This window comes from Streptomyces sp. SYSU D01066-1 (assembly GCF_054956795.1).
Map to the genome: position 1 here is coordinate 1 of NZ_JBUDHV010000046.1, position 57,671 is coordinate 57,671.

Annotated in this window: 41 protein-coding genes and 2 pseudogenes (1 of these 43 running past the window's edge); 21 read left to right on the forward strand and 22 right to left on the reverse strand. The window is 74.0% G+C overall.

What is annotated here, in order from left to right:
* Positions 1-184 precede the first annotated feature (184 nt).
* Both ACY1JF_RS28865 and ACY1JF_RS28870 read right to left on the reverse strand, forming a co-directional pair.
* On the reverse strand, positions 185-5,692 hold the full coding sequence (locus ACY1JF_RS28865; RefSeq protein ID WP_462708207.1) for a glutamate synthase-related protein: 5,508 nt from the start codon (positions 5,690-5,692) through the stop codon (positions 185-187).
* Positions 5,693-5,905: 213 nt separating this feature from the next.
* A complete protein-coding gene (locus tag ACY1JF_RS28870) occupies positions 5,906-8,584 on the reverse strand; it encodes an ATP-binding protein (protein WP_462708208.1) in 2,679 nt (892 codons plus the stop codon).
* Positions 8,585-8,878: 294 nt separating this feature from the next.
* Here ACY1JF_RS28870 and ACY1JF_RS28875 point away from each other — a divergent pair, with 294 nt between their 5' ends.
* On the forward strand, positions 8,879-10,102 hold the full coding sequence (locus ACY1JF_RS28875; protein ID WP_462708209.1) for a DUF2510 domain-containing protein: 1,224 nt from the start codon (positions 8,879-8,881) through the stop codon (positions 10,100-10,102).
* 159 nt (positions 10,103-10,261) lie between these two features.
* Here the strand turns inward: ACY1JF_RS28875 and ACY1JF_RS28880 are convergent, their stop codons facing one another.
* The gene (locus ACY1JF_RS28880) at positions 10,262-10,876 is read right to left on the reverse strand and encodes a TetR/AcrR family transcriptional regulator (protein WP_462708210.1); all 615 of its coding nucleotides are present in this window, start codon (positions 10,874-10,876) and stop codon (positions 10,262-10,264) included.
* A gap of 319 nt (positions 10,877-11,195) precedes the next feature.
* Between ACY1JF_RS28880 and ACY1JF_RS28885 the strand changes: the two genes are divergently transcribed.
* Together ACY1JF_RS28885 and ACY1JF_RS28890 are read left to right on the forward strand one after the other, a co-directional pair.
* Positions 11,196-12,029: a phosphatase PAP2 family protein gene (locus ACY1JF_RS28885; RefSeq protein WP_462708211.1), complete on the forward strand. Its 834-nt coding sequence runs from the start codon at positions 11,196-11,198 to the stop codon at positions 12,027-12,029.
* Positions 12,026-13,060, forward strand: coding sequence for a DMT family protein (locus ACY1JF_RS28890; RefSeq protein WP_462708212.1), 1,035 nt, complete (start codon positions 12,026-12,028; stop codon positions 13,058-13,060). Before ACY1JF_RS28885 ends, ACY1JF_RS28890 begins: the two co-directional genes overlap by 4 nt.
* Before the next feature lie 136 nt (positions 13,061-13,196).
* Here the strand turns inward: ACY1JF_RS28890 and ACY1JF_RS28895 are convergent, their stop codons facing one another.
* The 13 genes and pseudogenes from ACY1JF_RS28895 to ACY1JF_RS28955 form a co-directional block, all read right to left on the reverse strand.
* Positions 13,197-15,251, reverse strand: a complete 2,055-nt coding sequence (locus ACY1JF_RS28895) for a phosphocholine-specific phospholipase C (protein ID WP_462708213.1) — start codon at positions 15,249-15,251, stop codon at positions 13,197-13,199.
* 402 nt (positions 15,252-15,653) lie between these two features.
* Positions 15,654-16,529, reverse strand: a complete 876-nt coding sequence (locus tag ACY1JF_RS28900; protein ID WP_462708214.1) for a glutathione S-transferase C-terminal domain-containing protein — start codon at positions 16,527-16,529, stop codon at positions 15,654-15,656.
* Between the two features lie 663 nt (positions 16,530-17,192).
* Positions 17,193-17,662: pseudogene (locus tag ACY1JF_RS28905) on the reverse strand (SfnB family sulfur acquisition oxidoreductase); the annotation flags it as partial.
* A gap of 93 nt (positions 17,663-17,755) precedes the next feature.
* Positions 17,756-18,313, reverse strand: a complete 558-nt coding sequence (ssuE, locus tag ACY1JF_RS28910; protein ID WP_462708215.1) for an NADPH-dependent FMN reductase — start codon at positions 18,311-18,313, stop codon at positions 17,756-17,758.
* Between the two features lie 74 nt (positions 18,314-18,387).
* Positions 18,388-19,797 carry an NtaA/DmoA family FMN-dependent monooxygenase gene (locus tag ACY1JF_RS28915; protein ID WP_462708216.1) on the reverse strand — a complete coding sequence of 470 codons (1,410 nt, stop codon included), beginning with the start codon at positions 19,795-19,797 and terminating at the stop codon, positions 18,388-18,390.
* Between the two features lie 20 nt (positions 19,798-19,817).
* Positions 19,818-21,020 carry an LLM class flavin-dependent oxidoreductase gene (locus tag ACY1JF_RS28920; protein WP_462708217.1) on the reverse strand — a complete coding sequence of 401 codons (1,203 nt, stop codon included), beginning with the start codon at positions 21,018-21,020 and terminating at the stop codon, positions 19,818-19,820.
* Positions 21,021-21,421: 401 nt separating this feature from the next.
* Complete coding sequence (locus tag ACY1JF_RS28925; RefSeq protein WP_462708218.1) at positions 21,422-22,507, reverse strand: LLM class flavin-dependent oxidoreductase; 1,086 nt, start codon at positions 22,505-22,507, stop codon at positions 21,422-21,424.
* Positions 22,508-22,569: 62 nt separating this feature from the next.
* On the reverse strand, positions 22,570-23,553 hold the full coding sequence (locus ACY1JF_RS28930) for an ABC transporter substrate-binding protein (RefSeq protein ID WP_462708219.1): 984 nt from the start codon (positions 23,551-23,553) through the stop codon (positions 22,570-22,572).
* Between the two features lie 37 nt (positions 23,554-23,590).
* A complete protein-coding gene (locus ACY1JF_RS28935) occupies positions 23,591-24,397 on the reverse strand; it encodes an amino acid ABC transporter ATP-binding protein (RefSeq protein WP_462708220.1) in 807 nt (268 codons plus the stop codon).
* The gene (locus ACY1JF_RS28940) at positions 24,394-25,416 is read right to left on the reverse strand and encodes an amino acid ABC transporter permease (RefSeq protein ID WP_462708221.1); all 1,023 of its coding nucleotides are present in this window, start codon (positions 25,414-25,416) and stop codon (positions 24,394-24,396) included. The genes ACY1JF_RS28935 and ACY1JF_RS28940 overlap by 4 nt, the downstream gene beginning before the upstream one ends.
* Positions 25,417-25,437: 21 nt before the next feature.
* Positions 25,438-26,394 carry an ABC transporter substrate-binding protein gene (locus tag ACY1JF_RS28945; protein WP_462708222.1) on the reverse strand — a complete coding sequence of 319 codons (957 nt, stop codon included), beginning with the start codon at positions 26,392-26,394 and terminating at the stop codon, positions 25,438-25,440.
* A complete protein-coding gene (locus ACY1JF_RS28950) occupies positions 26,391-26,936 on the reverse strand; it encodes a GNAT family N-acetyltransferase (protein ID WP_462708223.1) in 546 nt (181 codons plus the stop codon). The genes ACY1JF_RS28945 and ACY1JF_RS28950 overlap by 4 nt, the downstream gene beginning before the upstream one ends.
* Positions 26,933-28,129, reverse strand: coding sequence for an LLM class flavin-dependent oxidoreductase (locus ACY1JF_RS28955; protein ID WP_462708224.1), 1,197 nt, complete (start codon positions 28,127-28,129; stop codon positions 26,933-26,935). Before ACY1JF_RS28955 ends, ACY1JF_RS28950 begins: the two co-directional genes overlap by 4 nt.
* Before the next feature lie 605 nt (positions 28,130-28,734).
* On the opposite strand from ACY1JF_RS28955, the gene ACY1JF_RS28960 reads away from it, so the two are divergent.
* The 8 genes and pseudogenes from ACY1JF_RS28960 (at position 28,735) to ACY1JF_RS28995 (ending at position 37,822) form a co-directional block, all read left to right on the forward strand.
* Positions 28,735-29,742: an amino acid ABC transporter permease gene (locus ACY1JF_RS28960; RefSeq protein WP_462708225.1), complete on the forward strand. Its 1,008-nt coding sequence runs from the start codon at positions 28,735-28,737 to the stop codon at positions 29,740-29,742.
* Positions 29,739-31,715, forward strand: coding sequence for an FAD/NAD(P)-binding protein (locus tag ACY1JF_RS28965; RefSeq protein WP_462708226.1), 1,977 nt, complete (start codon positions 29,739-29,741; stop codon positions 31,713-31,715). Before ACY1JF_RS28960 ends, ACY1JF_RS28965 begins: the two co-directional genes overlap by 4 nt.
* 974 nt (positions 31,716-32,689) lie before the next feature.
* Positions 32,690-33,919, forward strand: a complete 1,230-nt coding sequence (locus ACY1JF_RS28970) for an acyl-CoA dehydrogenase family protein (protein ID WP_462708227.1) — start codon at positions 32,690-32,692, stop codon at positions 33,917-33,919.
* Positions 33,920-34,178: 259 nt separating this feature from the next.
* Positions 34,179-34,339: pseudogene (locus ACY1JF_RS28975) on the forward strand (oxidoreductase); the annotation flags it as partial.
* A 136-nt stretch (positions 34,340-34,475) separates the two neighbouring features.
* Positions 34,476-35,444: an ABC transporter substrate-binding protein gene (locus tag ACY1JF_RS28980; RefSeq protein WP_462708228.1), complete on the forward strand. Its 969-nt coding sequence runs from the start codon at positions 34,476-34,478 to the stop codon at positions 35,442-35,444.
* A complete protein-coding gene (locus ACY1JF_RS28985) occupies positions 35,441-36,214 on the forward strand; it encodes an ABC transporter permease (protein ID WP_462708229.1) in 774 nt (257 codons plus the stop codon). The genes ACY1JF_RS28980 and ACY1JF_RS28985 overlap by 4 nt, the downstream gene beginning before the upstream one ends.
* A complete protein-coding gene (locus ACY1JF_RS28990; protein WP_462708230.1) occupies positions 36,211-36,987 on the forward strand; it encodes an ABC transporter permease in 777 nt (258 codons plus the stop codon). Before ACY1JF_RS28985 ends, ACY1JF_RS28990 begins: the two co-directional genes overlap by 4 nt.
* Before the next feature lie 25 nt (positions 36,988-37,012).
* Positions 37,013-37,822, forward strand: coding sequence for an ABC transporter ATP-binding protein (locus tag ACY1JF_RS28995; RefSeq protein ID WP_462708231.1), 810 nt, complete (start codon positions 37,013-37,015; stop codon positions 37,820-37,822).
* 241 nt (positions 37,823-38,063) lie between these two features.
* Here ACY1JF_RS28995 and ACY1JF_RS29000 read toward each other — a convergent pair whose 3' ends face one another.
* On the reverse strand, positions 38,064-38,729 hold the full coding sequence (locus ACY1JF_RS29000; RefSeq protein ID WP_462708232.1) for an MmyB family transcriptional regulator: 666 nt from the start codon (positions 38,727-38,729) through the stop codon (positions 38,064-38,066).
* 231 nt (positions 38,730-38,960) lie between these two features.
* On the opposite strand from ACY1JF_RS29000, the gene ACY1JF_RS29005 reads away from it, so the two are divergent.
* On the forward strand, positions 38,961-39,617 hold the full coding sequence (locus ACY1JF_RS29005) for a helix-turn-helix domain-containing protein (RefSeq protein WP_462708233.1): 657 nt from the start codon (positions 38,961-38,963) through the stop codon (positions 39,615-39,617).
* 227 nt (positions 39,618-39,844) lie between these two features.
* Positions 39,845-40,162 (forward strand): hypothetical protein, encoded by a 318-nt coding sequence (locus tag ACY1JF_RS29010; RefSeq protein ID WP_462708234.1) that lies wholly within the window; start codon positions 39,845-39,847, stop codon positions 40,160-40,162.
* Positions 40,163-40,168: 6 nt separating this feature from the next.
* Here the strand turns inward: ACY1JF_RS29010 and ACY1JF_RS29015 are convergent, their stop codons facing one another.
* Both ACY1JF_RS29015 and ACY1JF_RS29020 read right to left on the reverse strand, forming a co-directional pair.
* Positions 40,169-40,852 carry a 4'-phosphopantetheinyl transferase family protein gene (locus ACY1JF_RS29015; RefSeq protein WP_462708235.1) on the reverse strand — a complete coding sequence of 228 codons (684 nt, stop codon included), beginning with the start codon at positions 40,850-40,852 and terminating at the stop codon, positions 40,169-40,171.
* Entirely contained in the window at positions 40,849-41,739 is an 891-nt protein-coding gene (locus tag ACY1JF_RS29020) for a metallophosphoesterase family protein (protein ID WP_462708236.1), read from the reverse strand. The genes ACY1JF_RS29015 and ACY1JF_RS29020 overlap by 4 nt, the downstream gene beginning before the upstream one ends.
* A gap of 305 nt (positions 41,740-42,044) precedes the next feature.
* Between ACY1JF_RS29020 and ACY1JF_RS29025 the strand changes: the two genes are divergently transcribed.
* The 3 genes from ACY1JF_RS29025 to ACY1JF_RS29035 all read left to right on the forward strand — a co-directional run bounded on the left by ACY1JF_RS29025 (position 42,045) and on the right by ACY1JF_RS29035 (position 46,854).
* The gene (locus ACY1JF_RS29025; protein ID WP_462708237.1) at positions 42,045-43,199 is read left to right on the forward strand and encodes an ATP-grasp domain-containing protein; all 1,155 of its coding nucleotides are present in this window, start codon (positions 42,045-42,047) and stop codon (positions 43,197-43,199) included.
* A gap of 89 nt (positions 43,200-43,288) precedes the next feature.
* Positions 43,289-44,272 (forward strand): STM4015 family protein, encoded by a 984-nt coding sequence (locus tag ACY1JF_RS29030; RefSeq protein WP_462708238.1) that lies wholly within the window; start codon positions 43,289-43,291, stop codon positions 44,270-44,272.
* Between the two features lie 50 nt (positions 44,273-44,322).
* A complete protein-coding gene (locus tag ACY1JF_RS29035) occupies positions 44,323-46,854 on the forward strand; it encodes a wHTH domain-containing protein (protein WP_462708239.1) in 2,532 nt (843 codons plus the stop codon).
* A gap of 34 nt (positions 46,855-46,888) precedes the next feature.
* Here ACY1JF_RS29035 and ACY1JF_RS29040 read toward each other — a convergent pair whose 3' ends face one another.
* Positions 46,889-47,767, reverse strand: coding sequence for a sulfotransferase family protein (locus tag ACY1JF_RS29040; protein WP_462708241.1), 879 nt, complete (start codon positions 47,765-47,767; stop codon positions 46,889-46,891).
* 173 nt (positions 47,768-47,940) lie between these two features.
* Positions 47,941-49,278 carry a 6-phospho-beta-glucosidase gene (locus ACY1JF_RS29045; protein WP_462708242.1) on the reverse strand — a complete coding sequence of 446 codons (1,338 nt, stop codon included), beginning with the start codon at positions 49,276-49,278 and terminating at the stop codon, positions 47,941-47,943.
* 471 nt (positions 49,279-49,749) lie between these two features.
* Here ACY1JF_RS29045 and ACY1JF_RS29050 point away from each other — a divergent pair, with 471 nt between their 5' ends.
* Together ACY1JF_RS29050 and ACY1JF_RS29055 are read left to right on the forward strand one after the other, a co-directional pair.
* The gene (locus ACY1JF_RS29050; protein WP_462708243.1) at positions 49,750-50,721 is read left to right on the forward strand and encodes a L,D-transpeptidase; all 972 of its coding nucleotides are present in this window, start codon (positions 49,750-49,752) and stop codon (positions 50,719-50,721) included.
* Positions 50,722-50,938: 217 nt separating this feature from the next.
* Positions 50,939-52,333: a glycoside hydrolase family 16 protein gene (locus ACY1JF_RS29055; RefSeq protein ID WP_462708244.1), complete on the forward strand. Its 1,395-nt coding sequence runs from the start codon at positions 50,939-50,941 to the stop codon at positions 52,331-52,333.
* A 66-nt stretch (positions 52,334-52,399) separates the two neighbouring features.
* Here ACY1JF_RS29055 and ACY1JF_RS29060 read toward each other — a convergent pair whose 3' ends face one another.
* Entirely contained in the window at positions 52,400-53,329 is a 930-nt protein-coding gene (locus ACY1JF_RS29060) for a helix-turn-helix domain-containing protein (RefSeq protein ID WP_462708245.1), read from the reverse strand.
* Between the two features lie 157 nt (positions 53,330-53,486).
* Between ACY1JF_RS29060 and tkt the strand changes: the two genes are divergently transcribed.
* The 3 genes in view from tkt to zwf are tightly spaced (at most 22 nt apart) and all read left to right on the forward strand, a layout consistent with a single transcriptional unit that may run on beyond the window.
* Complete coding sequence (gene tkt / locus ACY1JF_RS29065; protein WP_462708246.1) at positions 53,487-55,571, forward strand: transketolase; 2,085 nt, start codon at positions 53,487-53,489, stop codon at positions 55,569-55,571.
* 22 nt (positions 55,572-55,593) lie between these two features.
* Complete coding sequence (tal, locus tag ACY1JF_RS29070; RefSeq protein WP_462708247.1) at positions 55,594-56,739, forward strand: transaldolase; 1,146 nt, start codon at positions 55,594-55,596, stop codon at positions 56,737-56,739.
* Positions 56,736-57,671 carry the 5' portion of a glucose-6-phosphate dehydrogenase gene (zwf, locus tag ACY1JF_RS29075; RefSeq protein ID WP_462708248.1) on the forward strand. It continues 816 nt past the right edge of the window, so 936 of the gene's 1,752 nt are visible here — the first part of the coding sequence; it begins with the start codon at positions 56,736-56,738; its stop codon lies beyond the right edge, outside the window. The genes tal and zwf overlap by 4 nt, the downstream gene beginning before the upstream one ends.

Consider the following 57,671-nt stretch of genomic DNA (forward strand, 5'->3'; position numbering starts at 1 on the left):
GGCGGGGGGGGGCGGGGCGGGCCCCCCCCCGCCCCGCGGGGGGGCCGGGGGGGGGCCGGGCGGGCGGGGGGGGCGGGGCCCCCCCCCGCCGCGACGCCGGCGAGGAACCCGGCGAGCCAGGACTCCTGCTGGGCGGAGAACGGCGCGTCGGCCGGGATGAGGGTGCCGGTGGGGGGCAGGAGGGTCATGCGGTCACCGCCTCGGTGGGGGGCTGCGGGGCGCGGCGGGCGGCGAGGTCGTCCAGTGCCGCGTTCGCGAGCAGTTCGTCGAACCGGGCGGCGCGGAGGCGGCCGGCGTTCTTCAGGGTCTGGTGGACGATCCAGCCGTAGGTGCCGGGGGCGTCCATGCTGAGGTTGTTGCGCAGGCTGAGCGCGCGCTTGTAGTCGTCGAGGCGCTTGGTCGCGACGAGGGTGGCGAGTTCGTCGTCGTCGAACCGCTCCAGCGTGCCGCGCAGGTACTTCACGACGCGCTGCTTGACGAAGAAGTCCTCGGTGAGCACCAGGTTGCGGACGGCCTGGGCGACCCGCGGATCGTCCGGGCCGGTGGCTCCGGGCACCCGCTGCAGCGCGATGTCCTGGGCGGCGCCGAGCACGGTGTACGACGACAGCAGCGAGAACATGTCGTCGCCGCCCTGTTCGCCGAAGGCCGGGGCCCGGCCGCCGAGCACGGTGCGGCGGTCGCGGTAGTCGACCTTGAACGCGCGGAGCTTGTCCGTCGCCACGGAGCCGGCCAGCTCGTCCAGCAGCTCGCCCCTGGTGGCGGCGGCGAGGATCTCGCCGGCGTCCTGGTAGAGGAGCAGCGCGCGGGGCATCCCGCAGTACACGTGCTCGCGTTCGCCGTCCCAGTCGGCCAGCAGCCGGGCGGCGAGCGGGGAGCCGGTGGCCTCCACGTGCCAGGCCAGGAGCAGCCGTACGGCCGCCTCGTGGAAGGCGCCGTGCGCGGTTTCGGTCACCGGGAAGACGAGGAGCGAGTCGGCGCTGACCCGGCCGGGCAGTTCGCCCGAGGGGTCGTACTGGTAGAGGAAGCCGCCGCTCATGCCGTTGCCCAGGCCCTTGCCGAAGCCGCCGAGGTTGAGGACGGTGCCGCCGGTCATGTACTCGCAGCCGAAGTCGCCGATGCCCTCGACGACGGCGGTGGCGCCGGAGTTGCGCACGGCGAACCGGTCGCCGGCCTCGCCCTGCACGAAGGTCCGGCCGCCGGTCGCGCCGAACAAGGCGAAGTTGCCGACCAGGACGTTGCCGCCGTGCTCCGCGCCGCCGCCGCCCGGGGCGCGGACGACGATCCGGCCGCCGCTCTGGCTCTTGCCGACGCCGTCGTTGGCGGTGCCGGTGTGTTCGAGGGTGATGCCGTCGTTGCAGAAGACGCCGTACGACTGTCCGGCGGAGCCGGTGGTGCGGACGTGGACGGCGCCGTCGGCGAGGCGGCGGCGGCCCCGGTCGTCGGTGGTGATGGCGGGCGCGTCCACGGCGGGCCGGTGGTTGAGGAGCCGCTCCACGTCGATGGAGAGCTGGCCGCCGACCGACTTGTCGCTGTTGCGCAGCCGGACGCCGTCGACGAGCAGGGACGGCTCACGCCGCTCCAACAGGGCGGTCCGGACGCGGTCGAGGAGGGCGTCGTCGGTGGTGAAGTCCTTCTCCAGGTACTCCGGGTCCGGCACGGTCTTCTCGGGGACGCGGGCCAGCAGCCGGCGCACGTCGAGGCGGCCGACGCTCGCCGGGTGGTCGAGGAGCTGGAGCAGGTCGGTGCGGCCCCGGGCCTCGCGCAGGGACCGCAGTCCGAGGCGGGCGAGGATCTGCCGCACGTCGTGGGCGATGTTGAGCAGGTACTGCGCCAGCGCGCGCGGGTCGCCCTCGAACGCCTCGGCGTTGGTGGTGAGCCCGGCCGGGCACTTCACGTTGCAGTTCTTCGCCATGACGCAGCCGAGCATCATCAGCGCGGTGGTGCCGAACTCGAAGCTGTCCGCGCCCAGCAGCGCCGAGGTGACGACGTCGCCGCCGGTCTGGTGCGCGCCGGAGCAGCGCAGGACGACCTTCTGCCGCAGGCCGTTGGCGAGCAGCGCCTGGTGCACCTCGGCGACGCCGATCTCCGCCGACCGCCCCGCGTACTTGAGGCTGGTGACGGCCGCGGCGCCGGTGCCGCCGGTGTTGCCGGCGACGTTGATGACGTCCGCGCCGGCCTTGGCGACGCCGACCGCGATGGTGCCGATGCCCTCCGAGGAGACCAGCTTCACGATCACCCGGACGCGGGCGGCCTTGCAGTCGTGGATGAGCTGCGCGAGGTCCTCGATCGAGTACGTGTCGTGGTGCGGGGGCGGCGAGATCAGCTCGATGCCGGGGGTTCCGCCGCGCGCCGCGGCGATGTCGACGGTGACCTTCGGGGCGGGCAGCTGGCCGCCCTCGCCGGGCTTGGCGCCCTGGCCGATCTTGATCTCCAGTTCCTCCAGCATCGGGTCGGCGAGGTAGCCCGCCCAGATGCCGAACCGGCCGGACGCGAACTGCTTGATGCGGGAGCCGCGGACGGTGCCGTACCGGGAGTGGTGCTCGCCGCCCTCGCCGCTGTTGGACAGCGCGCCGACCATGTTGGCGCCGTGCGCGACGGCCTCGTGCGCGGTCGCGACCAGCGCGCCGTGGCTCATGGCGCCGGAGGCCAGGGACCGGGTGATCTGGTGCGCGGGCTGCACCTCGTCCAGCGGCACGCTCTCGGGTGCCTCGTCCAGGAGGGCGAGGAGGCGGGCGACGGGGCCGGTGGCGGCGACCGTGACGCCGTCGGCGCCCACGTCGAGGGTCTCGGCCGCTCCCAGGCGCGCGAGCCCCTGGGCGAGGGCGGTGTGGCGGTCGGTGCCCGGGGCGGTGAGGCGCAGCCGGAAGGTGTCGGGGCCGGCGGCGGTCACGGTCACCCCGCGGACGGTGACGCCGGCGTTGCCGTCGGTCGAGAAGCGGCCCAGCTCGCGGGCGAAGTCCTCCGCCGTGCGCAGCCCGGTGACGTCGGCGGGCAGGGCGAGGACGTCGCGGAGCGCGGACGGGCGCCGGGAGCGTTCCTCGTGGGTGGTGCGCAGGAAGGCGCGGTACCCGGGGGTGATCCGGAACGCGTCGATCTCGGCGTCGCCGAGCGCGTCGTACCCGGTGTCGCGGTAGGCGGCGTCGGTGATGCCGAACGCGTCGCCGAGCTGGCCGAGGGTGAGCAGCCGCAGGGCCTCCGGGTCCTCCTCGCGCCCGAAGGCGGGCGGCTCCTCGGTCATGGAGCCGAAGCCGCGCACGGCGTTGACGCCGAAGGAGTGCCCGGCCCCGTCCGACCGCTCCTTGAACAGGCCCAGCAGCGGGATCTGCTGCTCGCTCCGCACGGCCTGGGCCCGCTCGTGCCAGTCCGTGGCGGCCTGCGCGATCCGGGCGAACCCGACGCCGCCGACCGGTGACTCCAGGTGCGGGAAGACGCGCGCCAGGATGTCGTCGCGGGTGTCGAGGTAGTTCGGCTCGAAGAACTCGCCGCCGATGTAGCTCTCGGCGGTGCACAGCCCGACCCGGCCCATGGTCTTGGCGAGGGACTTCTCGGCCGCCTTGCGGAACTTGGCCAGGGCCCGGTCGGTGTCGGTGATCTCGCCGGCGGGCGCCGGGGCGCTCGGGTACTTCTCCTCGGCGCGCAGCCGGGCGCTGAGGCTGTAGACCGCCGAGGCGCCGAAGCCGAGCGCGGTGGCGACGTGGTGCGAGGAGGCCAGCTGGCCGCTCTCCACGACGAGCGAGACGCGCAGCCGCAGTCCGGTCTCGATCAGGCGCTGGTTGACCGCCGCGACGGCGAGGACGACGGGCAGCGGCGCCCGCGTGGAGGAGACCGCCCGGTCGGTGAGGAGCGCGATGCCGCCCCGCTCGGCGGCGAACCGCTCGACGTCGTCGCAGAGCCGCTCCAGGGCCGACCGCAGCGCGTCCGCGTTGGCGGTGGCGTCCCCGGTCACCGGTTCGTAGAGCATGGCGAAACGTTCGAGCGGGACGATCCGCTGGTCGCGCAGCCGGACCATGTCGAGGTGGCCGAGCACGGGCGAGGAGACCACGAGCTGCCGCCCGGCGGTGCCGACCGACTCGCCGGTGCCGTCGGGCTTCGGGCCGAGCGCGACCCGCATGCTCATGCCGTCGGCCTCGCGGATGCTGTCCAGCGGCGGGTTGGTCACCTGGGCGAAGCGCTGCGAGAAGTACTTCGCCATGCCGCCCTCGGTGTCGCTGAGCGCGTTGATGGCGTTGCCGTAGCCCATCGCGGAGATCCGCTCCGACCCGTCGGCGAGCATCGGGTCGAGCATGAACCGGAAGCTCTCCTGGTTCAGCGACCAGGCCACGTACCGGCCGGCCAGGGACAGGTCGCCGTCGTAGCCGAGCGTGGTGGTGCCGCGGTAGTAGTCGGGCGCGGGCAGGTCGTCGAGGTGGACGCGGGCCGCGTCCAGCAGTTCGCCGTACGGCCGGCGCGCGGCGAGGGCGTCGAGCACCTGGCGGGTGCGCAGGACGCGGCCGGTGCGGTGGTCCACGACGAGCATGCCGCCGGCCTCGATGCGGCCCCGGTGCACGACCTCGTCGTCGGGGAAGGCGACCTGGCCGGCCTCCGAGGCCACCATGAGGTACTCGGCGGTCTCCACGGTGCGCAGCGGGCGCAGGCCGAGCCGGTCCAGGCGGGCGCCGATCACGTCCCCGTCGCTGAAGATGACGGCCGCCGGACCGTCGTTCTTCTCCTCGTACAGCGAGAAGTACTCCAGCATGTCGCGGACGGGGGCGGGCAGGGTGCGGTCGTTCTCCCAGGCGGGCGGCATGAGCGTGACGACGGCCTCGACGAGGTCCAGGCCGTCGTCGAAGACCCGGCTCTGCAGGGTCTGGTCGAGGCGGCTGGAGTCGGACTGCCCCGGCGGGCGCACGATGGAGCGGGTGCGGGCGCGGGCCAGGGCCTCGTCGGTCAGGCGGTTCTTGCGGTCGGTGTTGAGCTCGCCGTTGTGCGCCATGAGGCGGAACGGCTGGGCCATGGTGGGGTGCGGTTCGGTGTTGGTGGAGAACCGGGTGTGGAAGTACAGGGAGCGCACGGAGTGCCGCGGGTCGCACAGGTCGCGGAAGTAGCCGATGACCTCGCCGGAGTTGAGCCGTCCCTTGAGCACCTGGGTCCGGGCGCTCAGCGACAGCGGGTAGAGCCCCGCACGGGTGTCGTCGGCGTAGGCGACGGCCTCGATCGCGAGCAGGGCGCGGTGGGCGGCGGCGTCGACCTCGGGGCGCTCCCACTGCTCGGGGGCGCGGAACACCCACTGCACCAGGGGCAGCTGGTACTGCCGGGCGGCGGGCCGCGCGACGCCGTGGTCCACGGGGACGTCACGGACCAGCAGCAGTTCGAAGCCCTGCTCGGCGATGCTCCGGGCGACCAGGTCGGTCGCGGCGGCGCGGCGGCCGGCGTCGGTGGGCACGAAGCAGTTGGCGACGCCGAAGCGGCCGGCGCGCAGGGCCGTGCCGGTGAGCGCGCCGAAGAACTCGACCGACAGGTCGACGCTGACGCCCGCGCCGTCGCCGACGCCCTCGGCGGAGGTGCCGCCGCGGTGCGGGATGGCGCGGAGCGCCTCGTCGCCCTTGCAGATGACGTCGTGGCTCGGTGTGCCGTCGAGGCGGGTGATGAAGCCGACGCCGCAGTCGCTGTGGTCGTGGGCGGGGTCGTACAGACCGGTGGCGGTGTGGTTCAAGAGCGGTCCTGTGGGCGAGTGCCGGCTGGAGGTGCCTCCCGGGCCCTCGGGGCACCGGGAGAACGGCCAGGCTGCGTCGGTGGAGCGCTCGCCGCGGGCGGACCGGCGCGACGGCCGGGCCCTGGGTGGTACGTCTGCACGGTAAGGCTTGCCTAACCCTACCGCAAGTGTGTGGCCTGCGGTTTTCCGGACGGCTCGGCGTGCCTGGGAGCCTCAGGGCGTCCGGTCGGGCCCGGTGACGTCGCGCAGGGCCCGCTCCGCGCGGCGGGCCAGGCCGTCCGCGCCGCAGTGGCGGGCCAGGGCCAGGCCCCGGTCCAGCTCGGCCGGTGAGCGGGCGGCGATGCCGTACTCGACCTGGGCGGCGGCATGCTCGTAGCGGCAGGGCGAGGAGGCCAGGCGGGCGGCGGCCTGCGCGGCGAGGCCGACCGCGCGCCGTCCGGTCTCCAGGGCGGCGGCGCAGCGCAGGGCCTCCCCGACGGCGGTGTCCGTACCGAACCGTTCGGCCTGCCGGCGGGCCTCGTCGGCCAGCCGGGCGGCGCGGGCGGGGTCCTCGCCGGCCAGCGCGCGGGCGAGGTCGACGGCCCAGGGGACCATCACCGGGTTGTGGTGGCCGCGGGCCGTGGCGGCCTTCTCGGCGGCCTCCAGTTCGTTGACGCCGTCCTTGGTACGGCCGGCCGCGAGCAACAGGCGGCCGCGGACCGAGCGCGGGTCGGGCAGCACGATCGTGGACGGGTACGGCGGCGCGAAGTCGTACTGCTCGGCGATCTCCCACGCCTCGTCGACGTGGCCGCGGGCGAGCAGGGTGTCGACCAGGTTGCACGTCGCCGACCAGTACAGCGGCAGGCCGCGCCCGACCCGCTCGGCCAGCCGCAGCGACTCGCGCAGGGACGCCTCGGCCTCGCGCAGCCGGCCGCGCCTGCGGTGGCCGAGGCCGACGTAGGCGTGGGCGAGGGCGAGGTGGCCGCCGCTCCAGCCGGCGGTCTCGTAGGCGCGCAGGGCCTCGGTGAAGAGGGCGTCGGCGCGGTCCAGGCGGTCGGTGCAGGCGTAGGCGCTGGCCAGCATCATCAGCAGTTCCAGGCCCCACTCGGTGTCGGTCCAGCCGAGTCCGGGGGCGAGGCGGCCGTCGACCAGGGCGCGGTCGCACAGCGCGGCGATCTCCTCGGCGCTCTCCCCGCGGGTCATGGCGTCGAAGGCGCGCAGGATGAGCAGGGCGCGCTCGGCGTTGTCCCGGCCGGCGCAGGTGGCGGCGAGGGCGGCCAGGCGCTCGGAGCGGCCCGGTACGACGGACTCGCCGGCGTGGATGCCCTCCCACATGTACTGGACGGCCTGGAGCCGCAGGCGGGCGGGGCCGTCGGGGTGCCGGGCGGCCTCGGTCTCGACGGTGCGGACCGCCTCCTCCAGCTGGTCGTTGTGGAGCAGGGCCTGGGAGAGGCGGACGACGGCGTCCACGCGTTCGTCGCCGTGCAGGCCGGGCATGCCGAGGGCCTCGCGGAGGTGGCCGACGGTGGTGGCGGGCGAGGTGAGCAGGGTGGCGCAGCCGAGTTCGTAGAGCACGCGGGCGTGAGTCCCGGGCGGCGGGGGCTCCTCCAGGGCGCGTTCCAGGCAGCGGCGGGCGGCGTCGGGGGCGCCGACGGCGAGGTGTTCGCGGGCGGCCTCGCGCAACTGCTCGACCAGTTCCCCGTCGTCGTCCGGGTGGACCTGGAGGAGGTGGCGGGAGGCCGCCGCCGCGCCCAGGCCCAGGTCGGTGACGAGCTGGGCGGCGATGCCGTGCATGGCCCGGCGCAGCCCGTCCGGGATGGAGGCGTAGACGGCGGTGGCGATCAGCGGGTGGCGGAACTCCAGGGCGTCGTCGCCGGGGCCGGACGGGACGAGGATGCGGGCGTCCCGCAGGAGCCCGGCGCAGCGTACGGCCTCGTCGCGGCTCATGGTGGTGAGCGCGGCGCACAGGGAGACGGTGATGCCGGTGCCGAGGACGGCGGCGGCCCAGGCGAACCGGTGGGCGTCGACGCCGAGTTCCTCCAGGCGGGCGATGATGCCGACGCCGCGGCCGGCCTCGTTCAGGGCGCGCAGTTCGGCGGCGTTGGCCGCGACGGGTGCGAGGGCGCTGTCGCGGACCTTGGCGAGGAGTTCCACGGTGTCGTAGGGGTTGCCGCCGGTGACGGTCCACACCTCGCGGCAGAACGGGTCGTCGGCGTCCGCGCCCAGGGTGGCGCGGGCGAGCCCGGCGGCGGCCTCCTGGGTGAGCGGGTCCAGGGTGGTGACGGGGGTGTGCGCGAGGGCGGCGACCGTGTCCAGGTACCGGGCGCTGTCGCCGGTGGCGTCACCGGCGCGGAAGGCGGTCACCACCAGGACGGGCAGCTCGCCGAGGTGTTCGGCGAACGCGGCGAGCCAGCGCAGGGACTCCTGGTCGGCCCAGTGCAGGTCGTCGATGAGCAGGACCAGCGGTGCCTCGCCGCCGGCCAGCCGCCGTACGGTCTCGACCAGCCCGTCGCACACGCCCCGCGGATCTGCCTGCCGCTCGCCCGGGTCCGCGGTGCCCAGGGCGGGGCCGACGACGCCGTGCCAGTCGCCGAGGAGGTCGCGGGCCTCCTCGGGGTGCAGCGACAGGAGCGCGGGCTGGAGCAACTGCCGTACGACGTTGTACGGGACGGACCGCAGGGTCTCGCCGCCGCGCGCGCTCTGGACGGCGCAGCCGCGGGCCTCGGCGAGGCGGCGGGCGGTGGCCAGCAGGGTGGTCTTGCCGAGGCCGGGCTCGCCGCGGAAGACGAGGAGGGCGCCGGAGGGGGAACGGTCCGCGCACAGGGCGTCGACCGCCCGTGCGACGGCGGCGACTTCCTCGTCGCGCTCCCACAGAGCGGCCGGGGCGGCGGCCGTGGGCCCTGCCTCCGTCATTCCGCTGCCTCCCCGAGTCGCCCGAACGACGTACCGGCTCCGAGCCTAGCCGCCCGGACCGCACGGCGCCGTGTGGTCGTTACGGGTCTTGCCCTCCCGAGTGATTTCGTGTATTGGACGGGCACCGCGCCGGGTCCCGGGCCGTCAACCGCCGCCGCGGGCCGGGGTTTTCGGGCGGTGCGGGGCGGCGGGACCGGGCGCGGGGCGGACGGCGGGGAAAGGCCGGGGGAAGGCCGAGGGAAAAGCCTCTCTTCCTCTCATACGACTTTCACCGACGCCTCATACGGTGGGGACATGACGCAGGAGACTCCTCCCGGGTGGTATCCGGACCCCGGGCAGACAAGTGACGGTCCCGCCACCGAGCGATGGTGGGACGGCAAGGCGTGGACGGACCGGATCCGTCCCGCGGGGGGTCCCCCGGAACAGCCGCCGGCGGACGGCGCGCATCAGGCGGCGGAACCGGCGGGAACGGCAAACCCGGCGGAGCCCTTGGCCGCGGGGGGCGCGGCGGAGCGAGCCGCGGCCAAGGACGCGGCTCGCTCCGCGCAGTCCGCCCCCGGCACCGGGCAGGGACAGCCGACGGCGGCCGACGCCGGGTCCGGGCAGCCGGCCGCGGACGGTACCGCGCCGTGGCGCTCGCCCGCGGCCGGACCCGCCCCCGGGTATCCGGCGCCGCCGCCCTACGCCGCGTACCCCGTGCACCCGGGGTACCCGGCGCAGCCGCCGCCCCCGCGCCGGAGCGGCCTGCGGACGGGCACGGCCGTGGCCGTCGCGGTGGCCGTACTGGCGGGCGTCGGCGTCGGCGTGTACGCGCTGGCCGGTGACGGCGGCGGGAACGGTGACGACCGCGCCGCCTCCCAGCAGCGGAGCCCGGGCGGGCAGGACGGCGAGGGGCTGCCGGACAACCCGTTCGGCGGTTCGGGCGGCGGCTCCGGCGGGAACGGCGAGTCGCCCGCACCGCAGGGCTCCGAGGCCCCCCGGATCGAGAGCGGCTCGGTGCCGGACGCGGTCAGCGGGATCAGCCTGCCCGTCCCGGACGGCTGGTACGGCCAGGAGCTGACGGTCGGCGCCCAGGTCTCCTCGAACGAGTCCTACGAGTGCCCCGGCGACAGCTCCTCCTCCTGCACCAAGGGCGGCGCCTACTCAGCACCGGCGATGGTGCTGGGCACCGAGGGTTCCACCGCCGAGGAGGTCGCGAAGGCGGACATCTCGGCCAACGCGGAGGAGTCCTACGGCGGCGACAGCTACGGTTCGATCACCTCCCACGACGTGCTGTCCTCGAAGGCGGTCACCGTGGCCGGCCAGAAGGGCTACCAGGTCCGCTGGAAGGCCGTCACGAGCAAGGGCTCCGACGGCTACGTCCAGTCGCTGGCCTTCCCCTCGCCGGCCAACCCGCGGCAGATCGTCGTCGTGCGGTTCGGCGTCGACGTCAGCGAGGAGCAGTCCGTCATCGACGAGATCGTCGAGGGCATCGAGGTGTCGTCGTCGGGCGGCTCGGGCAGCGGCCAGGACGTCTGACCGGACCGCCGGCCCGTCCCGTGCCCGCTGTCGGCCGGGTGGGGCGCCCTTCCGCTCAAAAGGCGCCCCACCCGGCCGGGGGGTGCGCGCCGCCCCCGTCCCCACGGTGCGGCGCGAGCAGGCCACCGTCCAGTCATCCCACGGACGGTGACCTGGGTCTCAGGTCAGGCCCAGCACGGGGAGCACCACGGCCTCCACGAAGCGGACGAGGTAGTCCTCGTCGGCGTACTCCCCCTCCATCACCGGCCGGACGCGCAGCACGCCGAACATCTGGACCGGCACGAACTCCAGCGCGGGGTGGCCGGCGGCCACCTCGCCCCGTTCGACCCCGCGGCGCAGGATCTCGCGCAGCGCGGCGATCTCCGGTTCGACCAGCGCCTCGCGCAGGGCCAGTTTGAGTTCCGGGTCCTCCACGACGGCGTGGCCGAGCGCCTGGAGCAGCCGGGTGTCCGCGCCGGACCACGCGCCCGCCGCCCGGGCGGCCAGCCGCAGGTCCTCGGCGAGCGAGCCGGTGTCGATGCCCTCGAAGCGCACCCTCCGGCGCGACCGCAGGGCCGCCGCGACGAACTGCGGCTTGGTCTTCCACTGCCGGTAGAGCGTGGACTTGCTGCACCGGGTGCTGGCGGCGATGCCCTCCATGGTCACGGCGTCGTAGCCGCACTCCCGGATCCGGTCGAGGACGGCGTCGAGGAACTCCTGCTCGCGCTCGGGCGTGAGTTTGGAGCGGCGCGAGGTGCCGACCGCCTCCGGCCGGTCCGCGGCCTGCGACGTCATGGTGCTGCTCCCCTTGTCTGTCCTGTCTGCGGCGTCCTGCCCACGGCGTCCGGTTCCGGGCTTCCGCCCCGGCGTTCCGGTACGTCAGTGTACCGGTACCCGAGCGTACCGATACTCGACCGTATCGGTACACTGGCGTATCGGAACGAGCCCGTATCGATGAAGTGGACTCATCGGTGAAGCGAACTCATCGGTGGAACGAACCCTCACCGGTGAGGCGGGCCCGTACCGATGAGGCGTACCCACCCGGTGCCGGACATCCGTGGCGGGACGGGCCGCCGAGACACCGCACCACCACCGTCAGCGAAGGGGCCGGGGGATGAACGCCCGCAGCGAGCCCGCGGAAGCGGGGCCGAACGCACCGGCCGGCCCGCCCCTGGTCCGGGAGCTCCCGCTCGTGGCCGGGCTCTTCCTCCTCTACAAACTCGGCCGCCGGCTGGCGAGCGGTCACACCGGCGAGGCGTTCCGCAACGCGCACCACGTGTGGGACCTGGAGCGGTGGCTGCGGCTGCCCGGCGAAGGCGGTGTCCAGTCGCTGCTGCTGCACGGCGACGCCCTCGTGCGGGTGGCGAACACGTACTACGCGGCCGTGCACTTCCCGGCCACCGCCGCGTTCCTCCTCTGGCTCCATCTGCGCCGGCCCCGGCACTACGTGTGGGCCCGGCGGACACTGGCCGCGCTGACCGGCGCGGCGCTGGTGCTGCACCTGGTGTTCCCGCTGGCGCCGCCGCGGATGCTGGGCGCCGCCGCCCTGGTGGACACCGCGCGGGTCTACGGGCCGTCGGTCTACGGCCCGCCGCGCGCGGACACGCTGTCGAACCAGTTCGCGGCGATGCCGTCCCTGCACTTCGGCTGGGCCCTGATGGTGGCGATCGGGCTGATCGTCGCCACCCGGTCCCGCTGGCGGTGGCTGTGGCTGCTGCACCCGCTGCTGACGCTGCTGGTGGTCGTCGGCACCGCCAACCACTACTGGCTGGACGCCGTGGCGGCGTCGGCCCTGCTCGGGCTGGCCCTCGCGGTGGTCCGCCTGCCGCACCGCCGGCCGGTGGGGACGACGGGCGGACGGCACCGGGGTCGGGTCCGGGGCCGGGGCCGGGGCCGGGGCCGTCCGCAGCCGGTCGAACGGCACCGGCTGGTGGGGGCGGGCCGATGAACGCCGCCCTCGTCGCCGTCGCCCTGTCCCTGGTCTCCGTCGTCGCCTACGCGGCCGCGGCCGTCGCCCAGGAACGGCTGGCCACCCGCCGTACGGGCACGGGTGGACCGCGGCTGCTGGGCAGCGGGGCGTGGTGGTGGTCGGTGGCGCTGAACGCCTCCGCCGCGCTGCTGCACGTCGGGGCGCTGCGGTACGGCCCGCTCACCGTCGTCCAGCCGCTGGGCGCGCTCACCCTGGTCGCGGCGGTGCCCCTGGGGGCGCGGCTGGCGGGACGGCGGGTCGGCGCGGCCGAGTGGCGGGGCACCGGGCTGACCCTGCTCGGGCTCGGCGCGCTGCTGGTCACGGCGTCCGGTCCGGCCCCCGACGGCGTGCTGAGCGTGCCGGAGGCGTTGGCGGTGGCCGGCGTGACGGCGGTGCTGATCGGGGTGCTGGCCAGGCCCGGTGCCCGGTCCGGCCTGCGGCACGCGAGCGCGTCCGGCGTCGCCTCCGGGGTCGCCTCGGCGCTCACCCAGACCGTCACGGTCGCCGCCACGGACGGCACCGGACCGCTGCTCGGCGCACGGGTGATCGGTGTGGCGGTGCTGGTCGCGGCCTTCGCGACGGGCGGCCTGCTGCTGTCGCAGACGGCGTACCAAAGCGGCCTGGGCGCCCCGCTGGCGGTGGTGACCCTGTCCAACCCGGTGGCCGCCGCGGCGATCGGCGTGGCGCTCCTCGGCGAGCGCCTGCGGGGCGGCCCGGCCGGCGTCCTGCTGGCCCTGGCCGGAGCGGCCGTGGCCGCCTGGGGCGTCCTCCTCCTGACCCGAGCGGCCCCGGCCCCTGTCCGGACGGAGCCGGAGGAGTTCCCGGCGCTCACCCCGCTCCCGCCCGGCACGGCGTCCGGACCGTCCCCCGTGCCCGCCCCGGTCCCGGCCGCTGCGACGCCCGCGGCCTCCCCCGGGCCGTCCCCGGCGGGCGTCCGGACGGACCCCGTCACCGCGACGCTGCCCCGGCAGGCACCGTCCCGGTCGGCACCGTCCCGGCCGGTGGCGTAGCGGCAGGCGCCGTCCCGGTCGGGGGCGGCGCGGCAGCGGCCGGACGCCGGGCAGCCCACGCCGCTGTGGCCGGCCCCGGCCGCCCCGGAGCGACGGGCGGGGGCGCGGCCGCGCTGCGGGCGAAGTCCCCCGCGGGCTACTCGCCGCCGATCACCGGGTCGCTCACGCCCGCCCGGCCGTTCTCGACGTGGCCGGCGAAGCGGCGCAGGAACGTCGGGTCGGCCTCGGAGGTGACCGTCAGGTCGTACCAGCGGCGGCCGGCGGTGAGGTCGACGGTGTGCCGGACGGTGGAGCCGGGGCGCACGGTCAGGGTCCGGCCGCGGCCGCCGTAGGCGTTGGCCAGCTTCAGCCGGACCGTTCCGGAGCCCCGGTTGGTCAGGGTGAGTTCGATGTCGTCGCGGACGTGACGCGCCGTGACCTCGGGGCCGGCGGCCCCGGCCGACTGCCGGAAGACCCGCAGGAAGCCGTTGGGGCCGTGCACGGTCAGGTCGTGGGCGCCGCCCGAGTACGCCCCGTCCCAGGTGTCGAAGACGCGCTTGCCGGCCTCGGTGGTGTACGTCCAGGGGCCGTCGGCGCGGTTGCCGGAGGTGACCAGGAACGCGGCGCCCGCCTCCGCGCCCGAGGCGAAGGTGAGGCTGAGGGTGCCGGCGGCCGGATCGGCCGAGGCGTCCACCAGCGGGGCGTACCGCAGCGGGCGGGCCGGGCGCAGACCGCGCTCCTGGCGGGGCATGCCGGGTTCCGCCGGGGGCGTCGGACGGTAGTCGGGGTGCCGGTCGCGGTCCTGGGGCCGGTAGGCGTCGGTGCCGGGCAGGCGGGCGGGGCGGCTGTCCTTGCGGGAGAAGTCGAAGGCCGAGGTCAGGTCGCCGCAGATCGCGCGCCGCCACGGGGAGATCTGCGGTTCGCGCACCCCGAAGCGGCGCTCCGTGAAGCGCAGGATCGAGGTGTGGTCGAAGGTCTCGGAGCAGACGTAACCGCCCTTGCTCCAGGGCGAGACGACCAGCATCGGGACGCGCGGGCCGAGTCCGTAGAAGCCCTCGGCGTAGCGCGAGTCGCCCGGGAAGACGTCCAGCGAGACGTCGGCCGTCGAGCGGCCCTGCGCGTCGGACCTCGGCGGCAGCGGCGGCACCAGGTGGTCGAAGAAGCCGTCGTTCTCGTCGTAGGTGATGAACAGAGCCGTCTTCGCCCACACCTCGGGGTTGGCGGTGAGCGCGTCCAGCACCTGGGAGATGTACCAGGCGCCGTAGTTCGACGGCCAGTTGGAGTGCTCGGAGAAGGCCTCGGGCGCGGCGATCCAGGAGACCTGCGGCAGCTTGTCCGCCTTGACGTCGGCGCGCAGCAGGTCGAAGTAGCCGTCGCCGTTCGCCGCGTCGGTGCCGGTGCGGGCCTTGTCGTACCAGGGGTCGCCCGGCTTCGCGTTCCGGTACTTGTTGAAGTACAGCAGCGAGTTGTCGCCGTAGTTGCCCCGGTAGGCGTCGGGGATCCAGCCCCAGGAGCCGGCGGCGTCCAGGCCGTCGCCGATGTCCTGGTAGATCTTCCAGGAGATCCCGGCCGCTTCGAGGCGCTCGGGGTACGTCGTCCAGTCGTAGCCGAGTTCGTCGTTGCCGAGGACCGGGCCGCCGCCCTTGCCGTCGTTGCCGGTGTGGCCCGACCACATGTAGTAGCGGTTGGGGTCGGTGGAGCCGATGAACGAGCAGTGGTAGGCGTCGCAGATGGTGAACGCGTCGGCGAGGGCGTAGTGGAAGGGGATGTCCTGGCGGGTCAGGTACGCCATCGTGGTCGTGCCCTTGGCGGGCACCCAGCGGTCGTACTTGCCGTCGCGGTACGCCTCCTGGCCGTCGGGCCAGCTGTGCGGCAGGCCCTCCAGGAACCGCATGCCGAGGTCGTCGGCGTCCGGGCGGAAGGGCAGCACCTCGGTGCCGTCGGCCTTGGTCTGGTGCCACACCGACTTGCCGCTGTCCAGGGTGACCGGGTGCGGGTCGCCGAAGCCGCGGACGCCGCGCAGGCTGCCGAAGTAGTGGTCGAAGGAGCGGTTCTCCTGCATCAGGACGACGATGTGCTCGACGTCCTCGATCGACCCGGTCCGGTGGTTGGCCGGGAGCGCGGCGGCCCGCTGGATGCTCGCGGAGAGCGCGCTGAACGCCGTGGTGGCGCCCGCGATCTGGAGGAATCGGCGCCTGTTGACTTCGGCCATGGGGTGGTGAGCCTCTCGCCTCGGGGGTGTTCGGCGGATCCGGTGACGTCCGGTGACGTCGGGCGACGACGGCCGCGCGCGCAAGGAGTGTTCCAGGAGCACCCAACGAGAAGGAAGGGGCGGATGGCGCTCATGTGAAGGTCGCCGGTACGGGGGGTGAGGGGCCGGTGCGCGGGGCGTGCGGGGCCGGCGCGAGGGCCGTGCGGGGCCGGCGCGAGGGCCGTGCGGGGCCGGCGCGAGGGCCGTGCGGGGCCGGCGCGAGGGCCGTGCGGGAGACCGGCGCCTGCGGAGACGCCCCGCCGATCGCGGCCACGCGGCCTGTGGCGCCGCGGTGCGGATGGCGGGGGCGGTGCCACGGCCGCGTGAGACCGGCCCGAGGCCGGGCGTCCGTCCGTTTGCCGGTCAGCCGGGCTGCCGCACCGGCTCCGGTGCCTCCTGTCGCGCGTACGCCGCCCAGTCCACGATCCGCACCGCCGCGCCGACCGCCTCCTGCCCCCGGCAGTGGGCGTGGTGCCTGCGGGCGATGCCGTCCAGGTCGAGGTGGGGGCCGAAGGCGGGGTGCGCCGCCAGCCGTCGCGCGTACGCCCACAGACGGGGGTGGCCGGTGATCCGGTGCACCGCTGCGGCATCCAGGTGGTGGCGGTGCACGGTGTCCAGCTGTACCAGCGTCACCCACAACCGCACGTCCGCGAGGGTGATCCCGCCGCCCAGCAGGTGCTCCTGGGAGGCGAGCCGCCGCTCCAGCACGTCCAGCGCGCGCACCACGGTGGCCAGCGCGGTGGCGCGTGCCGCCGGATCGCCGCCGGGCTGCCCGGCCCGCTGGGCGGCCCGGGTGATGTCCTGGTCGCAGAGCCGGCCCAGGGCCGCGATCGCCTCGCCGGCACCGCGCGGGTGCAGGTCGGGACCGTGACCGCCGAACTGCCGGGCCAGGTCGCGCAGGATGTCGGGGGTGTGCGTGCTCACGATCCGCCCGGTCCAGTCGTCGCTGAGGACCGGCGCCGCGGCCGGACCGGGGTGCTGGTGCGAGCTGGCCTCGTACAGCGGGCGCAGGGCCCGGTGTCCGCCGCCGGGCGCGTCGGGCACGGCGGGCAGCAGCGTCACCGCGAGGGTGTCGGCCAGGCCGAGCAGGCTGTGCGTGACGGCGATCTGCAGACAGTGCGGACAGGAGAGCGAGAGGTGGAGCCGGTAGCGGTGCGGCGCGGGGTAGTAACCGCTGCGCGCGTCACGGCCGATCCTGCTCCGGAAGGACGGCACGGCGGTCGGGGATGTGGCGGGCATGCGTCTCCCTGGGGTGCTCGGTCACAGGCGTACGGAGGCGACGGCACGCGGCGGCTTCGGCACGGCCGGGGCGGCGGTACTGGCGCGGGAGGGTCAGGCGTGAACGGTGGCTGGGCCGCCGGCGCGCGGGGAACGTGCCGCGCCGCACACACGCATCAGGTCGATGTGGCGGCGGGACGTCAGCAGGGGCAGCGGGCGGACGGCGGTCCGGACAACGTCACTGCCGGGTTCCGGCGCAGCACGGCCCATATTTCCCTACCAGTTCACTAGGATTCCTGTAGGTGAGTGTCGGGCCGCGTCCAGGCCGCGTCAAGAGGGCCGGTCGTACCGCGCCGGAACGTCCCACCGCGTGAGGGGGCCCGGGCCCGCCGGCGCGGCCGGGCCGCGCGGCCGGTCTCGCGGGCGGCGGGCAGCGCGCGGACCGCCTCGGAGCCGTCGGCGATCACACCGGTCGTCGTGGGCTCCCGGCGCCGGCGAAGGGGACCTGGACGGAGGGCCCCCGTCCGCCACGGTGCGCAAGGGGTGGGTCCACAGGCCCTGTGCCGCGGGTTTCGGCAGGACGCCCTCGCCGAACCAGTACGCCTCCTCCAGGTGCGGGTACCCGGAGAGCACGAACTCGTCGATGCCGAGCCGGTGGTACTCGGCGATCCGCTCGGCCACTTCGGTGTGGGTGCGGGCGTCACGCCGATGGCGGTGCGGGTCCGGTGAGCCGAGCGCCGATCGTGTGCCGGACCCCTCGAAAAGGGCGCTGCCGGCCTCCGGGCCGCCTCCGCCGCCGTCACCCTGGCGGCAGCCACCGCGATCGACGCCCTGGGGCGGCCGATCCGTCGGTCAGGCCGTCCGGGCGGCGTCGACGGACCTCGCCGCCGAGACGAGCAGCGCGCCGGCGGCCCGTACCCGGATCGCCGGTTCACCGAACCGCTGGATCAGCGGCGGGTCCTCGGTGGCGGTCTCATGTCCCTCGGCGACGCTCTCGTACCAAGGGCGGCTCTTGGCGCGGACGAATTCCACGGCCTCGGCCGGCGCCCCGGCCGCGCTCCCGGCGTCGATGGCGGTGTGCGGCAGTTGGGCGACGGCGCCGTGCGGATGGGGCCCCGGAAGGTGAGGTGGTGCGGCGGCACCCGGCCGGCGGGCCTCCCGCTCGGCGGCGTCCTCGCGGAAGCCGGCGGCCGGTCCGGCGGCGACGGCGAGGGCCTCGGCGTCGCCGGCGAGCGCCGTCGCGGCGCTCATCCGGTGGCCGCCAGCAGGGCCGGGCGGCCACCGAGGGCGAGCGAGAACTGGTCGGTGACCTGGGCCAGGGCCTCGGCGGGGCCCGGCGCGACGGTCAGCGAGCCGTCATCGGCCACGGTGATGTCCCTGTCGAGCGTGAACCAGCCAGGCGTGATGTGGGCGGGGCCCATGGAGTTCAGCACCGGACGCAGGGCGTAGTCGATGGCCAGGACGTGGGCGGTGGTGCCGCCGGTGGCCAGCGGCAGGACCGTCTTGCCCGCCAGGGCGTACTGCGGGAGCAGGTCGAGCAGCGACTTCAGCAGCCCGGAGTAGGCGGCCTTGTAGACGGGGGTGCCGATCACGACCCCGTCCGCCCGCTCGAACAGGGCGGTGGCCTCGACGATCGCCGGGTGGCCGAAGTCGGCGTGCAGCAGGGCGGCGGGCGGGAGCGTACGGACGTCGAACGGGATCACCTCGTGCCCCTGGGCCCTGAGCCGGTCGTCCAGGTGGCGCAGCAGCCGGGCGGTGCGGGAGGTGACGGAGGGGCTTGCGGAGACGGACAGGACGGTGGCCATGCGAGGACCTTTCAGGAGTGCCGGGCGGGCTGCGGGTGGTGTGCCGGTGGCGGTCGGGGGGACGGCGAGGAGCTTCACGACGCCGCCCGTTCGTCGCGGACGTCGTCGATGGGGGCTCCCCCGCTCGGGCGGAGCCGGGAGTGGGGGAAGGGCAGGCCGAGGTGGTCGCGCAGGGTCGGGCCCTCGTACTCCGTGCGGAACACGCCCCGTTCCTGCAGGAGCGGGACGACCTTGTCGGCGAACTCGTCGAGGCCGGTCGGGGTGATGTGCGGGACGAGGATGAAGCCGTCACTCGCGTCGGCCTGCACGAACTCGTCGATGGTGCGGGCGATCGTCTCCGCCGAACCGATGAAGTTCTGCCGGTTGCCGGTCTCGATGACCAGGTCGCGGATCGACCAGTTGTTCGCGGCGGCGAGCTCACGCCACTCGCGGGCGGTGGCCAGCGGGTCGCGGTACATACGGACCTGGGCACGGCCCTTGGAGATGTGGTCGTCGCTGACATCAGGGTCGATGTCGGGGAGCGGCCCGTCCGGGTCGTAGGACGACAGGTCCCTGTTCCAGACGAACTCCAGGTGCCTGAGGGCGGTGGCGCCGCTGACCTGCCGGCGGCGCACCTCCTTGGCGAGCTCCTCCGCCTCGGCGTCGGTGTCGGCGAGGGTGAAGGTGGCGGCGGGCAGGATCAGCAGGTGGTCGTGGCGGCGGCCGTACTTGGCGAGGCGGTTCTTGACGTCGGTGTAGAAGGCCTGGCCGGCTTCGAGGGTGGCGTGCCGGCTGAAGATCGCGTCGGCTTCGGAGGCGGCGAACTCGCGGCCCTCCTCGGAGTCGCCGGCCTGGAAGATCACCGGGCGGCCCTGCGGGGAACGCGGCACGTTGAACCGCCCGTGGATGTCGAAGTGCCGCCCGCTGTGGGCGAAGGCTCCGGCCTTGGCGTCCCGCAGGAAGGTGCCGGTCTCCTGGTAGGCGAGGATCTCGTCGCCGTGCCAGGAGTCGAAGAGCTCGTTCGCCGTGGCCAGGAACTCCTTGGCGCGAGAGTAGCGCTCCTCCTGCGGCAGGAAGCCGCCGCGGCGGAAGTTCTCGCCGGTGAAGGCGTCCCAGGAGGTGACGACGTTCCAGGCGGAGCGCCCGCCGGAGAGGTGGTCGAGGCTGGCGAACTGGCGGGCGACCTCGTAGGGCTCGTTGAAGGTGGAGTTGATGGTGCCGGCCAGACCGAGGTGCTCGGTGACGGCGGCGAGCGCGGTGAGCACGGTGAAGGTGTCGGGGCGGCCGACGACGTCCAGGTCGTAGATCCGCCCGCCCTGTTCGCGCAGCCGGAGTCCCTCGGCGAGGAACAGGAAGTCGAACCTGGCGCGTTCGGCGGTCCGCGCGAAGTGGACGAAGGAGCTGAACTCGATGTGGCTGCCGGCCCTCGGGTCGCTCCACACGGTGGTGTTGTTGACGCCCGGGAAGTGGGCGGCCAGGTGGATCTGCTTCAACGGCTTGGTCATCGGTCGGGGTTCCTTCCGGCTCAAGCGGCGGCGTAGCGGCCTGCGGGGCGGGCCAGTCCCAGCAGGCCGCGCAGGGTGTCGGCCTCGTAGGCGCGGCGGAAGACGCCTCGGCGCTGCAGTTCGGGGACCAGCCCCCGGGTGATCGCCGGGAGGTCATGGCCCGCGACGGCGGGACGCAGCCGGAAACCGGTCAGTCCGGCGCTGTGCAACTCCTGGAGGAGATCGGCGAGTCCGGCGGGCGTGCCGGTGAAGACGCGGGCATCACTCGTGTACGGCTGTCCCGCGAGCGCGTCGAGCCGTTCCCGGCGGGCGGTCGCGGCGGCCGGGTCGTCGTCGAGGAAGACGACCAGGTCGCCGAAGACGTGGAGGGGCTCGGCGGCTCGCCCCACGGCGTTCTGCTCGGCGCGGATCCGGGCGGTGACGGCGCGGGCCTGGTCGGTGTCGTGCGGGGTGACGTACCCGATGTCGGCGGCGCGGGCCACCAGCCGGTAGGGGACGGTGTCGTGGGCGAGGGCGCTGACGACCGGCTGGCCCTGCGGCGGGCGGGGCGTGATGCCAGGGCCTCTGACACTGAAGTGCCTGCCCTCGAAGTCGATGTGGTGCAGCTTGTCGCGGTCGATGAAACGGCCGGTGGCCGCGTCCCGGATCTCGGCGTCGTCCTCCCAGCTGTCCCACAGGCGGCGCACCACCTCCACGTAGTCGGCGGCCTCGTCGAAGAGGTCGGTCACCACCTCCCTGGCGTCCGGGTGGTCGTAGGCCTCGATGCGCGGGATGGAGCGGCGGCCGAAGTGCGCGGCCTCGTTCGGGCGGGCGGTGATTTGCACGCGCAGGCCTGCGCGGCCGGCGCTGACGTAGTCGAGGGTGGCGATCGCCTTGGAGATGTGGAACGGCTCCGTGTGCGTGCAGACCACCGTCGGCACCAGACCTATGTGCCGGGTCAATGGTGCGACGCGGGAGGCGACGAGGACGGCGTCGAGACGGCCGCGGACCTGGTCGGTGCGCTCGTCCGGGTCCAGGAAGTGCGAGGACTGAGGGCCGAGGCCGTCCTCGATGGTCACGAAGTCGAGCAGACCGCGCTCGGCCTCGGCGACCAGGTCGGCCCAGTATCCGGCGGTGAACAGGTCGCGCGGGCGGGCCACCGGTTCGCGCCAGGAGGAGGGGTGCCAGCCGGTGCCGTCCAGGGCGACGGCGAGGTGCAGGGAAGAAGGAGGTGTTGAGGACACGAGTGGGTGCCTTCCTGGAAGTCCGTGACGAGAACGCCGGCCCCCCGCACGGGAGGAGGCGGCGGTGGGGGACACGAGCGGGCTCGGCAGCAAGGCGGTGGGTCCCGCCGAGCCCGGGCGCGGGCCGAGCGCGGTGCCCGCGACGGCCGGCCGCTACGGCGCCCAGCCCGGTGTGACGCAGGCGGCCGGGCCCAGTGCCACCGGGACGGGACGGACGGGACGACGGGTTCTGGACCAGTTCACGCGTACTCCTTCGCGGACGTGCGGACGACCGGTGGCGTTGTCGGCGCCTGGGAGGCAGCGGCGAGGTGAACTCGCTCGCGCGGCTCGGTCGTCGCGGTGGTTGTCGGGGGGTGCGTCACCGGGCCGGCTCCGTGTCGCGGTGGTTGTCGGGGGGTGCGTCACCGGGCCGGCTCCGTGTCCCGGTCGTACCGGCCGGCGGGACGGGGCAGGCCGAGGTGGTCGCGGAGGGTGCGGCCGGTGTAGCCGGCGCGGAACAGGCCGCGTGCACGCAGCGCCGGTACGAGGCCGTGGACGACGGCGGGCAGATCGGCGGGGGCCGCGGCCGGCAGGAGGTGGAAGCCGTCGACGCCGGTGCTCTCGTACCAGTCGGCGAGCAGACCGGCGAGGTCCGCGGCGGTGCCGGTGAAGCGCAGTTCGGCGGGCGGGAGGGCTGCGGGCCCGGTGCCGTCCCCGAGACCGACCGCGACACGTACCAGCACCCGCAGCGCCTTCGGGTCCCGTCCGGCATCCGCCGCCCGGCGCAGCAGCGCCCCGCGGGCGAGCCGGGCCGTGGAGGGCTGGTCGGCGTCCAGGAGTACGACGTCGGCGTGGCTCGCGGCCAGCTCCCACTGCCCGTCCGAGTCGTGCGCGTCGAGGGCGACGGCGATGGGCGGCCGCCCCTGGGGCGGACGGGGAAGGCCGGACGGGCCGTGGACCGGGAGGCGCGGGCCCTCGAAGCCGATGTGGTGCGACCGGTCGCGGTCGGTGAAGCGGCCGGTGGCGGCGGCGTCCCGGGTCCTCGCGCCGTCCTGCCGGCTGTCCCACGACCGGACGGCGGCCTCGACGGCGTCGGCCGCCTCGGCCCACAGCCCGGCTGCGGACCCGGCCCCGCGGCCGCCCACGGCGAGGGCCTCGGCCTCGGTGCCGGAGACGTCGACCAGCCAGCCGGCCCGGCCCTCGCTGACGTGGTCGAGGGCGGCCAGGGCGGCGAAGGTGCGGAAGGACTCGGTGTGGGTGGTGGTCACCGCCGGCACCAAACCGATCTTGCTGGTCAGGGGCGCGACGCGGGCGAGGACGGTCATCGCGTCGCGCCGGTGGGCGCTGTCGTCGGGTGATGGCGCGAGCCGGTCGCCGACGGTGACGAAGTCCAGGGCGCCCTGCTCGGCGAGGCCGATCAGGTCCGTCCGGCGGGCGGCGTCGAGGGACTCGGCGGGGCGGCGGCCGGTCCCGCCGAGTTCGACGGAGAGGTGGAGTTCGCGGGGCATGGCCTCGTGTCCTGTACGAAGGGGACGCGCGGGCGCCGTACGGCCCGCGCGCCCCGGGTCGGCTACTTGTCGGTCCTGGGCAGGCCGGGCGGGTTGGTCTCGGACTTGGTCACGGCCTCGTCGGACAGGCCCCAGCGTTCGAGCACCTTCGCGTATGTGCCGTTGCCGATGACGTGGTTGAGGGCGTCGGTGAGCGGCTTGACCAGGCCGCTGTCCTTCTTGGTGGTGGCCGCGATGAGGCCCTGGAGGGTGGAGCCGGCCCCGGAGTACGTGCCGACCACTTCCGTCTTCCCGGTGGTGGCCGCGTGGTAGGCGGCGGTCGGGTTGGGACCGAGGTAGAGGTCGATGCGGCCGGACTGGAGGGCGAGGTAGATGTCGCTGTCGTCCTGGTAGTACTTGATGTCCACCGGCTCGCGGCCGGCCTTCTCGTTCTCCTCGCTCCACTCGATGAGCAGCTTCTCCTGGTTGGTGCCGCTGCTCACGGCGACCGTCTCGCCGGCCACGTCCTCGGGCCCGGTGACCTTCAGGCCGCTGCCCTTCTTCGCCTCGAAGCCCAGGTTGTCCTCCCGGTAGGTGGCGAAGTCGTACTTCTCCTTGCGCTCCTCGGTGACGGTGATGTTGCTGAACCCGACGTCGTACTTGGCGCTGTCCAGGCCGACGAAGATGTTCTCCCAGGAGACCACGTTGATGTGCGGCTCGAGGCCGAGCACGTCGGCGACGAGGGAGGCGATGTCGGGCTCGACGCCGATGACGGTCTTGTTGTCGGTGGCGAAGAAGGTCAGCGGCGCGGCGGAGTTGGACGACTCGACGATCTCCAGGGTGCCTCTCCTGCGGATCTCCTCCGGGACCTCGGCGGCTATGGAGTCGACCTTGCCGGTGGTGACGCGGTTCTGGTCCGGACTGATGTTGATCTTCGTCTTGCTGCCCGACGTGGCCGCGACCTCGGTCGTACCGCCGTCGTCGGGGTTGCTGCACGCGGCGAGGACGAGGGCGGTGGCGAGTCCGAGCGCGGCTGCGGCGGTGCGGCGGGCGATCGAGGTGGACATCGTCGTGCTCCTTGCTTGCGGAAAGGGAGGGGGCTGGTCAGAGGACCTTGGAGAGGAAGGCGCGGGTGCGCTCGTGGCGCGGGTCGTCCAGGACGGCCGCGGGCGGGCCCTGTTCCACGACGACACCGCCGTCCATGAACACCACGGTGTCGGCGACCTCGCGGGCGAAGCCGATCTCGTGGGTCACGACGATCATGGTGGTTCCGGTGCGGGCCAGGTCCTTGATGACGTCGAGGACCTCGCCGACCAGTTCCGGGTCGAGCGCCGAGGTGGGCTCGTCGAAGAGCAGTACCTTGGGTTCGAGGGCGAGTGCGCGGGCGATGGCCACGCGCTGCTGCTGGCCGCCGGAGAGCTGCCGGGGGTAGGCGGCGGCCTTGTCGGCGAGGCCGACCCGGTCGAGGAGCCGGCGGGCCGTCTCCTCCGCTGCCCTGCGCGGGCGGCGCAGCGCGGAGACGGGAGCCTCGATCAGGTTCTCCAGCACGGTCAGATGGGGGAAGAGGTTGAAGTTCTGGAAGACGAACCCGATGTGGGTACGCTGCCTCAGTACGTCCTTCTCCTTCAGCTCGTGCAGCTTGTTCCCGGAGCGGCGGTAGCCGATGAGTTCGCCGTCGATGCTGATCCAGCCGCGGTTCACCTTCTCCAGGTGGTTGATGGTGCGCAGCAGCGTGGACTTCCCGGAGCCGGACGGGCCGAGGATCACGGTGACCTCGCCGGCGCGGACCCGGAGGTCGACGCCGCGCAGCACCTCCACCGGACCGAAGCTCTTGTGGACGCCGCGGACATCCACCATCACGCCGTCGGCCGTCGGCGTCGTGTCCTCGACGGCCGCCGTCACGTCGCTCATCGGCTGTCTCCCAAGGGCTTCAGGGGTATGACGGGCTGGTTGCGCTGGGCGGCGGTCGCGCGCAGGGTCCGGACGAAGCGGCGGGCGCGCTGGAGCGGGGTGGGCGGCGGGGTGCGGTCGGCGCCCCGGGCGTAGCGGCGCTCCACGTAGTACTGCGCGACCGACAGCAGGGAGGTCAGCACCACGTACCAGGCGGTGGCGACCAGCAGCAGCGGGATCACCCGGCCGTTGCGGCCGTAGATCACCTGCACCTGGTAGAACAGCTCGCCGATGGACATCACGTAGACCACCGAGGTGCCCTTGAGCAGGCCGATGATCTCGTTGCCGGCCGTGGGCAGGATGGCTCGCATGGCCTGCGGCAGCACGATCCGGCGGATCTGCCGCAGCCGGGGAACGCCCAGCGCGGCGGCCGCCTCCAGCTGCCCGGGGTCGACGGCGAGGACACCGCCCCGCACGATCTCGGCGGCATAGGCGGCCTGGTGCAGCGTCAGTCCGATGACGGCGGCGCCCATGGTGCCGATGACGCTGTTGCTGTCGACGGACCAGAACACCGGGCCGAAGGGGATACCGAAGCCCAGCCTTTCGTACAGCGCGCTCAGGTTGAACCAGAACACCAGCTGGACGATCATCGGGATGGACCGGAAGATCCAGACGTAGGTCCAGGCGACGGTCTGCAGCACCGGGCTGTGCGACAGCCGCATGAAGGCCAGGACGGTGCCCAGGAGGGAGCCCAGCACGGTGGCGTACGCGGTGAGCTGGAGGGTCACCCACACCGCCTGCACGATCGTCTCGGACAGCACGTAGTCGCTGAAGACACCCCACTCCCAGACCGGGTTGGTGGCCAGGCCGTGCACGAACTGGGCGACCAGCACGGTCACGGCGACGGCCGCCGTCCAGCGGGCGCGGTGGCGGGCGGGGACGACCTTGAGGGAGGCCGGGTCGTCCGGGGCGGGCGGGGTTTCGGGACCGGTGCCCGGGGTGGCCGCGCCGGGCGGCGCGGTGCCGGTGGTGGATGGCATCGTGGTGTTCCTGCTCAGCTCTCAGGTGTGTTCGGGCGGGTTGATCCGCGACGCGTCGATCGCGGATGCGGAGGTGCCCCACTTCTCGAGGATCCGGGCGTACGTGCCGTCCTTGATCAGCTCGTTGACGGCGGCCTGGAAGGCCTTGGTGAGCGGGGAGCCCTTCTTGAAGGCGAAGCCGACGTCGAGGCGGTGGAACTCGCCGAGGAAGGTGGTCCGGGAGGCGGGCTGGGACGCCTGGTGGAGCAGGCCGTTGATGGTCGACATGATCACGTCGACGCGGCCCTGCTGGAGCGCGGTGAGGGTCGCCGCGTTCTCCGAGTAGACCTTCACGTCGTACGGTTCCTTGCCCGCCTCGGCGCACACGTCCTTCCGCGCGGTGAGGGTCGCCTCGAAGGTGGTGCCTGCGCCGGTGCCGATGGTCAGCCCGCACAGCTGGGTGAGGTCGGTGACCTCCTTGCCCAGGGCGGTGTTGCCCGTCTTCACCGCGAAGCCCTGGCCGTCGTCGATGTAGGTGACGAAGTCGATGGTCCTCAAGCGTTCGGTGGTGACGCCGAAGTTGCCGGTCCCGAAGTCGTACTTGCCGCTGCCCAGGGCGGGCAGGATCGTCTCGAAGGAGGCGTCCTGCCGCTCCAGCTTCACGCCGAGGACCTTGGCCACCGCGTCGGCGAGGTCGATGTCCTGGCCGGCGGGCGGCTTGTCCTGTCCGTTCGGGTAGTACGCCCCGGGCGGGGACCCGATCGAACTGCCGACGCGGAGCGTGCCCGCCGCGCGGATGTCGGCGGGCAGCAGGGCGGCGACGGAGTCCACCTTGCGTACGGCGGCCACCGGGTCGTCGGTCGGCGCGGGCGACGCCTGGGCGCCCGCCGGTGTGGTGCCGGGGGTGTCGCCGGAGCCACACGCGGTCAGCGCCACCACGGGCAGCAGCGCGATGGCCGCGGCGACGCGCAGGCGGGTCCTGATCGGGCGAGGGTTCACAGGCGGGCCGCCTTTCCCGTGCGTGCGGTGCGTGCTTGGGCCGGCAGCCGCTTCTCGAAGGGCAGCGGGCCGATGGTCTCCGGGTCGGCCTCGGTGTCGAACAGCGGTGTGTAGCCGGTGGCCAGGTACAGGCCGCGGGCCTCGGGCTGGCGTGGCCCGGTGGTCAGGTAGATCCGCCGGTAACCGCGGGTGACCGCCTCGTTCTCCAGTTCGGCGATGACACGGCGGGCGAGGCCGCGCCGCCGGTGGGCGGAGTGGGTCCAGATCCGTTTCAGTTCGGCGGTGGCCGCGTCGTACCGCCGGAAGGCGCCGCCCGCGACGGGCTCGCCGCGCTCCAGCAGCAGGAGCAGCAGGCCGCCGTACGGTTCGGTGAACTCCTCGTCGGGGTAGCGGGCGATCTCGGCGTGGGCGTCCTTGCCGTAGCGCGTGGAGTACTCGTGGCCCAGTTCGCGCAGCAGGGGTCTCACGCGCGGGTCGCAGACGCGGACATGGACCACGGTCACCTCCGCTGCCGAGGACGACGGCGAGGCCACGGAGGTCATCCGCCCACCGCCGCAAGGGTGTGCGTCCCGCGTGCCGCCCGCTCGGCGTCGCGCTCGGCGTCGCGCTCGGCGTCGCGCTCGGCGTCGCGCTCGGCGTCGCGCTTGGCGTCGCGCTTGGCGACCTCCTCGCGGACGATCGGGATCACGTACCGGCCGAAGTCGATGGCGTCCCCCAGCAGGTCGTAGCCGCGGGCGGAGAGGATGTCGACGCCGAGGTCGTAGTAGTCGAGCAGCGCCTGGGCGACCGTCTCGGGGGTGCCGACCAGGGCGTTGGAGTTGCCCGCGCCGCCGGTGGCGGCGGCGGTCGGGGTCCACAGGGCGCGGTCGTAGCGCTCCCCCGCCTCGGCGATGGCGAGCAACCGCTGCGAACCGGTGTTCTGCGGCTGCGCGTGCCCGTTGTGACGCTTGGTGACCGCCTCGCCCTTCTCCTTGCGGGCCCTGATCGCGCCGACCGTGCGGTGGGCCTTCTCCCAGGCCAGTTCCTCGGTCGGGGCGATGATCGGGCGGAAGGCGACCTGGATGCGGGGCACGTCGCTGCGGCCCGCGGCCTCCGCCGCGGCCTTGACGTTCTCGATCTGCTCGGCGGTCTTGGCGAGGGGCTCGCCCCACAGGCAGTAGATGTCGGCCTCGGCGCCCCCCGCGGCGTACGCGGCAGGGGACGAACCGCCGAACGAGACGTCCGGGCGGGGCTGTCGGGCGGGGAAGACGTCGCTGACGAAGTCGTGGAAGCGGTAGTGCTCGCCCTCGTGGTCGAAGGGCTCGCGGGTGGTCCAGGCCTTCTTGACGATCCGGATGTACTCGCGGGTGCGGGCGTAGCGCTCGTCCTTGGTGAGGGTGTCGCCCTCGCGGCCCTGCTCGTGGTCGTTGCCGCCGGTGATGAAGTGCACGGTCAGCCGGCCTTCGCTGATCTGGTCGAGGGTGGCGAAGGTCTTGGCGGCGAAGGTGGGGTAGGAGACGTTGGGCCGGTGCGCGAGGAGGATCTGCAGGTGCTCCAGTCTGCTCGCGATGTACGCGGCGGCCGACGCGGGGTCCGGGGATCCGGAGCCGTAGGCGAACAGCACCCGGTCCCAGCCGTGGTCCTCGTGGGCCCGGGCGAGCCGGAGCGTGTACTCCTTGTCGAACGCGGGGCCGGAACGCGGGGTGGTTTCGGAGCCGTCGTTGGTGGCGGCGATGCCGAGGAACTCCACTGGCATGGGAGATGACCTTTCGGGGTGCGGCGACACGCGGGCATGACGGAACTGCCCTGCGCGCGGGCGTGAGCGCACGGACCGTCAGGCGGACGGGCCGGTGCGGTCGTGACGACGTCGAGTGTCGGGAGAGGCGGAGCTGCGGCAGCGCGCGTGAGGGGGGAACTCGGCCCGCGACGGGGTCACCGAGGGAGGGAAGGGCCGGTCAGACGGCCCGCTGCCGAGTCAGGCGCAACACGCGGCGGACCACACCCGACCGAAGTCGATGTGATCGCGCGAGACCAAGCGCTGCTGGGCATCCATGCGACTAATTGAGCAGGACATCGTGGCGCTCGTCAAGCAGTGCCCGGATGCCGGATCTTCCGGACCGGCTCTGCCCCTGCCCCTGCCCAGGGGGCTGTTGACACATCGACGCCCTGGGCACATACGATCGGCAGCGGGCCGGCCGCCCTGCGCGGCGGCCTCTCCGGCCGCGTTGAGGGACGCGGCGAATGTGACGACGCCGAGCCCGGACGCCCCGTACGCACGCAGCGCCTGTGCCGTCGCGCTCCCTGCGGGTGCCACCGGGTGGTCACCCACGCCTGCGATCCCTCCCCCCGGAGAGCCTCTCGATGGTCACGCCTTCCGAAGTCACACCAGCTCCCTCGACGAAGTCCCCGAAAGGGGCGAGCGTGCCCGGCCCCGACGTGCCGCGCATCGTGCCGCGCCGGCACCTCGGCCGCTGGGCGACCGCTGCCGCCGCACTGCTGCTGTTCGCGATGGGGCTCAACTCCGTCGTCCGCAACGACGCCTTCCAATGGAGCGTGGTGGGCCGGTACTTCACCACCGCCGCCGTGCTCGACGGACTGCTGCTCTCCCTGTGGCTGACCGCCGTGGTGATGGTGCTCGGCTTCCTGCTGGGCACCGTGCTCGCGGTGATGCGGCTGTCGGCCAGCCCTGTGCTGCGCACGCTGAGCTGGGGCTATGTGTGGATCTTCCGGTCCACGCCGCTGCTGGTGCAGTTGCTGTTCTGGTTCAACATCGGCGCCCTGTATCCGACGCTGGGCCTCGGCGTCCCGTTCGGCCCGCAGTTCCTCACCGTCAAGACGGTCGACCTGCTCGGCCCCACCCTGACCGCCGTCGTCGGCCTGACCCTGCACGAGACCGCCTACGCCGCCGAGGTGGTGCGCGGCGGCATCCTCTCCGTGGACCCCGGGCAGACCGAGGCGGCCCATGCCCTCGGGCTGAGCAGACACCGCACCCTGCGCCGGATCGTCGTCCCCCAGGCGATGCGCTCCATCGTGCCCACGGCCGGGAACATGCTGACCGGCACCCTCAAAGGCACCAGCATCGTCAGCGTGCTGGCCGTGCACGACCTGCTGTACTCGGTGCAGCTCATCTACAACCAGACCTACCAGGTCATCCCGCTGCTGATGGTCGCCACCCTCTGGTACATCGCGGTCACCACCGTGCTCAGCGCGGGCCAGTTCTACGTCGAGCGGTACTACGCGCGCGGGGCCTCCCGCGCCCTGCCGCCCACCCCGCTGCGACGGTTGCGCGGCCACCTGACCGCCGTGCGCCACCGGCTGAGCGCGGCCACGGCCGCCGACGCCCGTCCGGCGATCGGTGGTGACCGGTGAGCAGCACCCCTTCGCCGGCCGTCCTGGTCGTTGTCGGCGCGGGGCCGCGCGCCACGGGCCTGCTGGAGCGCATCGCCGCCAATGCTCCCGAACTGTGGGACGGTGTACGGGAGTTGCGTATCCACCTGGTGGATCCGCACCCGCCCGGCCCGGGACGCGTCTGGCGTCACGAGCAGTCGCCGCTGCTGCGGATGAACTCCATGGCCGAGGACGTCACCATGTTCACCGACGAGTCGTCCACCATCGAGGGCCCGGTGCGGCCCGGCCCCTCGCTCGCCGAGTGGGCCGCCCAGTTCGCCGGCCGGGGCCCACGCCACCCCCCGTACGCCGAACCCGCCGACCCGGAAGTCCTCGCCGAACTGCGCACGCTCACCGGGTCCGACTTCCCCACCCGCCGCGTCCAGAGCGCCTATCTGGACTGGGTCTTCCGCAGGGTGCTGACCGAGCTGCCCGCCTCGGTCACCGTCGAGTGGCACCGCGCCACCGCGACCGCCGTCACCGGTCCACCGGACGGCCCGCAGTACGTGCACCTGGCCGGCCGTGCCGCTCCGCTCACCGCCGACCTGGTGGTCCTGGCCCAGGGACACCTCGGCTCCGCTCCCGCCGCCGACCACCGTGACCACGCCGCCTTCGCCCGCCGGCACGGCCGCTTCCACCTCCCGCCCGAGTTCACCGCCGACGCCGACCTGTCCGGGCTGCGCCCCGGCGAACACGTCATCGCGCGCGGCTTCGGACTGGCCTTCATCGACCTGATGGCGCTGCTCACCGAGGGCCGCGGCGGCACCTACCGCACCGAGGCCGACGGCACCCTCACCTACCTCCCGTCCGGCCGCGAGCCGGTCCTGCACGTCGGATCGCGGCGCGGGGTGCCGTACCACTCCAAGACGCGCTACCGCCTCCAGGGCCCCCGGCCTCCACTGCCGCGCCACCTCGGCCCCGAGGCGGTCGACGCGCTGCTCGCCGAGGGCCGTCCGCTGGACCTGCGGCGCGACGTGTGGCCGCTGATGGCCAAGGAGATCGGCTTTGGGCACTACCACGAGCTCTTCCACGCCCACCCCGGGCGAACGGCCCTCCCCTGGCCGGACTTCGTCGCCGCCTACGACCGCCTGGGCTGGTACGACGCCGAGATGGCGGCCCTCGTCACCGCGTCCGTACCCGACCCGGCGGACCGCCTGGACTTCGAGGTCCTGGACCGCCCGCTGGACGGCCTCGCCTTCCCCACGCCGGAGGCCCTCCAGGACCACCTGCGCGACCACATCGCCCGGGACGTCGCCCGCCGCGAGGACCCGGCGTTCAGCGCCGACCTCGGGGCGTTCCTCGCCCTGCTCTCGGTCTACGGGCAACTGCCCCGCCTGGTCGCGGCGGGGCGACTGACCGCGCGTTCCGTCGCCGAGCAGCTCGACGGCTGGTGGCACGGCTTCTTCAGCTTCCTGGCCTCCGGCCCGCCCGGCTTCCGCCTGCGCCAGCTGCACGCCCTCTCCCGGGCCGGGATCGTCCGCTTCCTGGGCGCCGGCCTCCGGATCGGCACCGACGAGAGCACCGGCACCTTCACCGCGACCGGCCCCACCGTGCCGGGACACGTCCTCCACGCCACCGCCCTCGTCGAGGCGTACCTGCCGGGCCCCTCCCTGATCCGCACCGAGGACCCGCTCCTGCGGGGCCTGTACCGGGAAGGCGCACTCGCCGAGGAGGTCATCGCCGACCCCACCCACACCCACCGCTCCGGCCTGCTCGCCGTCTCCCCCACGGACGGCCACGTCCTCGACCCGTCCCTCGACAGCCCCCACCCCCGCCGCGTCGCCCTCGGCGCCCCCACCAACAGCCGGGCCGTCGCCGCCTTCGCCCGTCCCCGCACCGACGCGCCGGCCTTCCGCCAGAACGACGCGGTCGCCCGCGCGCTCCTGCGTGCCCTGAGCGCCGCCGAGGCCGAGACGGCCGCGTCCCCGGTGGACGGCCGGCCTCTCGGAGTGTGAGAACTTCCCTACTTTTCCTATCGAATTACTAGGGAAACCTTGACTGTGTCCGCCGGGGGCGCACAGGATGGTGGACATGCCCCGTAAGCAGCAACGACTCGTTCGTCGTCGGCATGTCGACTTCGCTCACGTCGTCAGCGCCGCCCGCTGCCGCGCGTAGGGCACGCGGCTCGCACCTTCGCCCGTGCCGCTCCTCTCCCCCTTCCCGGGCGATCGGGCGAATTCGCCCCCGGCGCCTGCCGGCCCGACACGCTTCCGAGGGGCGACCGCCATGACCACGGCACTTCCGGCCCGGACCACCCCGCACGATCCGCTCCTCCTGGGCACGCCCCGTCCTCGCCCGGTGGGGGACGCCGCTCGCGGAGACATCCGGGGACACGCTTTTGCCCCGCTCGTCGGCCGCCGTGTGCTCGGCCCCGAGGGCACCGGTCCCACCGGGCCCTTCGCCAAGGACAGGCCACGGCCCGGGATCCGGCCGGTCGCCGCCGCGGGCCCGGCCCCCGTCCGGCGGACGGCGGACGACGTCGTCCGCGTCGATCCGGCGCGGCATGCCACCGGGGCCGGCGGACGCGGACCCGGCCTCGCCTCCCCCGAGTCCGAGCTGCCGGCGCGTCCCGCTCAGCACCCCCACCACGCGCGGACGCGTGAGCGGCTGGTGGCCGCCGTCCGGGACCACGGCCACCTCGGCGACGGCCGCACCGCGGATGCCCGCACCGCGGATGCCCGCACCGCAGATGCCCGCACCGCAGATGCCCGCACCGCAGATGCCCGCACCGCAGATGCCCGCACCGCAGATGCCCGCACCGCAGATGCCCGCACCGCGGATGCCCGCACCGCCCGCCCGCGCCGCGAGCCGGGCGAAGCTCACCGGTACCGCGTCGCCGCCGTCCGGCGCGCGGACCACACGTACGTGTCCGACCAGCAGGAGAGCTCCGACGCCGCGCTCCGCTGCCGACCTCGAGGAGACCACTTCCATGAGCCTTGCCTCCGCGCCGCCCCACCCCGCCTCGCCGTCCGGCCGGACCGGGCCCGGCCACGCGCACTGGCTGCGCGTGGCCCGCGAGGTGGCGGACGACCTGGCCACGGACGCCGTGGCCAGGGAGCAGGCGGGCAAGGTCCCGGTCGACGAGGTGTCCCGGCTGCGCGAGGCGGGACTGCTGACGCTCCTGACGCCGCCCGAGTCCCAGGGAGACGGCGCGGACTGGTCCACGGCCTACGCCGTCGTCCGGGAGATCGCCGCGGCCGACGGCGCGATCGGTCAGCTCCTCGGCTGTCACTACTTCATGTCGTGGAGCGCCCGGTTCTTCGCCGGGCCCGCTCTCGCAGCGCGGACAGAGGAGCGGTCCGCGGCCGAACAGTGGTGCTGGGGCGGCGGTTTCGCGCCTCAGGAGCCGCCTCTGATCCTGGCCAGGGCCTCCGAGGGACTGGTGCTCGCCGGTCGGCAGAGCTACTCCACCGGGGTCCTGGTCGCCGATCGTCTCGCCGTGCGCGCCGTGCGGGAGGACACGGGTGAGCCGCTCGCCGTCGTGGTGGATCCCGCCCGTCGCGGTGTGGTGATCGACGGCGATACCGACACCTTCGGCCAGCGGCTCGCGGCCGGCGGCAGCGTGGAGTTCGACGACGTGCCGGTGGGCGCCGACGACGTGCTCGGCTCCCTGTCCGCGGACGATGACCTGCTGTCACCCCGGGCCGCCCTGGCGTCCCCGGCCGGGCGTCTCTTCTCCGCCCAGTCCCTTCTCGGCATGGCCGAGGGAGTGCTCGCCGAGGTCCGTGAGTACAGCAGGACGGGCCATGCGCCGTGGCACCCCGCCCGGCCGGCCGGTGCCCCGCACGACCCGCAGGCACAGACCGCCTACGGAGAACTCACCGTCCTGACCCGCTCCGCGTCGGCACTCACCGATCAAGCGCTGGAGGCCGTGCGGGGCGGCCTCGAGCGCGGCGAGGACCTCACCTACGACGCGTGTGCGGACATCTCCGTCCTCGTGGCGATGGCCGAAAGCGCCGCGGCCCGGGCAGCGCAGGAGTCCACCACCCGCGCCCTCGACATCATCGGCGCCCGGTCCGCCTCCGCACGGCTGGGCCTGGACCGGTTCTGGCGCAACGCCAGGACCCGCACCTTGTACGAGCCCGTCGCCCACCGGCTCCGCGATGTCGGGGAGTACGTCCTCAACGGCACCCACCCTCCGTTCGTCCTGCCCGCCTGACCGGGAGGCGGGGACGTCCGGGGAGACCGATCCGGAAGACCGGTGCCGCGGTTTCGCCCCTGCCCGAGCCGATCGGCCTGCCGCCGGGGTCCCCCGCCACCGGGGCCCTCGGCAGCCCGGTGGGCCGGCAGCGGGACCACGGCGGCGATACGGACCGGACACTCGGACCGGAGGCCCGCCGTGACATGACCGGCCGGGCCGGCGGCCGGCCGGCCCGTGGCGGCGGTGACCGCGCCGGCGGAGGTGTCGGGCGCGGCGTTCCCGCGCGGAGGGCGCCTGCGGTACCCGTGGGACGGAGGTGGTAGACGGCGCCCCGGCCACCGGGACCCGGTGCTCACCGAGGAGGAACGGGCGGCCGGGGAGACGACGCTCATCTGCGTCTCCCGATGCCGGGGGGAGCGGCTCGTCCTGGACCTGTGATCACCGCCCCACGCACTGTCAACAAGACTGTCAACGATTGATGGGTGCACGGGCATTGACCGTCGCTTCCCCTGGGCCCTACGTTCCCGGTCAGCACGCTCGTGCTGTTCGCGCACACACTCTCACAGGGGGAGTCATGCGTCGTCTGCTCGTCGGCCTCACGGCCGTATCCGTCCTGGTCGTCGCGACGGCCTGCGGTTCGTCCGACTCCGGGGGGTCCGACGGCTCCGGCTCCTCCGGCTCCGTCACCACCGTTAAGGTGGGCCTCATCCCCATCGTCGACGTCGCCCCGCTCTACCTGGGCCAGAAGAAGGGCTTCTTCGAGAAGCACGGACTGAAGCTGTCCCCGACCCTCGCGCAGGGCGGCGCCGCGATCGTGCCGGGGGTGACGAGCGGTCAGTTCCAGTTCGGCTTCTCCAACATGACCTCGCTCATGATCGCCCAGTCCAACGACGTGCCGGTGAAGGCCGTGGCCAACGGCATCGCCTCCACCGGCGAGGAAGGCGAGGACTTCGGCGCGATCACCGTCAAGGGCGACAGCCCGGTCAGGTCGGCGAAGGAGCTGGAGGGCAAGAAGGTCGCCATCAACACGTTGAAGAACATCAACGAGACCGCGGTGCGGGCCTCGGTCAGCAAGGCGGGCGGTGATCCGGACAAGGTGGACTTCGTCGAGCTGGCCTTCGACCAGATGCCCGCCGCGCTGGACGGCGGGCAGATCGACGCGGCGATGGTGGTGGAACCGGCGCTGGCCACCATCAAGAGCCAGGGCGGCCGGGAGATCGCCTCCTCGATGGTGGACATCGCCCCCGGCCTGACCGTCGCCATGTACTTCACCTCCACCCAGTACGCCCGGCAGAACCCGGAGGTGGTGGAGAAGTTCCAGCGGGCCACCGCGGAGTCGCTCGCCTACGCCGACTCCCACCCCGACGAGGTCCGCGAGATCGTCACGACGTACACCAAGATCCCCGCGGACGTGCTGGCGAAGGTCACCCTGCCGAAGTGGCCGGCCGAGCCGAACCGCGCCTCCATCGAGGCGCTGGCGACGCTGGGCCAGGAGGGCGGCCTGTTCAAGCGCTCCCCCGACCTGGACGCGCTGCTGCCGTGAAGGGGACCGACGCCGCGCTGGGCGCGGCCGGGTTCGCGGCCTTCCTCGCGCTCGGCGAGGCGGTGCCGCGGCTCGGCCTGGTGAAGGAGGAGTACTTCCCGCCGACCAGCCGGATCGCGGACGCGTTGGCCACCGAGGTCACCGACGGCGCCTTCTGGACCGCGCTCGGCGACACCCTCACCGGCTGGGCGCTGGGCCTGGCGATCGCGATCGGCGCCGGGATCGCCGCCGGGGTGCTGCTGTCCGTGGTGCCGTACCTGCGGGAGGCGACCGCCTCCACCGTCGAGTTCCTCCGCCCGATCCCGTCCGTCGCCCTGATCCCGCTCGCCGTCCTCCTCTACGGCACCGAACTGCGCTCGGTGCTCCTCCTGGTCGTCTACGCCTCCTTCTGGCAGGTGCTGATCCAGACCCTGTACGGCGTCCAGGACGTCGACCCGGTGGCGGAGGAGACGGCGCGGTCGTACGGTCTGGGGGCGTGGGCGCGGGTGCGGCACGTGCTGTGGCCGACCGCGCTGCCGTACGTGATGACCGGGGTGCGGCTGGCGGCGGCGGTCGCGCTGATCCTCGCCATCACCGCCGAACTGGTCATCGGCGCACCGGGGCTGGGCGCGCGGATCGCGGTCGCGCAGACCTCGCAGGCGGTGCCGGAGATGTACGCGCTGATCGTCGTCGCCGGTCTGCTGGGGCTGCTGGTCAACGTCGGGGCCCGGTCGGTGGAGCGGCGGGCGCTGGCCTGGCACCAGTCGGTCCGCGGGGAGGTGGCGGTGTGAGGACGGTGCTGGTGCGGCTGGTGTCCACGCTCGCGCTGCCCGTGGTGCTGGTCGCCGTGTGGTGGGTGGCGTCGGACGGCAGCCGGAACGTGTACTGGCCGCCGCTGCGGACCGTCGTCACCGCGTTCCCGGACGTGTGGACGGGCGAGCGGTGGCGCGGGGACGTGTGGCCGAGCGTCTACCGGCTGGCGGGCGGCTACGCGCTGGCGGCCGTCACGGGGGTCGCGCTCGGCACGCTGATCGGCTCCTACCGGCGGGTGCGGGCGGTGTGCGAGCCGGTGCTGGAGTTCCTGCGGGCGGTGCCGCCGCCGGTGCTGGTGCCGGTGATCATGCTGTTCGCGGGGATCGGCGACACCATGAAGATCGTCGTCATCGCCGCCGGTTCGGTGTGGCCCATCCTGCTCAACACGGTCGAGGGCGTCCGCGCGGTCGACCAGGTGGCGGCGGAGACGGCCCGTTCCTACGGCGTTTCGGGTGTGGCGCGGCTGCGTACCCTCGTGCTGCCGTCGGCGAGCCCGCAGATCTTCGCGGGGCTGCGGCAGGCCCTGTCGATCGGCATCATCCTGATGGTGATCAGCGAGATGTTCGCCGCGAGCAACGGGCTCGGGTTCACCGTCGTGCAGTTCCAGCGTTCGTTCGCGATCCCCGACATGTGGACCGGCATCCTGCTGCTCGGTCTGCTGGGTTTCGTGCTCTCGGTCCTCTTCCGGCTGGTCGAGCGGCGGGTGCTCGGCTGGTACCACGGTTCGCGCGCCGCCTCCCGGCGGCCTTGAGCCCCAGCTCTCGAAAGGGCGGTCCATGCTCGACGTACGCGGCCTGCGGAAGGTGTACGAGGGGTCCGGGCGCCGGATCGAGGCGGTGCGCGATCTGACGTTCACCGTCGAGGCCGGTGAACTGGTGTGTCTGGTCGGGCCCTCCGGGTGCGGCAAGACGACACTGCTGAAGTGCGTGGGCGGGCTGCTCACGCCGACCGGCGGCGAGGTGTCGCTGGCCGGGCGGCCGGTGCACGGGCCGCCGCCCGGGATGGCGTTCGTCTTCCAGGAGTACGGGCGCAGTCTCTTCCCGTGGATGCGGGTCGGCCAGAACGTCGAACTCCCCTTGAAACAGAAGGACATGGCAAAGGCACGGCGCCGGGGACTGGTCGCGGACGCGCTCGCCTCGGTGGGTCTGGCGGACGCGGCCGGCGCCTACCCGTGGCAGCTCTCGGGCGGGATGCAGCAGCGGGTCGCCATCGCGCGGGCGCTGGCCTACGAGCCCGAGGTGCTGCTGATGGACGAGCCGTTCGCGGCGGTGGACGCGCAGACCCGCGCCGACCTGGAGGACCTGGTGCGGCGGCTGTGGCGGGAGCGCGGGATCACCGTCCTGTTCGTCACCCATGACATCGACGAGGCCGTGTACCTCGGTGAACGGGTCCTGGTCCTCTCCGCCTCCCCCACCGTCGTGCGCGAGCGGCTCGCGGTCGATCTGCCGGCCGACCGCGACCAGGTGCGCACCCGCGCGGACCCGCGCTTCACCGAGCTGCGGACCCATGTGTACGAGCAGATCCAGGCGGCGAAGCGCGGGGCGGCTCACCCGGCGGTCACGGAAGAGGCGGCTCCGCCTCGCTGAGCCGGGCCGGCGGCCGGCCGCTGTCGCCGGTGACGCGCGGCCGCGGACAGCGGACGTCACCGCTCACCGGCACGGTGGCCGTGGTGCGCGGTGGCCGGGTCGAACCGGTGGTCCCGCGCGCCCGCCGGCGTGGTGTGCGCGGACCGCCGGCACCGTCCGCGCGGACAGGGTCGAGAACAGCGCGGGTGGTGCGAGCGGTTCGCGTCAAGCGGTGCCCGGGCCTCGCCGGTGGGGAGGGCGGTCACTCCGCGGCCGGGACCACCCTGAGACGGGCGGCGCCGGTGCGGGTGCGGCGCTCGCGGGGCGGGGTGCGCCGGGTCTCGCGCGGCACCAGGGTCAGCCGCCGGTAGCCCAGTTCCTCCAGCGAACGGGAGGTCTCGACGACCACGCGGCACTCGGCGGCGGTCCGGCGGGAGTCGGGGTGGCGCAGCGGCCGTACCGTGCCGTCGTGCTCCACGGCCTGCTCGCCGACCGCGCGGATCCAGTGCGGCAGGCCCTGCCGGTAGGCGGCCTCCATGATCGGGTCCTGGGCGATGTCGCGGCGGATCGCCTGGAGCGCGTGGTCGTGGCCGTGGCGTTCGATGGCCGAGGCGAAGTGGGCCAGCATCGGCAGGCACCAGCGCGACTCGTGCTCGGCCTCGCCGAGGACCGCGGGCGCGTCCGGGTGGAAGAGCACGTAACGGAGGAAGTTGTCGTGGGGCATCGCCGTCGGGTGCGGTCCGGCCTCGCGGAAGAGTGTCCGGAACGCGCCGTTGGCCAGGACCACGTCCCAGCGGTGGTCGACGACGAACGAGGGGTGCGGGACGGCGTCCAGAAGCGCCGCGTAGTCGTCCAGGTAGGCCTGGGCCTCGGGAGTCACGGGGGCGGGCCGCGGTGCCGACCGCTGTCCGCCTGCCTGAAATGCCATCGGGAGGTCACCCCTCTTGCCTATGCGGCCTTCACGCGGCGCCCCGATCCTGCTGCCCAGGTGCAAGGCATGTCAACTATCGTGGCATTTCATGACCGTTGACGGCCGAAATTGGCCACAGTTGTGGCGACGTCTGGATGCCAGTTCGAACGGCGGCTACTCTCCGGGAAGTTCACGGCAACCGCTTGTGCGTGGCCTGTGGGTCCGGTGAGAGACGTAGGAGATCTGTCGGTGGCGGGTGACTTCGAGGGTCCGGGCACCACGCAGACGGCGGCGCTGACGTCCGTGCTCTCCCGCGTCGCCGCGCTCGCCGACCGGCTCGGCGTGCCGCACGCCGAGGTCTTCGACACCGGCCGGCTGTCGGCCGCCTCCGGGGTGCCCGAGTCCGTGGTCAAGGCCCTGCTGGGCGGCCGGGCGGCCGGGGAGCCCGATGTGCAGGTCCGGTTCACGCAACGCCTCGACCTGCTGCGGCGCACCCGGCTCAAGCCCGACGGCCGCAGGTACACCCAGCAGGAGATCGCCGACGGCGCCGGGATGTCACGGCAGCAGGCGGGCGCGCTCATCAACGGCGACCGGCGGCCCACCATGGAGCACTGCGACGCCCTCCAGCGCTTCTTCCGGGTGCACGCCGGGTTCCTGACGGCCGAGGACCCGGAGGCGCTGGCCGGTGCCCTGCAGCGCACCGAGCAGGAGCTGTTGCAGCAGCTCGCCGACCGGGAGCGGGCGGCGTCCGAGGCGGCGGGCGATCCGCTGGAGCGGCTGTTGCAGGACCACGGTGTGCGCGGGATCGCCTGGCGGGCCGCGCAGCTGCCCACCGACCAGCACCGGGACAAGGTCGCCGAGTGGCTGGACATGCTCCTGGAGAGCGTCAAGCGGCCCGAGTCCTGATCCCGAGTCCTGATCCCGGGAGCGGGCCGGAGCACCGGGAGGGGGACGCGCCGCCTGCGCGGCCGGCGGGCGGAACCGACCCTGCCGGCGCCGACGCCGCCCGCCGACCCGCACGCGCGGCGGGGCGGGCCGGGGCGAAGGGCCGGCGCCGGGGGCGTCCCGGGCCGTTCCGTACGGCCGCGTCCCCACCCGCCCCGGCCCCGCCGGCCGTACGCCGCTCGCCCGCGTTGTCAGCGGGGGGCGGCAAGCTGGTGGGGCGGCCGCCGTACGGGGCAGCGTGCCTGACGCCGACGTGGGGAGAGCCGACCGACGACCACCGCCGTACCGACCGACCGGGAACGCGCCGCCGTACGGGCCGTCCGCGCCTGCCGCACACCGCACGGGCCGCCTTCGACACGCCCGCGGACGGGCCGGACGCCCCCTCGCCCCCGGCCGTCCCGCCGGCCGTCCTCGACGAGGCCGAACAGGCACTGCGCGACGCGGGACTGACCGGCGGCGAGGAGGCGTTCTTCCGGCTGCCGGCGGACTGGCGCTCCGAGCCCTGACCTCCGTCAGCCGGGCGGCGGTACGGTGACGGCGGTGACGAGCAGGCCGTCCCGGGCGGCCCAGCGGCCGTCGAAGCGGTCCAGCCGCCGCTCCCCCACCCGGGGCCCGGGCACCAGCAGCGCGGCGCGGAAGGCGCCGCGGCCCGCCCCGCCGGGGTCCTCGGTGATCTCGATGTCGGCCTCGGAGAAGTCCAGCCACTTGCCGGTGAGGGGGAACCACGCCTTGTAGACGGACTCCTTGGCGCTGAACAGCAACCGGTCCCAGTGCACCCGGGGCCGCTCGGCGGCCAGCCGGCGCAGCCGTGCGGCCTCCGCGGGCAGCGCCACGGCGGACAGCACACCCTTGGGGAGCGGCCCGTCCGGTTCGGCGTCTATGCCGATGGAGGCCAGGTCGGTGGCGCGGACCAGGGCGGCGGCGCAGTAGCCGTCGCAGTGGGTCATGCTGCCGACCAGGCCGGAGGGCCAGCGCGGCGCGCCGCGTTCGCCGTTCAGGATGGGCTGGGGCGGCACGCCGAGGCGTTCCATGGCCCGGCGGGCGCAGGAGCGTACGACGGTGAACTCCCGGCGGCGCTTGGCCACCGCGCGGGCCACCAGCGGCTCCTCCTCGGGGTGCAGCGGCGTGTGCCCGGCGGTGCCGTGGCCGTGCGCCTCCTCGGCGGCCACCGTCCGGGGCAGCACCTCCTCGATCACCGGAACCCGCCCTTCCCGCCCGTGCCGCCCTCGCCGGTGTTCTCGTACGGCCGGATCAGCCGCAGCCGTCCGGGCGGTCCCGGCCGTCTGCGCCACTCACGGGGGTAGCCCACCGACACCTCCTCGAAGCGGACGCCCTCGTGCCAGGTGGTCCGGGGGATGTGGAGGTGGCCGTAGACCATGGTGTCGACGCGGAAGCGGCGGTGCCAGTCGGCGGTCAGCCGGGTGCCGCACCACATGGCGAACTCGGGGTGCCACAGGACCTCGGTGGGGTGCCGGTCCAGCGGGTAGTGGTTGACGAGGACGACGGGCAGGTCGTCCGGCAGCGCCGCCAGCCGTCTCTCGGTCCCGGCGACCCGGGCCCGGCACCAGGCCTCGCGGCTCGGGTAGGGGTCGGGGTGCAGCAGGTACTCGTCGGCGCAGACGATGCCGGTGCCGTGCGCGTAGGCCAGCCCCTCGGCCTTGGTGGCGCAGCCGTCCGGCAGGAAGGAGTAGTCGTACAGGAGGAAGAGCGGGGCGACGGCCACCGGGCCGCCCGGACCGTCCCAGCGCGGGTAGGGGTCCTCGGGCGTCGTCACGCCGAGTTCGCGGCAGACCTCGACGAGGTGCTCGTAGCGCTGGGCGCCGCGCAGGGTGACGGTGTCCTTGGGGTGGGTCCACAGTTCGTGGTTGCCGGGGGCCCAGACCACGCGGCAAAAGCGTGCGGCGAGCGTGCCGAGCGCCCAGCGGATGTCCTCGACGGTCTCCGCGACGTCACCGGCGACCAGCAGCCAGTCGTCGTCCGAGGCGGGGCGCATGGCCTCGACCAGGGCCCGGTTCTCCTCGTAGCCGATGTGCAGGTCGCTGACGGCCCACAGCTGTCCGGCGCCACCGGCCGTCGTCGTCACCTCTCGCCCCCTTCGTACGTTCCGGCGCCTCGTGCCCGCCGCCGCGGGCCCGGCCGGTCGCCCCCCACGAGATCACACGGCGGGCCGGGGCGACAAGACCGGCCCCCTCGGTCACGCGCCCGTGGCGCGGGCGCCGTCGATCCTTAACACGCGCGTTGCACGGGGCCGCCCCCGAACCCCTATGATCGCCCCGACACCACCGCCCCTGACTCCCCCTTCACGCGGAGCGGCTCGGTGTCCCTATCTCTCCCTTGGCCGGGCACGGCCGGCTGCGCCCTGCCCGCTTACCGTGGAAGGCGGCCTGCATGGTCTCTCGCGTACGCGTCTGGCTCAACCGCACGTACGCGGAGAACGTGTTCTTCATGGATCAGCTGCGGAGAAATCCCGGCGACCGGGCCGTCGAGATCCACGCCACGCACGGCGACCCCGACTCCCCCGTCCTGGCCGCCGCCGACACCGCCGAACTGGAACCGGAGGGACTGTCCCCGGCGGCGTACGTCGAGTTCGCGCTGGACCAGTGCCGGCGGCGCGGCATCGACGTGTTCGTGCCCCGGCTGCAGCAGACGGCGATCGTGGCGCACCGCGCCGAGTTCGAGGCGGCCGGCACGGCGCTGCTCGCCCCGCCGCCCGAGGCGGTGGCCGTCTTCCGGGACAAGGTGATCGGCTACGAGGCGGCCCAGGCGGTCGGCGTGCCGGTGCCGCCCTGGTGGCGGGTGCGGACGGCCGACGAACTGGTCGCGGCGGTGGAGGAGCTGGAGGAGCGGGGGCACCGGGCCTGCTTCAAGCCCGCCTCCGGCGCGGGCGGGGTGGGCTTCCGGGTGATCACGCGCAGCCCCTTCTCCCTGGCGCACCTGAGCGGTTTCCCCTCCCCGTACGTGCCGCTGGACCTGGCGGTGGCGGCGGTGCGCGCGGCGGAGGAGCCGGTCGACTGGCTGGTGATGCCGCGCCTGGAGGAGCCGGAGGTGTCGGTGGACTGCCTCACCGGCACCGACAACCGGGTGCGCATGGCGGTGGGCCGCACCAAGAACGGCCGCCGCCGCGGATTCACGCTCGACGAGCGCTGGCTGGAGCCCGCGCGGCGGCTCGCGGAGGGCTTCGGGCTGCACCACCTGTCCAACATCCAGTTCCGGATGCACGGCGAGCGTCCGGTGCTGATGGACGTCAACACCCGTCCGGCGGGCGGGCTGCACCAGCTGTCGCAGTGCGGGATCAACGCCCCGTGGGCCGCGCTGCGCCTCGCGCTCGGTGACGACCCGGGCGAGATCGTGCCGCCGTTCCTCGGCCAGGACTACACGGTGGTGTCCGGGCCGCGTCCGCTGCTGCCGGTGCCGCTGCCGCAGCACCGGACGGACCCCGCGCCGCCGGCCGTGCCCGCCGTACCGTCCCCGGCCCGCCCGGCGCAGTCCGTGGCGGCCCCGGCCGCCGGCCGGGTCACCGGGGTCTCGGGGCGGCCTCTGTAGGAGGGCCGCGGCCCGAGGTGACGGGTTGTCAGTGGGCACTGCTAGAACAGTGGGTGTCCCTGACCGACCCTCACCTCCGAGGAACCACCATGGAACTCCCGGCCGACGTGCCCCGGCACCCGCGCGACGCGAGCCGTCTCGACCGCTTCCACGGACTGCCGGTGTTCGAGTTCCCCCAGGCGCGGGAGGCCCGGCCGCTGCCGCTGCCCGAGGACCCCTCGTCGGTCGCCTGGTGCCTGCGGACCGGCCAGCGGGCCGACGACGAGGACGCCGACGCCTACTGGGAGCGGTTCCTCGCGACCGTGCCGCTGGACGGGATACGCGCGCTGGTCGTCGGCAGCCCGTGGTACGGGTCCGACGCGCCGGGCGTGTCCGAGGAGGTCGCCGCGCTGAGCGACCGGCTGACCGGCCTGGAGGCCCTCTTCCTCGGCGACGTGGAGATGGAGGAGTCCGAGATCTCCTGGATCGAGCAGTCCGACCTCTCCCCCGTCCTGGCGGCCTACCCCCGCCTGCGGGAACTCGGTGTGCGCGGCGGCAACGGCCTGAAGTTCCCCGCCGTCCGGCACGAGGGGCTGCGCACGCTGCGCTTCGAGACCGGCGGACTGCCCGGCGAGGTGGTGCGCGGCGTCGCGGCCGGCGACCTCCCCCACCTGGAGTACCTGGAGATGTGGCTGGGCGTCGAAAACTACGGCGGTGACGCGACCGTGGCGGACCTGCTGCCGCTGCTGGCCGGTGGCCGGCTGCCCGCGCTGCGCCACCTGGGGCTGCAGAACAGCCTGTTCCAGGACGACATCGCCGCCGCGGTGGCCCAGGCGCCGGTCGTGCCCCGGCTGGACTCGCTCCGGCTCTCCATGGGCTCCCTCGGCGACGAGGGCGCCGAGGCGCTGCTGCGCGGGCAGCCGCTCACGCACCTGCGCTTCGTCGACCTGCACCACCACTACCTGAGTGACGCCATGATGCTGCGGGTGTGGGACGCGCTGGAGCCGGCGGGCGTGCGGGTGGACCTGTCCGGCCAGCAGGAGGACGAGGAGTTCGGGGGCGACACCTTCCGCTACACCGCCGTCGCCGAATGACGGCGGCGCTCCCTGCCGTTCCCCCGGTCCCTCTCCCCAGAAAGGCACCCGTGTCCACCATCCCGGTCCCCGCGGACCATCATGCCCGTGTCCTGGTCAGCCGCGACCTGAACGGCGAGCCCCCCTGGCTGGACCCCGCCCTGCCGGTGCCGGCCCGCCACGTCGTGTGCGCGGCGGCGGCGCGGTTCGCGCCGCGCGGCGAGGTGGCCGGCCGGCTGGCCGAGCTGGGCTACCGGCTGCCGCCGGCCGAGCGGATCGCCGCGCTCACCGACGAGGACGCCAAGCTGCTCAGCCACGACCTCGACGGCCGCCACCCCTGGCTCACCCCCGAGGACCTGCCCGCCTTGCGGGCCCACGTCCTGCGCGCCGCCCGCCGGCTGGGACGGCCGCCCGCCGGGATCGCGGACCGCCTCGCCGGGTTCGGCCTCCTGGTACCGGGCTCGGACCGGCTGCCGGAGACGGTGGAGGACGACGACCTGAAGCTGGTCAGCGCGTCGCTGAACGGGCGGCCCTGGCTCCGGGAGGACGACGCGCCCCGGCTGCGGGCCCACCTCGTGCGGGCCTCCGTCCGCCTGAGGCGACCGCCCGCCGAACTCGCGGACCGCCTCGCCGAACTGGGGTACCGGGCGCCTTCCCCCGACACCTTCCCCGAGCGGACCGAGGACGGCGACCGGGCCCTGGTGACGGACGCGTCCGGGGCGCTCCTCGCCGACACCGAGCCGGTGCCGCTCGGCCACCTGCTGCGGGTGCTGCCCGCCGTACGGCACCACGGTGACGAGCCGGCGTCGCCCGCGCGGACGGCGGACGCGGTGGCCGCGCTGTACGAGCGGTTCACCCGCCTCGGTTTCCGGGTGGCGCCCGGTGCGGCCGAGGTCCGCGCCGAGGACCTGGTCCTCGTCAGCGAGGGGCTGGACGGCCGCGCCCCCTGGCTCGACGCAAAGCAGCCGGTGCCGCTGCACCACGTCCTGCGCTTCGCCCACACCCACGGCCGCGACCCGAACGAGGTCGCCGCCCGCCTCGGCCGGCTCGGCCACCACCGCCTCCCGGACGGCGGCCCGTGGGCCGACTCCGTCCAGCCCTCGGACATCGACCTGATCGGCGGCGCCCCCGGCGGGCGTTCCGCCTGGCTGGAGCAGCACGATCCCGAGTGGCTGCCCCACCTCCTCGCCGCCTGCCTCCGTACCGGACGCACCCCCGCCGAGGCCGCGGAGCGGCTCCGGCGGCTCGGCTACGCCCTGCCCGGGCGGGGCGTCCCCGCCGAGGCGCGGGAGAGCGACCTGCGGATCATCGGCCGTCCGGCTCCCGGCGGCGCCGGACCCTGGCTCTCCCCTACCGAGCCGGTACCGGTCGGGTACGTGCTGCACGCCGCGCACACCGAGGGGATGAACGTCGCGTCCGTACTGGCCCGGCTGCGGGAGCTGGGCTTCGGCCGGGTGCCCGACCTGCCCGACCGGGTCGTCACCGAGGACGACCTGCGCATCGTCATGGACCGGGGGGACGGCGGCCCGGCGCCGCTGGCGGACACCGTGCCGTACGGGCGCCTCGTGCAGGCCGCCGAGGAGGCGGGCAGCGGTGTCCGGGAGGCCGCCGAGAGGTACCGGGCGCTGGGCTACCCCGACGTCGTCCTGCCGGACGGCGCGGCGGCCGGACCGGTCGCCGCCGGCGCCGGCGAGCTGGTCAGGACCGACACCGGCTGGCTGGACCCGGAGGCGGTCGTGCCGCCCTCGCACATCCTGCGGCGGGCGCACGCCGAAGGCACCGGCCCGGCCGAGGTCGGACGGCGGCTGCGGGCCCTGGGCTACCGGCTCCCGTCCGGGGCGCTGCCGGAGACGACACGCCCCGACGACCTGCGGCTCATCACCGTCGACGGTCACGGCAGCCGGTTCCTCGACCCCGAACGGCCGGTGCCGGCGAACGGCGTCCGGCACATCGCCCACACCCTGGACAGGAGCCCGTACGACGTCGCGGAGCGGCTGGTCGCCCTCGGCCACACCCTGGACTTCGTCCCGCACCCGGACGACGCCCTGATCCTCAGCCAGAACGCGGACGGCGCCGCCCCCTGGGTGCGGCTCGACGACGCCGGTCTCGGTCATGTCCTGCTCACCGCGCGGACCCTCGGCCGCACCCCGGCCGAGATCGACGAACGCCTCCGGGTCTACGGCAACACCCGGCACGAGCTGCCCGTCCTCGACGGCTTCGACGACGTGGACGTCCTCGTGCTCAGCGAGCGGGCCGACGCCCGCGCCCCCTGGCTGCGCTGGCGGGCGGTACCGGACCTCGGGCACGTGCTGCGCGCGGCCGAGGCGACGGGCCTCGCCCCGTTCGTGATCGCCGAGCGGCTGACCCGGCTCGGCCACCCGGTCCGGGTGCCGGCCACGGCCGACGTGGCCGACCGCCGCCTGGTCGAGGCGCTGCCCCGGTCCGACGGCCACCTGAAGACGGAGGACGTGCTGGCCGTCGTCGGCGAGCTGGGCCTGAGCCCGGCGGAGGTGGCGCCCCGCCTGACCGCGCTGGGCCTGGGCATACCGGACGTCGCCTACCCGGACCGGCGGCCCGCCCCCACCCGGCCACGGCGGTTGTGACCCGCGGCCCCGTGCCGCCGGGGACGGGGCGCCCTCAGTCCCGGTACCCCCAGGCCCGCGCCAGCTCCCGCAGCCTGGGGGGCAGGTCGGTGTCCGGGGCGGCGGGGCGGGCGGCGCGGATGCGGCCGGACTTGAGGGTCTCGGACCAGTCGCCCAGCTGGGGCCGGAAGTCGCCGTGGTCCTTGCTGCCGTAGTCGAGCATGCCGGGCTCCCAGGGGACGCCGAGGTACTCGCAGATGCCCCGGGTGACCCGTTCCGGCTCGGCGGTGAGGTCCTCGTACGTGATGACGTGGGCGGTGGGGTCGTGCCGCGCCTCCTCCAGTTTCTCCGCGTAGCCGAGGACCTCGGCGCGGATGGCGGCGTGGTCCGGGTCGCTGCGGCGGGCGGTGAGGGAGGCCACGACCGCCCCCGGGTGGCGCAGCAGGACGATCCGGCGGGCCTTGGGCCAGCACCGGTTCAGCCGGGGCAGGACGTGGACGTTGGCGGGGGTCTTGTCGACGATGATGTCCTTGCCGCTGCGGACCAGTTCGAGGTGGAGCACCCGGTCCCACAGGACGTGCTCCAGCTCCTCCCGGTCGAGTTCCAGCGCCTGCATGGCCTTCGGGGTGAACGGCCGGGAGAGCTGGACGTGCACGGTGCGCAGATGCATCTCGTGCGGGGCGCGGATGCGGCTGTGGCTGTTCAGCAGGACCCGCAGCAGGGTCGACCCGGAGCGCACCGAGGACAGGACGAACACCGGGGACTCCACCAGGCGCGGCGCGGGCGGGGCGGTGTACCGGACACGGTCGTCCGTGGCCTCGCGGGGCGCGGGCACCGCGTCGAGGCCCCGGCGCGGCGGGCTGACGGCCTGGGCCATCAGCCTCCCCCGGCGCTTCAGTCCCTTGCCGATCGCGGACAGTCGCGGGTCTCGCACCGTGCCACCTCTCTCTTCGTCGTACTGGCCGCATCCCAGGGGCGGCAGGCGAACCGGAGGTGTACGGCGGGCGACATGCCGGAGTCGCATTTCGCCCTGCAGTGCGGTTGACCAGGGGTTTCGCGCTTTCCTTAATTCTTCATGGGAACGTCCCCTCCGAGGCGCGGTCTCACCTACCGGAGATAGGCGAGGCCGGGATGGACGGCGGTGTAGCCGTCGACGAGGCGGTGTGCCACGTTCACGGAGTCGACGAGCGGGTGCAGCGCGAAGGCCGCCACGGCCCGGGCGCGCGAGCCGGACTCGGCCGCCGCCAGCACCTCGCGTTCGACGGCCTTGACCGAGCGGACCAGACCGGTGGCGTGGTCCGGCAGCGGATCGGCGGCGAGGGGGTGCGCGCCGTTCGCGTCGACCAGGCAGGGCACCTCGATGACGGCGTCGGCGTCGAGGGCGGCGAGGGCCGAGCCGTTGCGGACGTTGAGGATCAGGGTGGTGCGCTCGCCCCGGGCGACGGCCCGCATCAGGGCGAGGGCGACCTTCTCGTAGCCGCCGGAGAGGTCCTCGGCCTCGCGTTCGCCGGCGCCGGCCGCCTCCCGGTTCTCGGCCATGTAGGTGGCCTCGCGCTCGGCGCGGGTGCGTTCCCACAGCTCCAGGGCACGGACGCCCGGGTCACGGACCCCGGCGTAGAACCCGGCCTGCTGGTCGCGCAGGAAGGCGCCGCGGGTCTGGGCGGCGCGCTCGCAGGCGCGTACGGCTTCCCGGTTGAAGTAGTAGTAGTGCAGGTACTCGTTGGGGATCGCGCCGAGCGAGCGCAGCCAGTCGGGGCCGAACAGGCGGCCCTCCTCGAAGGAGCCGAGCAGGGCGGGGTCGGCGAGCAGCCGGGGCAGTTCGTCGCGGCCGGCGACGCGCAGGCCGCGCACCCAGCCGAGGTGGTTGAGGCCGACGTAGTCGACGAACGCCTCGCGCGGGTCGGCGCCGAGCACCCGGGCGATACGGCGGCCGAGGCCGACCGGTGAATCGCAGATGCCGATGACGCGGTCGCCGAGGTGCCGGGACATCGCCTCGGTGACCAGCCCGGCGGGGTTGGTGAAGTTGATGACCCAGGCGCCGGGGGCGAGGCGGGCCACCCGGCGGGCGATGTCCACGGCGACGGGGACGGTCCGCAGGCCGTAGGCGATGCCGCCCGCGCCGACCGTCTCCTGACCGAGGACGCCCTCGGCGAGCGCGACGCGCTCGTCGTCCGCGCGGCCCGCCAGGCCACCGACCCGGATCGCGGAGAAGACGAAGTCGGCCCCGGTGAGCGCCGCGTCCAGGTCGGTGGTGGCCGTGACGCGGGGCGCGTCGGGGACACCGGCGGCCTGTTCGGCCAGCACCCGGGTCACCGCGGTCAGCCGGTCCGCGTCGAGGTCGTGCAGCACCACCTCGCTCACCCGCCGCTCGCCGCGGTCCCCGAGCAGCGCCCCGTACACCAGCGGCACCCGGAATCCGCCGCCGCCCACAATCGTCAGCCTCACGTCCGCGTCCTTCCCGCACCGGCCGGCCCGCCGCCGGCCCCCGCTGTCGCCGATCATGGCACGCGGGCCGTCCGGCGGACGCGGTACCGGCGCATCGACCGGGGTGCGTGCGGTGCCGGCCTTCACCGGAACCGCCGCGCACCCGGTGCTCGACCGCGCCGGGGGCGCACAACGGTGACGGCGGCCGTCCCGGCCGTCGTCCCGCGCGACGCCGCCCGCGCCCTCGCGCCGTTACCCGCGGTACGGCCGACGGCGCTGGGGGTTTCGCGGGGGCCGGGGTGAGGGCCGGGACGGCGACCGGGCGGGCCGCTCCGCCCCTGACGAGCACCGGGCGCGCGGACCGGGGCCCCGTTCCCGTATGCCACATTTCTCACAGCCGTCCCAGGGGACGAACGGTCCCGCACAGCTCCGACCCAGCTATAAGGTGCAGACTGCACCCGATCGTCACCCAACCCCCGAAAGGCCCGTCCCGTGAGCAGCCACCGCATACCCGACCAGCAGGACACCCAGCCGGGAGGGTGGTCGCGGCGCGGGCTGCTCGCCGCCCTCGGCGCCGTGCCGGTCGCGGCGGCGCTGGCGGGCGCGGGCGCCGGCACCGCGCGGGCCGCCGAGGGGGGCGCCCCGGCGAGCGGCACCGCCGCCACCCGCTCCCTCACCGCCACCGTGACCCCGGAGGCGGGCGGCACCTACGGCGTCGGCATGCCGGTGTCGATCACCTTCTCGCACGCGGTGACCCGCAAGGCGGCGGTGGAGTCGGCGATCACGGTGAGCGCCGACTCCGGGGTCGAGGTGGTCGGCCACTGGTTCGGCGACACCCGGCTGGACTTCCGGCCGAAGAAGTACTGGGCGAAGGGCACCACCGTCACCGTCGACCTCCGGCTGGCCGGCGTACGCGCCGCCGACGGCCTCTACGGCACCCAGACCGAGAGCTTCACCTTCCGCATCGGCCGGTCCCAGATCAGCACCGTCGACCTGAAGGCCGAGAGGATGACGGTCGTCCGGGACGGCGCCAAGACCGCCGCCTACCCCGTCACCGGCGGCGACCCCGAGCACACCACCTGGGCCGGGATCATGGTGATCAGCGAGCGGCTGGAGGAGACCCGGATGCAGTCCTCGACGGTCGGGCTCGGCGACGAGTACGACATCGCGGACGTACCGCACGCCCAGCGGCTGACCACCTCCGGCACCTTCATCCACGGCAACTACTGGAGCGCCGCCTCCGCCTTCGGCCACACCAACGGCACCCACGGCTGCATCGGCCTGCACGACGCCAAGGGCGGGACGGACCAGGCCACGGCGGGGTACGAGTTCTACGCCGGTTCGCTGCTCGGGGACGTGGTGATCGTGAAGAACTCGGGCGAGGAGACCGTCGACCCGGCCAACGGCCTCAACGGCTGGAACCTGTCCTGGAAGAAGTGGAAGGCGGGCAGCGCCCTGGGCTGACCGCCCGCCTACGTGCGCGGCGACGGCACGGGACGAAGGGCGCTCCGGCGCCCTTCAGAGGCTGAACTCCCCCACAGGACAGGGACTTTCTCGGCTTCACCTCTTGACGGCCGGGGGCCCGGAGAGCACATTGGCCGCACTCTGAGAGCGCTCTCAGCACGCGCTCGCGGAGCAGCAGTGCCCGGCATCCTCCCACCCCGCACCGAGAGGCACCCCCATGCACGAGACCTCCGGCACCCCCCGCAGACGCCACCCCCTGCGGCGCGCGCTCGTCGCCGCCCTGGGGGCACTCGGGCTGGCCGCGGCCGGCGCCACCCTCGCCGCCCCGTCCGCGAACGCCTCCGCGCCCACGCCCCCGTCCGGCTGGACCCAGCTCTTCCTGGACGACTTCGACGGCGCGGCCGGCTCCGGCGTCAACACGTCCAACTGGCAGTACGCGACCGGTACGTCCTACCCGGGCGGCGCCGCCAACTGGGGCACCGGCGAGGTCGAGACGATGACCTCCAGCACGAACAACGTCTCCCTCGACGGCAGCGGCAACCTGCGCATCACCCCGCTGCGCGACGCGTCCGGCAACTGGACCTCGGGCCGCATCGAGACCAACCGCACCGACTTCCAGCCCCCGGCCGGCGGCAAGCTGAGCGTGGAGTCACGCCTCCAGATGCCGAATGTGACCGGCGCCGCAGCCAAGGGGTACTGGCCCGCCTTCTGGATGCTGGGGGCGCCGTTCCGGGGCAACTACTGGAACTGGCCGAGCGTGGGCGAGCTGGACATCATGGAGAACGTCCAGGGCCTCAACACCGTCTGGTCCACGATGCACTGCGGGACCAACCCCGGCGGACCCTGCAACGAGACCACCGGCATCGGCGGTTCCACCGCCTGTCCGGGGTCCACCTGCCAGTCCGGGTTCCACACCTACCGCATGGAGTGGGACCGCTCGACCAGCGTCGAGCAGATCCGCTTCTACGTCGACGGCGTCAACTACCACACCGTGCGCGCCGACCAGATGGACGCCACCACCTGGTCCAACGCCACCGACCACGGGTTCTTCGTCATCCTCAACGTGGCGATGGGCGGCGGCTTCCCGGGCGCCTTCGGCGGCGGCCCGGACAGCGGCACCGTCCCCGGCCGCCCGATGCTGGTCGACTACGTCCAGGTGCTGTCGTCCGGCGGGGGCTCCACCACACCGCCCACCGGGAACCGGGACGCCTACGCCGCCGTCCAGGCCGAGTCCTACGACGCCCAGTCCGGCACCATCACGGAGACCACCACCGACTCGGGCGGCGGACAGAACATCGGCGCCCTGGCCAACGGCGACTGGGTCCAGTACAAGGGCGTGAACTTCGGTTCCGGCACGGCCACCCAGTTCAACGCCCGGGTGGCGAGCGGGGCGGCGTCCGGCGTCAGCGGGCTGGTGGAGGTCCGCCTGGACAGCCGCACCGCCACGCCCGTCGGCAGCTTCGCGGTGGGCGGCACCGGCGGCTGGCAGTCGTGGCGGACGATCCCGGCGAACATCTCCCCGGTGACCGGCACCCACGACGTGTACCTGACGTTCACCAGCGGCCAGCCGGCCGACTTCGTCAACGTGAACTGGTTCAGCTTCGGGCGCTGAGCGGCACGGACAGCACGCGAAGGGGGCCACACGACCGCGTGGCCCCCTTCGCGTGCCCGGCCCGGCTCAGCCCAGTTCCGCGCGGAACGCCGCCGGGGTCAGGTCGGTGTGCTGGTGGAAGAACTTCGTGAAGTTGGCGGCGTCGGGGAAGCCGACCGCCGCGCCGACCCGGCTGATCGGCATGCCGGTGTGGGCGAGGAGCCGCTTGGCCTCCAGGACGACGCGCTTGTCGATGAACGCCTTGGGGGTCTCGCCGGTCGCGGCGCGCACCGCGCGGACCAGGGTGCGGCGGGAGTAGCCGAGCGCGTCGGCGTAGGCGCTGACGCTGTGGTTGGTGGCGAAGCCGCGCTCCACCGCCTCCCGGAACAGGGTGAACGTGGTGTCGCCCGGCTGGGTCCGCGCCGCCTCGGCCGAGCTGGCCGCGAGGTGGGCCAGGCGCAGCAGGAAGGCGGTGAGCGTGTGCCGCAGCACCGCCGTGTGCAGGCTCAGCGGCAGGGTGGTGGCGTCCTCGTACTCGCGCCGCAGCTGTTCCAGGGAGGCCGTCAGGGCCTCGTACCGGGCCGGGTCGGGGCGCAGCAGGGGCGGCAGGTCGTAGCGGTAGAGGCCGGCGGCCTCGACGGTGGCGCGGGGCAGGAAGCCGGGCTGCATGGTCAGCGCGGTTCCGCGGTACTCGCTGGTCTGCGAGAAGCGGTGGACCTGCCCGGGGCGGATCCACAGCAGGTCGCCGGCGGTCGCCTCGTGCTCGGTGAAGTCGATCATGTGCCGGACCGGGCCGCCGCTGAAGAGCATGACGACGTGGAAGTCGATGCGGTGCACGCGGTGCAGCGGGGCGTGTGCGTGCCAGGTGCGGCCGGCGCCCATCGGTCCGACCTGCATGCCGACGCCGAGGAGGCTGAGATCGACCGGGAAGGGGAACGTCTTGATCCCGTCGCCGCCGGCGCCCCCGCCGCCGTGGCCGCCCTCGTCGCCGGTGCCTTTGTTCCGTTCGTCCGCCATGTCCTTCTCGCACCGTCCCCTCGCGCGCGCGGGCGCCCGAGGCGTGTCCCAGTTTCACCACAGGCTGGCACACGATGACCTTCACTCCAAAAAGTCAGACTTTTAAGTTTGAACACGTCAGACCAGTCACTGCGCTCCAATCGAGGATTTCTTGAAGATGAGCACGCGCCCAGCGGACCGCTTCGAATGGACCGAACTCGACCGGCGTGCCGTCGACACCGCCCGCGTTCTCGCGGCCGATGCCGTGCAGAAGGTCGGGAACGGCCACCCGGGGACGGCGATGGCCCTCGCCCCGGCCGCCTACACGCTCTTTCAGAAGGTGATGCGTCACGATCCCGCCGATCCCGAGTGGACCGGCCGGGACCGCTTCGTCCTCTCTCCCGGACACACCTCCCTGACCCTCTACACGCAGCTCTACCTCGCCGGGTACGAGCTGGAGCTGGACGACCTGAAGGCGTTCCGGACGCACGGGTCGAAGACGCCCGGTCACCCGGAGTACGGCCACACCGCGGGCGTGGAGACCACCACCGGGCCGCTGGGCCAGGGCGTGGCCAACGCGGTGGGCATGGCGATGGCCGCCCGCTACGAGCGCGGTCTGTTCGACCCCGGGGCCCCGGCCGGCGAGTCCCCCTTCGACCACACCGTCTGGGCGATCGTCTCCGACGGCGACCTCCAGGAGGGCGTCTGTGCCGAGGCCTCGTCCCTGGCCGGGCACCAGAAGCTCGGCAACCTGGTCCTCCTCTACGACGACAACCACATCTCCATCGAGGGCGACACCGCCACCGCCTTCTCCGAGGACGTGCTGAAGCGGTACGAGGCCTACGGCTGGCACACCCAGCGCGTCGAGCCCGCCGGGAACGGCGACGTCGACGTGCGCGCCCTGTACGCGGCCCTCACCGCCGCCAAGGCGGAGACCGGCCGCCCCTCGATCATCGCCATGCGCACGATCATCGCCTGGCCGGCGCCGAACGCGCGGAACACCGAGGCCTCGCACGGCTCCGCCCTCGGCGCGGACGAGGTCGCCGCCACCAAGCGCCTCCTGGGCTTCGACCCTGAGCGGTCCTTCGAGGTCGCCGACGAGGTCCTCGCCCACACCCGGGGCGCCCTGGACCGGGGTGCCGAGGCGCACGCCGCCTGGGACAAGCGGATCGGCAAGTGGCGCGGTGACCAGCCGGAGCGCGCCGCGCTGTTCGACCGGGTGGTGGCCGGCCGGCTCCCCGAGGGCTGGGAGGACGCGCTGCCGGTGTTCGAGCCGGGCCGGGCGGTCGCCACCCGGGCCGCGTCCGGCAAGGTGCTCCAGGCGCTCGGCCCGGTCCTGCCCGAGCTGTGGGGCGGCTCCGCCGACCTGGCGGGCTCCAACAACACCACCATCGACAAGACCTCCTCCTTCCTGCCCGAGGGCAACCCGCTGCCCGGGGCCGACCCGTACGGCCGTACCGTCCACTTCGGCATCCGCGAGTTCTCGATGGCGGCCGTGATGAACGGCGTCGCGCTGCACGGCGACACCCGGATCTACGGCGGCACCTTCCTGACCTTCTCCGACTACATGCGCAACGCCGTGCGCATGTCGGCGCTGATGCAGCTGCCGGTGACGTACGTGTGGACGCACGACTCCGTCGGCCTGGGCGAGGACGGCCCCACCCACCAGCCGGTCGAGCACCTCGCCTCGCTGCGCGCCGTCCCCGGCCTGAACGTCGTCCGCCCGGCCGACGCCAACGAGACGGCCACCGCCTGGGCGGAGATCCTGCGCCGCCACTCCACCGCCCCCGCCCCGCACGGCCTCGCCCTCAGCCGCCAGGGCCTGCCGGTGTACGAGGCGAATCCGGACGCGGCCAAGGGCGGCTACGTCCTGCGGGACGCCTCCACCGGCACCCCGGAGGTGATCCTGATCGCCACCGGCTCCGAGGTCCAGGTCGCCGTCGCGGCGCGGGAGCTGCTGGAGGCCGGGGGGACCCCCGCGCGGGTGGTGTCGATGCCGTCCGTGGAGTGGTTCGAGGAGCAGCCGCGGGCGTACCGCGAGAGCGTGCTGCCGCCGGCCGTGCGGGCCCGGGTGGCGGTGGAGGCCGGGATCGCCCTGACCTGGTACCGCTTCGTCGGCGACGCGGGACGCATCGTCTCGCTGGAGCACTACGGCGCCTCCGCCGACGCCGAGACCCTGTTCACCGAGTACGGCTTCACCGCCGAGAACGTCGCCGCCGCGGCCCGGGAATCCCTCGCCGCCGCCCGCGGCGTTCCTGCCTGATAGCAACACCGGAAAGAAGATGATGATCACTGTGACCGAAGCAACCGGGACCCCGAAGGCGCTGGAGCGCCTGGCCGACGAGGGCGTCTCCGTCTGGCTGGACGACCTGTCCCGCACCCGGATCGAGTCGGGGGACCTGGCCCGGCTGGTCGCCACCGGCGGTGTCGTCGGCGTCACCACCAACCCGTCCATCTTCCAGGCGGCCATCGGCTCCGGCGCCGGCTACGAGGAGCAGCTCGCCGACCTCGCGGTGCGCGGCGTGACCGTGGACGAGGCGGTGCGGATGATGACCACCGCCGACGTCCGCGCCGCCGCCGACGTGCTGCGCCCGGTGTACGAGGCGACCGGCGGCCGGGACGGCCGGGTCTCCATCGAGGTCGACCCGCGCCTGGCCCACGACACGGCGGCGACGATCGCCGAGGCCCGCCAGCTCCACTGGCTGGTGGACCGCCCCAACGTCATGATCAAGATTCCGGCGACCGAGGCCGGTCTCCCGGCGATCACCGAGGTCATCGGGGCCGGCATCAGCGTCAACGTCACGCTGATCTTCTCCCTGGAGCGCTACCGCGAGGTCATGGACGCCTACCTGGCCGGCCTGGAGAAGGCGCGGGCCGCCGGGCACGACCTGGCCGCGATCCACTCCGTCGCCTCCTTCTTCGTCTCCCGCGTCGACAGCGAGATCGACAAGCGGCTGACCGTGCTGGGCACGGACGAGGCCCTCGCCCTGAAGGGGAAGGCGGCCCTGGCCAACGCGCGACTGGCCTACCAGGCGTACGAGGAGGTCTTCGCCGGCGCCCGCTTCACCGCCCTGGCGGGCGCCGGCGCCCACCGGCAGCGCCCCCTGTGGGCCTCCACCGGGGTGAAGGATCCGGCCTACCGGGACACCCTGTACGTGGAGGAGCTGGTCGCTCCCGGCACGGTGAACACCATGCCGGAGGCCACCCTGGAGGCCACCGCCGACCACGGTGACGTCCGGGGGGACACGGTCACCGGCGGTTACGACCGGGCGAGGGCCGACCTCGCCGCCGTGGAGCGGCTCGGCATCCGGTACGACGAGGTGGTGGAGCAGCTGGAGCGCGAGGGCGTGACCAAGTTCGAGGCGGCCTGGCAGGACCTGCTCGACGCCGTGACGAAGTCCCTCGACAGCAAGGGAGTTGACGGGGAATGAGCAAGAAGCTTCCCGGCCCGGACGCGGGCGAGACCAAGGCGACGAAGGAGGCCAAGGAGGTCCAGGACGCCCAGGAGACGGCGGGGGCCGTGGCGGCCGGGGCCAGTGCCGAGACCCCGGCGCAGAAGCGGGAACGGACCCTGAAGCAGATCCAGGAGCAGCAGACCGCGGAGCAGGGACCGGAGCAGGGCCGCGGCCGGGGGGCCGCGGAGCAGATCCCGGTCCACGACTGGAGCAACCCGCTGCGTGATCCGCAGGACCGCCGGCTGCCCCGTATCGCGGGCCCGTCCGGACTGGTCATCTTCGGTGTCACCGGCGACCTGTCCCGCAAGAAGCTGATGCCGGCCGTCTACGACCTGGCCAACCGCGGTCTGCTGCCGCCGGGCTTCTCGCTCGTCGGGTTCGCCCGCCGGGAATGGGAGGACCAGGACTTCGCCGAGGTCGTGCACCGGGCCGTCAAGGAGCACTCCCGGACCGAGTTCCGCGAGGAGGTCTGGCAGCAGCTCTCCGAGGGCATGCGGTTCATCCCCGGTGACTTCGACGACGACAACGCCTTCGAGGAGCTGCGCCGGGCCGTCGACGAGCTGGACGCCTCCCGCGGCACCAGCGGCAACTACGCCTTCTACCTCTCGGTGCCGCCGAAGTTCTTCCCCAAGGTCGTCCAGCAGCTGAAGAAGCACGGACTGGCGGACGCCCCGGAGGGCTCCTGGCGCCGCGCCGTCATCGAGAAGCCGTTCGGGCACGACCTGCGCAGCGCACAGGAGCTGAACGCGCTCGTGCACGACGTGTTCGAGCCGGACCAGGTCTTCCGCATCGACCACTACCTGGGCAAGGAGACGGTCCAGAACATCCTGGCGCTGCGCTTCGCCAACCAGATGTACGAGCCGATCTGGAACCGGTCCTACGTCGACCACGTGCAGATCACCATGGCC

Bases quoted from the DNA above. Each gene is read 5' to 3' on its own strand.
- ACY1JF_RS28870 (WP_462708208.1), bottom strand. From the start codon at position 8,584: ATGACGGAGGCAGGGCCCACGGCCGCCGCCCCGGCCGCTCTGTGGGAG.
- ACY1JF_RS28875 (WP_462708209.1), top strand. From the start codon at position 8,879: ATGACGCAGGAGACTCCTCCCGGGTGGTATCCGGACCCCGGGCAGACA.
- ACY1JF_RS28880 (WP_462708210.1), bottom strand. From the start codon at position 10,876: ATGACGTCGCAGGCCGCGGACCGGCCGGAGGCGGTCGGCACCTCGCGC.
- ACY1JF_RS28885 (WP_462708211.1), top strand. From the start codon at position 11,196: ATGAACGCCCGCAGCGAGCCCGCGGAAGCGGGGCCGAACGCACCGGCC.
- ACY1JF_RS28890 (WP_462708212.1), top strand. From the start codon at position 12,026: ATGAACGCCGCCCTCGTCGCCGTCGCCCTGTCCCTGGTCTCCGTCGTC.
- ACY1JF_RS28895 (WP_462708213.1), bottom strand. From the start codon at position 15,251: ATGGCCGAAGTCAACAGGCGCCGATTCCTCCAGATCGCGGGCGCCACC.
- ACY1JF_RS28900 (WP_462708214.1), bottom strand. From the start codon at position 16,529: ATGCCCGCCACATCCCCGACCGCCGTGCCGTCCTTCCGGAGCAGGATC.
- ssuE (WP_462708215.1), bottom strand. From the start codon at position 18,313: ATGGCCACCGTCCTGTCCGTCTCCGCAAGCCCCTCCGTCACCTCCCGC.
- ACY1JF_RS28915 (WP_462708216.1), bottom strand. From the start codon at position 19,797: ATGACCAAGCCGTTGAAGCAGATCCACCTGGCCGCCCACTTCCCGGGC.
- ACY1JF_RS28925 (WP_462708218.1), bottom strand. From the start codon at position 22,507: ATGCCCCGCGAACTCCACCTCTCCGTCGAACTCGGCGGGACCGGCCGC.
- ACY1JF_RS28930 (WP_462708219.1), bottom strand. From the start codon at position 23,553: ATGTCCACCTCGATCGCCCGCCGCACCGCCGCAGCCGCGCTCGGACTC.
- ACY1JF_RS28935 (WP_462708220.1), bottom strand. From the start codon at position 24,397: ATGAGCGACGTGACGGCGGCCGTCGAGGACACGACGCCGACGGCCGAC.
- ACY1JF_RS28940 (WP_462708221.1), bottom strand. From the start codon at position 25,416: ATGCCATCCACCACCGGCACCGCGCCGCCCGGCGCGGCCACCCCGGGC.
- ACY1JF_RS28950 (WP_462708223.1), bottom strand. From the start codon at position 26,936: ATGACCTCCGTGGCCTCGCCGTCGTCCTCGGCAGCGGAGGTGACCGTG.
- ACY1JF_RS28955 (WP_462708224.1), bottom strand. From the start codon at position 28,129: ATGCCAGTGGAGTTCCTCGGCATCGCCGCCACCAACGACGGCTCCGAA.
- ACY1JF_RS28960 (WP_462708225.1), top strand. From the start codon at position 28,735: ATGGTCACGCCTTCCGAAGTCACACCAGCTCCCTCGACGAAGTCCCCG.
- ACY1JF_RS28970 (WP_462708227.1), top strand. From the start codon at position 32,690: ATGAGCCTTGCCTCCGCGCCGCCCCACCCCGCCTCGCCGTCCGGCCGG.
- ACY1JF_RS28980 (WP_462708228.1), top strand. From the start codon at position 34,476: ATGCGTCGTCTGCTCGTCGGCCTCACGGCCGTATCCGTCCTGGTCGTC.
- ACY1JF_RS28995 (WP_462708231.1), top strand. From the start codon at position 37,013: ATGCTCGACGTACGCGGCCTGCGGAAGGTGTACGAGGGGTCCGGGCGC.
- ACY1JF_RS29000 (WP_462708232.1), bottom strand. From the start codon at position 38,729: ATGGCATTTCAGGCAGGCGGACAGCGGTCGGCACCGCGGCCCGCCCCC.
- ACY1JF_RS29025 (WP_462708237.1), top strand. From the start codon at position 42,045: ATGGTCTCTCGCGTACGCGTCTGGCTCAACCGCACGTACGCGGAGAAC.
- ACY1JF_RS29030 (WP_462708238.1), top strand. From the start codon at position 43,289: ATGGAACTCCCGGCCGACGTGCCCCGGCACCCGCGCGACGCGAGCCGT.
- ACY1JF_RS29055 (WP_462708244.1), top strand. From the start codon at position 50,939: ATGCACGAGACCTCCGGCACCCCCCGCAGACGCCACCCCCTGCGGCGC.
- ACY1JF_RS29060 (WP_462708245.1), bottom strand. From the start codon at position 53,329: ATGGCGGACGAACGGAACAAAGGCACCGGCGACGAGGGCGGCCACGGC.
- tkt (WP_462708246.1), top strand. From the start codon at position 53,487: ATGAGCACGCGCCCAGCGGACCGCTTCGAATGGACCGAACTCGACCGG.
- tal (WP_462708247.1), top strand. From the start codon at position 55,594: ATGATCACTGTGACCGAAGCAACCGGGACCCCGAAGGCGCTGGAGCGC.